Source organism: uncultured Streptomyces sp. (genome assembly GCF_947488945.1).
In the GTDB taxonomy this organism is placed as follows: domain Bacteria; phylum Actinomycetota; class Actinomycetes; order Streptomycetales; family Streptomycetaceae; genus Streptomyces.
Genome location: NZ_CANLBS010000004.1, coordinates 285,789 through 342,554, shown reverse-complemented (window position 1 = coordinate 342,554; position 56,766 = coordinate 285,789). Strand labels below are relative to the sequence as shown.

Sequence of the window (56,766 nt, the reverse complement as noted above, 5' to 3'; positions counted from 1 at the left end):
CCGCCGCCCCGTACGGACGGGGGCGGCGGGGCGACGGGGCCGGACGGTCAGCCGAGGTGCGCGCGCACCTCGGCGGCGGCGTCCTCGCCGTACGCCTTGGTGAAACGGTCCATGAAGCCGGAGCGGTGCAGGCTGTACTCCTGGGTGCCGACCGTCTCGATCACCAGGGTGGCGAGCATGCAGCCGACCTGCGCGGCGCGCTCCAGCGACACCCCCCAGGCGAGGCCGGACAGGAAGCCCGCCCGGAAGGCGTCGCCGACGCCGGTCGGGTCCGCCTTGGTCTCCTCGTCGGGGCAGCCGACCTCGATGACCGGCTCGCCGACCCGCTCGATGCGCACGCCCCGGGCGCCGAGGGTGGTGATCCGGTGGCCGACCTTGGCGAGCACCTGCTCGTCGCTCCAGCCGGTCTTGGACTCGATGAGCCCCTTCTCGTACTCGTTGGAGAAGAGGTAGGTGGCGCCTTCGAGCAGGACGCGGATCTCCTCGCCGTTCATGCGGGCGATCTGCTGGGAGAAGTCGGCGGCGAACGGGATCGCGCGGGCGCGGCACTCCTCGGTGTGGCGGAGCATCGCCTCGGGGTCGTCGGCGCCGATGGAGACGAGGTCCAGGCCGCCCACCCGCTCGGCGACGCTGTGCAGCTCGATCAGCCGGGCCTCGCTCATGGCGCCGGTGTAGAAGGAGCCGATCTGGTTGTGGTCGGCGTCGGTGGTGCAGACGAAGCGCGCGGTGTGCAGCACCTCGGAGATGCGGACCGACTCGGTGTCGACGCCGTGCCGGTCGAGCCAGGCGCGGTAGTCGTCGAAGTCCGAGCCGGCCGCGCCGACCAGGACCGGGGCGGTGCCGAGGAGTCCCATGCCGTACGCGATGTTCGCGGCGACGCCGCCCCGCCGCACGTCGAGTCCGTCGACCAGGAAGGAGAGGGAGACCGTGTGCAACTGGTCGGCGACGAGCTGGTCGGCGAAACGGCCGGGGAAGGTCATGAGGTGGTCGGTGGCGATGGAGCCGGTGACTGCGATGCGCACGGGAGGCTGCTCCTGCGGAAGGCGAAGGGAACGCGCGGGCGCGCCCTCCGGGACGGCGTGACAGTTCACGCTACCCGGTGAGGGAGGCAACGGTGGAGGGGCCGAAACTACCCGATAGTAGGGCTTACCCCTTGGACCGGTTCGTGCATACGGTGCGGATATGCCGAAGCACATCGCACCGCCCGAGTCCGAGATGAGCCTGGCCGAACTGCGCGGGGACTGCGCGCGCATGGCGCCGCACTGGTCCGCGCCGCCGCGGAAGGACGCCCCCGCGGTGGCTCCGTCCCTGATCAACGGGGTCGTCGTGCCGCCCGCCTCGGCCCGGCTGGTGGACGCCATGTCCGACTACGGCGACTGAACCGGCCCCGCCGGGACCGCTCCCCCGCGGCGGCCGTGGAACCGTGACACCGCCGGGTCCGTCCCACCCGTGTCCCCGTCCCGGGGGCGGACGCAGGTCCGCGACGGCGAAGGAGCGATCCGGTGAGCACCGAACGACCCGACGACAACGAAGCGACCGGCACCCGTCGGCGGCCCCGTCTCGCGGCGGTCTCCGTCGCGGCGGCGGTCCTGCTGGCGGGAGGCGGCGGGGCCTGGTGGGCGACGACCGCGGCGGACGGCACCGCGGTGGAGAGCACCGCCGCCGCGCCCGGCCGGTCCGTGCCGCCACTCGCCCTCGACGCCACCGGAGCGGGCCTGTCCCCGGCCGGCGGCACGGCCTCCGAAGGCGCGGACGCCGGGGCCGCGGACTCCGGCGGGACGGCGTCGGGCGGCGGGTTCGCGCCCGGCGAGCCGGACCCCGGCAGCCCCGTCTACCGCGCCTCCGGCGAACTGCCCGAGGGCCCGGAGTCGGCCGCGGTGCACCGTGCGACCGGTTCGGTGGGCGCTGCGGAGGTGGCCCGGCTGGCGCGGGCGCTCGGGGTCGGCGGGACGCCGCGGGCCGAGGGCTCCGTCTGGCGGGTGGGCTCCGCCCAGCACGCCGAGGGGCCGTATCTGCAGGTCACCCGGGAGGCCCCGGGCACCTGGACCTTCGCGGCGGACGGCTCGGGCGGCCTCTCGCCCTGCCCGTCGGGGGCCATGTGCGCCAACGGCGCGGGCGCCGCGTCGGGCGCGCCGGAGCCGGTCGACGAACGGACCGCGAAGGCGGCGGCCGCCCCGGTGCTGAAGGCGGTGGGCCAGAGCGGCGCCGCGCTGAACGCGGGTCAGCTGATGGGCCCGGTGCGGGTGGTGAACGCCGACCCGGTGGCGGACGGGCTGCCGACGTACGGCTGGTCGACGGGCGTGCAGATCGGTCCGGACGGGGACGTGGTGGGCGGCAGCGGACAGCTCAAGGCGCTCACCGAGGGCGCCCAGTACCCGGTGCTGACCGCGGCGGAGACCCTGGACCGGCTCAACGCGACCGCCGGCGCGCCGCCGGACCCCGGCGGTTGCGCCACACCCGCCCCGCTGGAGGGGACCGGAGGTGCGGGCAAGCCGTCCGCACCGCAGTGCGTGCCGTCCGCCGGCCGCCCCGCCCCGGTCCTGACGGTCGAGGACGCGGTCTTCGGACTGGCGCTGCGGTACGAGGACGGGCGCCGGGCCCTGGTGCCGTCCTGGCTGTTCCAGGTGCGCGCGGCCCCGGGCGGTCCGCTCTCCACGGTCGACGCGGTCGCGGTGGAGCCGGAGCACCTGGAGACGCCGCGGGAGCCGAGCCCCTCGGGCGGCGGCAAGGTCACCTCGTACACGGCCGACGGGCGGTCTCTGAAGGTGACCTTCTGGGGCGGGGTGTGCGCCGACTACTCCGCGGCGGCGAAGGAGAGCGCGGGGCAGGTGAGCGTGACCGTGACGGAGCGCCGGCAGTCCGGCGACAAGGCGTGCGTCATGATCGCCAAGGAGCTGGAGCGCACGGTGGAACTGGACGCGCCGCTGGGCGGCCGCACGGTCGTCGACGCGGCCACCGGCCACGCGGTGCCGCGCGTCTGAGGCGGCGTCCGCGCCCCGCACACGACGGCGGCGGCCCCGGAAGGGAATTCCGGGGCCGCCGCCGTCGCGCGTCGTGCCGTTCGCGCGTGTCCCGGACGGGTGCCGGGAACGCTGCGGACGGTGGGGGGACGGTTTAGCTGAACGAGTCGCCGCAGGCGCAGGAGCCGGTGGCGTTCGGGTTGTCGATCGTGAAGCCCTGCTTCTCGATGGTGTCGACGAAGTCGATCGAGGCGCCGCCGAGGTACGGGGCGCTCATGCGGTCGGTGACGACCTTGACACCGTCGAAGTCCTTCACGACGTCGCCGTCGAGGGACCGCTCGTCGAAGAAGAGCTGGTAGCGCAGGCCCGAGCAGCCGCCGGGCTGGACGGCGACGCGCAGCGCCAGGTCGTCACGGCCTTCCTGCTCCAGCAGGCCCTTGACCTTGGCTGCGGCGGCGTCGGACAGGAGAATGCCGTCGCTCACGGTGGTGGTCTCGTCCGATACGGACATCTGCTTCGCTCCCGGGTTGTACGGACTGCTTGCCGACGGTGCAACCGTCACAGCCGCGGATTCATTCCGGGCCGGGCGCTTGCCTGTTCCTTTCATGCTCGCACACCCCGTGCGCGGGGAATGCGTCACATCGACGCTATCGGCCATCGTCAAAGTGACACGATCCGGTTATCATAGATAACGTCAAATAGACGAAAAGGTGTTCCGGTGCGACGCCTGCTCCGCCGGTGCGGCCCCCGCCGCGCATGATTTCGAAGAAAGGGTGCGTGACGTGACCACGGCCCAGCCCCTGGACGTTCAGCCGACGCCCCTCGCTCTGCTGCTGCTCGGCCGCGAGGCCGACCCGAAGAGCGAGCGCGGCGTCGAATGCCCCGGCGACCTCCCCTCCCCGTCCGACCCGGACCTGGTGGAGCGCGCCCGTGCCGCGAAGGAGAAGCTCGGCGACAAGGTCTTCGTGCTCGGCCACCACTACCAGCGCGACGAGGTCATCCAGTTCGCTGACGTCACCGGCGACTCCTTCAAGCTGGCGCGCGACGCGGCGGCGAGGCCCGAGGCGGAGTACATCGTCTTCTGCGGCGTGCACTTCATGGCGGAGTCGGCCGACATCCTGACCTCCGCCGACCAGAAGGTCGTGCTGCCGGACCTGGCTGCGGGGTGCTCGATGGCCGACATGGCCACCGCCGAGCAGGTCGCCGAATGCTGGGACGTGCTGACCGAGGCGGGCGTGGCCGACGAGGTCGTGCCGGTCTCGTACATGAACTCGTCCGCCGACATCAAGGCCTTCACCGGCCGCCACGGCGGCACCATCTGCACCTCGTCCAACGCGGAGCGGGCGCTGGAGTGGGCGTTCGAGAAGGGCCGGAAGGTGCTGTTCCTCCCGGACCAGCACCTGGGGCGCAACACCGCGGTGCGCGACCTCGGGATGTCGCTGGAGGACTGCGTCCTCTACAACCCGCACAAGCCGAACGGCGGGCTGACCGCCGAGCAGCTGCGGGACGCGAAGATGATCCTGTGGCGGGGCCACTGCTCGGTGCACGGCCGCTTCTCGGTGGAGTCCGTGGAGGACGTGCGCGCCCGCATCCCCGGCGTCAACGTGCTGGTGCACCCGGAGTGCAAGCACGAGGTCGTCGCCGCCGCGGACCAGGTCGGCTCGACGGAGTACATCATCAAGGCGCTGGAGGCGGCTCCGGCAGGTTCCAAGTGGGCCATCGGCACGGAGCTGAACCTGGTCCGCCGCCTGGCGAACCGTTTCGCCGCGGAGGACAAGGAGATCGTCTTCCTCGACAAGACGGTCTGCTTCTGCTCGACCATGAACCGCATCGACCTCCCGCACCTGGTGTGGACGCTGGAGTCGCTGGCCGAGGGCAAGCTGGTCAACCGGATCGAGGTCGACCCGGAGACGGAGAAGTACGCCAAGCTGGCGCTGGAGCGGATGCTGGCGCTGCCGTAACGGCCCGGTGGTCCGGCACGCGCCGGCCCACGGCCGCCGGTGCGAAGCAGGGGGCCTGTCCCGCGCGGGTGCGCGGGACAGGCCCCCGTGTCATGCGGTCGCCGTCCGGGTCACACGCCCGACGGCTCCGTCTCCTTGACGTCGGCGGACGCGGCCGGGGCGTCGTCCTTCGCCGCGCGCTTGGCCGCCTTCTTGGCCGCCCGGCGCTCCTTGCGCAGCTCGACCACCGCGTAGAGCGTCGGCACGAGCAGCAGCGTCAGCAGCGTGGAGGTGACCAGGCCGCCGATGACCACGACCGCGAGCGGCTGCGAGATGAACCCGCCCTCGCCGGTGACGCCGAGCGCCATCGGGAGCAGGGCGAAGATCGTCGCCAGGGCGGTCATCAGGATCGGGCGGAGCCGGTGACGGCCGCCCTCGATGACCGCCTCCACGACGCCCATGCCCTGCGCGCGGTACTGGTTGATCAGGTCGATCAGCACGATCGCGTTGGTCACCACGATGCCGATGAGCATCAGCATGCCGATCATCGCCGGGACGCCCAGCGGGGTGCCGGTGATCACCAGCAGGCCGATGGCGCCGGTGGCGGCGAACGGGATGGAGACCAGCAGGATCAGCGGCTGGATCAGCGACCGGAAGGTGGCCACCAGCAGCATGAAGACGATCGCGACGGCGGCCAGCATGGCGAGGGCCAGGTTGGCGAAGGCGTCGTCCTGGTCCGCGGTGACGCCGCCGATGGTGGCGGTGGCGCCCTCGGGCAGGTCCAGGGCGTTCAGCTTGCTCGCCAGTTCGGTGGAGACGGCGCCGGTGTTCTCGTCGGTCGGCCGGGCGGTGATCGTCGCGGCGCGCTGTCCGTCGATCCGGGTCATGGAGACCGGGCCGGGGACGAGTTCGACGTCGGCGATCCGGCCGAGGGTGACCGGGCCGAGCGGGAGCGCCTTCAGCTCGGCCATGGTGGTGGCCGGGCGGGAGGAGGTGACGACGACGTCGCGCTCGGTGTCGTCGAGCATCGCGGTGCCGGAGGGGACGCCGCTGACCGCGCCGGCGACGACGCCGCCGAGCATGGTCTGGTCGAACCCGGCGGCGGCCGCCTTGTCGTTGGCCTTCACCGAGATGCGCGGGACGCTCTGCGAGAGGTCGCTCTGGACGTCGGTGACGCCGTCGAGCTTCGCGACCTCGGCGCGGACCGCTTCGGCGGCCTTCTTCAGCACGTCGCCGTCCGCGGCCTTGACGACCACGCTCAGGTCCTGGCCGCCGAAGCCGCCGCCCGCGGCGATCGAGGTCTCACCGATGCCGTCGAGGCCGGCGAGTCCCTCCTCCAGACGCTTCTGGGTCGCGTCGTACGCGGAGGCGTCCTTCAGGGTGATCTGGTAGGTGGCCTGGTTGGCGCCGGTGCCGCCGCCGAAGGCCGCCATGAAGCCGGACGAGCCGACGTTGACCTGGTAGTCCTCGACGCCCTCGTCGTCCGCGATGACCTTCTCGACCTTGCGGGCGGCCGCGTCGGCCGTCGCCAGGCTGGTGCCGGGCTCCAGCTTCTGCGTGATCGACAGGACCTCCTGCTCGCCCGCGTCGAAGAAGTTGGTCTTGAGCAGCGGGGCCATGCCGAAGGTGCCGAGCAGGATCACCAGGGCCAGCACGACGCTGGTGACCCGGCGGCGGGTGGCGAAGCGCAGGACGGGGACGTAGAGCCGCTGGAGCTTGCTCGCCGCCTCCTTCTCCTCGGCCTCGCGCCGGGCCTCCTCCGGATTCTCCACCGCGCCCTCGGGGGCGCGCAGGAACCAGTACGAGAGCACCGGGACCACGGTGAGCGAGACCAGCAGCGAGGCCAGCAGGGCCGCCGTGACGGTCAGCGAGAACGATCCGAAGAGCTGGCCGACCATGCCGCCCACCAGACCGATCGGCAGGAACACGGCGACGGTGGTCAGGGTGGAGGAGGTGACGGCCCCGGCGACCTCGCGGACCGCGGTGAGGATGGCGGTCTGCCGCTCCTCGCCGTAGCCGAGGTGGCGCTTGATGTTCTCCAGGACGACGATCGAGTCGTCCACCACCCGGCCGATCGCGATGGTCAGCGCGCCGAGCGTGAGCATGTTGAGGGACAGGTCGCGGGTCCACAGCACGATCAGCGCGAGGACCACGGAGAGCGGGATGGAGACCGCGGTGACCAGCGTCGAGCGGATCGACGCGAGGAAGACCAGGATCACGACGACCGCGAAGAGCAGGCCGAGCGCGCCCTCGGTGGTCAGGCCGGAGATCGCCTTGGAGACGGCCGGTCCCTGGTCGGTGACGACGGTCAGCTCGGCGCCGGACCCGAGGTCCTTGCGCAGATCGGGCAGCTTGTCCTGCACCGCGTCGGAGATGGCGACGGCGCTGCCGTCCTGGTCCATCGTCACCATGACGGCGAGGCTGGGCTTGCCGTTGGTGCGGGTGATGGAGGTGGCGGCGGCGGGCTGCTGGGAGACCGCGGCGACGTCGCCGACGCGCACCGCCTCGCCGCCCTTGCCCTCGGGCGCGATCCGGACGTCCTCGATCTGGCGCAGCGAGGTGAAGTTGCCGCCGACCTGGATGGTGCGGCTCTTGCCGGACTCGTCGAACGAACCGGCCGGCAGGGTGCCGCCCGCGGCCTTGAGGCCTGCGGAGAGCGCCCCGGTGTTCAGGCCCGCCGCGGCGAGCTTCTTGTCGTCGGGGGTGACGGCGACCCGGAGTTCCTGGACGCCGGTGACGGTGACCTGGCCGGCGCCGTCGATGTCCTGGAGGGCGGGCACGACCGTGCGGTCGAGCTGGTCGGCGAGCGCCTGCTGGTCCTTGTCGGACGTCACGGCGAGCACGACCGCCGGGATGTCGTCGGTGGAGCCGGCGATGACCTGCGGGTCCACACCCTCGGGCATGAGGTTGCCCGCGCGGTTCACGGCCTGCTGGATGTCCGCGACGAGCTGCTTGGTGCCCTCGTCGCCGAAGTCGAACGTCGCCATGACGACGGCGTTGCCCTCGCTGGCGGTCGAGGTGATGCCCTCGATGCCGTCGACGGCCTTGATCGAGTTCTCCAGCGGCTCGACGACCTGCTTCTCGACCACGTCGGGGGAGGCCCCCTGATAGGGCGCGATCACCGACACCATCGGCAGTTCGATGGTCGGCAGCAGTTGCTGCTTGAGCTGCGGGACGGCGATCGCGCCGAAGACGAGCGCGACGATCGATATCAGTCCGATCAGGGCCCGTTGCGCGAGGCTGAATTTCGACAGCCAGGACATGGGTGGGTCTCTCTTCTGTGGCGTACGCGGCAGAGGGGCCGGTGCGAGGAACGCGGGACACACCCGACCCACTCATACGATGCACCATCCGGCCGCCCGATTCCTCGGCCCCCGGACTGCTTTGCCGTCCCCCGCGTACCGCAGGTGGAGTACTCCCTCTCCACCCGGACGGGACGCGGCGGGTGGCGGCGGGCGGCGGGCGTCACTGCGCGCGCGGCCGCACCAGCCCCGACTCGTAGGCCACCACGACCAGTTGGGCCCGGTCGCGGGCGCCGAGCTTCGACATGGCGCGGTTGACGTGCGTCTTCACGGTGAGCGGGCTGACCGCGAGCCGGCGGGCGATCTCGTCGTTGGAGTGGCCGGCCGCGACCTGCACCAGGACCTCGCGCTCGCGGACCGTGAGCGCCGCCAGTCGCTCGGAGTACGCGGCCGCGTCCGGCAGTTCGTCGTGCGGACCGGGGCGCTGGGCGAGGAACGAGGCGATCAGCCCGCGGGTGGCCGCCGGGGAGAGCAGCGCGTCGCCCGCCGCCGCCACCCGTATCGCGTTGAGCAGTTCATCCGGTTCCGCACCTTTGCCCAGGAATCCGCAGGCTCCGGCGCGCAGCGACTGCACCACGTACTCGTCGACCTCGAAGGTGGTGAGCATGACGACGTGGACGTCGGCGAGTTCCGGGTCGGCGCTGATCAGACGGGTGGCGGCCAGACCGTCGGTGCCCGGCATCCGGATGTCCATCAGCACGACGTCGGGCCGTACGGCACGGGCCAGTTCGACGGCGCGGGCGCCGTCCTCCGCCTCCCCGACGACCCGCATGTCGGGCTCCGAGTCCACCAGGACCCGGAAAGCGCTGCGCAGCAGCGCCTGGTCGTCGGCGAGCAGCACCGTGATCGGTGTCATGCGCGTCCCCCCGTCCTGTCCGGTCCGTGCGCGGCGGCCGTCCCGGTGGGCGCGGCCCCGTCCCGCGGCGCCGGCACCGCGAGCGCCGCGGTGTCGAGGGGCAGTATCGCCTGGACGCGGAAGCCGCCGCCGTAGCGGGGGCCCGCGGCGAGGGCGCCGCCGAGCGCGGTGACGCGTTCGCGCATGCCGAGCAGGCCGTGGCCGCCGCCCTCGTCGACCGGCCGGGCCTCCCCCGGCACGCGGTGTCCGCGGCCGTTGTCGATGACGGTGATCTCCACGGTGGAATCCACCCGTACGACGCTGACTTCGGCCCTGGCTCCGGCTCCGGAGTGCTTGCGCACATTGGTCAGCGCCTCCTGGACCACGCGGTAGGCGGCCAGGTCGACGGCGGCGGGCAGCGGGGGCGCGTCCGGCGCGCAGGCCACCTCCACGGGGAGGCCGGCGTTGCGGAAGGTGTCCACCAGCGGCCCGAGCACGGCGAGGCCGGGGGCCGGTTCGGTCGGCGCCTCCGGGTCGCCGCTCTGGCGCAGCAGGCCGACGGTGGCGCGGAGTTCGTCGAGCGCCGAGCGGCTGGCGTCGCGTACGTGCGCGAGCGCCTCCTTGGCCTGGTCCGGCCGCTTGTCCATGACGTGCGCGGCGACCCCGGCCTGCACGTTGACCAGGGCGATGTGGTGGGCGACCACGTCGTGCAGGTCGCGGGCGATCCGCAGCCGCTCCTCGGCGACCCGGCGGCGGGCCTCCTCCTCGCGGGTGCGCTCGGCGCGTTCGGCACGCTCCCGGATGGCGTCGACGAAGGCCCGGCGGCTGCGCACGGCGTCCCCCGCGGCGCCCGCGAGCCCGACCCAGGCGACCACCCCGAGGTTCTCCTGGCTGTACCAGGGCCCCGCGCCGAAGAGCATGGCCGGCATCACCATGAACACCCCGGCCACCAGGGCCACCCGCCAGGTGGTGGGCCGGTCGGTGCGGGAGGCGACGGTGAACAGCGCTATCACCGCGCCCATCACGACCGGGGCGGGCGGGTCCGCGAAGACGAACTCGCCGGCCGACAGGGCGACGGTGAAGGCGAGCACCGCCATCGGCCGCCGCCGGCGCAGCACCAGCGCGGAGGCGGCGACGGCCATCAGCACCACGCTGGTCGCGCCGGGCGTACGGCCGCCGAAGTCGGGCCGTTCGTGCGGGGCGCCGGGGGCCGTGAACGACGCCACGACCATCGCCGCCAGCACGGCCAGCGCGAGCGCGGCGTCGAACGCGAGGGAGTGGTGCCGCAGCCAGCAGCGGGCGCGCACGAGCCCGGTTCCGAGGGTGGTCACATCGAGCAACGGTACGGCGTGTCGCGGCGTCCGCCGCCCACCCGGACGGGGTCCGTACGGACGGGGTCCGTGCCTGCGGGCAGGCGGTGACGGCGTGCCGCGCGGGCGGGAGACCGCGAAGCCCGCCGCGCCGGCCGGTGCGGGACCGGGCGGGGCGGCGGGCTTCGTGGATGTACGGGCGGGGCGGCGCCGTCAGCCGGGGATCAGGCCGTCGTCGCGGAGCATGGCCCGCACCTCTTCGAGCGTGGCGTCCGGTGACGGCAGGATCAGCTCGGACGGCTCCAGGGAGTCGTCCGGCAGCGGGTCGCCCAGCTCGCGGACCCTGCCGAGCAGGGCGTGGAGCGTGGAGCGGAAGCCGGGGCCGTCGCCGCTCTCCATCTCCGCGAGCAACTCGTCGTCGAGCGTGTTCAGCTCGGCGAGGTGACTGTCGGCCAGTGCGACCTGGCCCTCCCCCATGATCCGTACGATCATGACGCCGCCCTCACTGCTTGTCGAACTTGTGCGGGGACTGCTGGGACTGCGGCTGGTCCTGGGCACCGCCCTCGATCGCCTGCTGCGAGGAGGACCCGCCGGCCAGTTCCGCCTTCATGCGCTGGAGCTCCAGCTCCACGTCCGTGCCGCCGGAGATCCGGTCCAGCTCGGCCGCGATGTCGTCCTTGGCCATCCCGGACGGGTCGTCCAGCGCGCCGGACGCCAGCAGCTCGTCGATCGCGCCGGCCCGCGCCTGGAGCTGCGCGGTCTTGTCCTCGGCGCGCTGGATCGCCAGGCCGACGTCGCCCATCTCCTCGGAGATGCCGGAGAACGCCTCGCCGATCCGGGTCTGCGCCTGCGCCGCCGTGTAGGTCGCCTTGATGGTCTCCTTCTTGGTGCGGAAGGCGTCGACCTTGGCCTGCAGCCGCTGGGAGGCGAGGGTGAGCTTCTCCTCCTCGCCCTGCAGCGTCCGGTGCTGCGTCTCCAGGTCGGTCACCTGCTGCTGGAGCGCGGCGCGCCGGGACAGGGCCTCGCGGGCCAGGTCCTCGCGGCCGAGCGCCAGCGCCTTGCGGCCCTGGTCCTCCAGCTTGGCCGACTGGCCCTGCAACTGGTTGAGCTGCAGCTCCAGCCGCTTGCGGGACGTCGCTACGTCGGCGACTCCGCGGCGCACCTTCTGCAGCAGTTCGAGCTGCTTCTGGTACGAGTAGTCGAGGGTTTCGCGCGGATCCTCGGCCCGGTCCAGGGCCTTGTTCGCCTTCGCGCGGAAGATCATCCCCATACGCTTCATGACACCGCTCATGGGCTTCGCGCGCCCCCTTCTGAGATGACTCAGCTCCAGCACTCCAACAGAACCCACAGTACGGGGCCCGCCTCCATTACCGCACTGCCGCGAGCCAATGTGGTCCTCCCCAAGGACGACTGCGCCGGGTGATCGCTCCCGCCGCAGGAGGAGTGGGGCCCGGACGGGGCGGGGACGGAAAAGTTCCGTTCTGCCCCTGTCGCGCCGCTTACCGGCAGGCGGGCCGTTGCCGGATCGTTCCCGGCCGGTCCGCCGGTGCCGTTCACGACCACGTACCCTTGATTTTGTGTTCCGAAGCCGCTCAAAGGACGAGAAGGCCCCCACCGACAAGGTGACGGCGGACCTCTCCAAGAATCCGCGCGACCCGCAGGCTCCCAAGGGTCGCCCCACGCCCAAGCGCAACGAGGCGCAGACGCAGCGCCGCCGCGCGTCGACCGGACCGGTCGACCGCAAGGAGGCCGCCAAGCGCCAGCGAGAGGCGCGCCGCGTCGACCTGGCCCGGCAGCGCGAGGCCATGGCCTCCGGTGACGAGCGCTACCTGCCGGTCCGTGACAAGGGCCCGGTCCGGCGCTACGTGCGCGACTTCGTCGACTCGCGCTTCTGCATCGCCGAGTGGTTCCTGCCGCTCGCCGTGGTCATCCTGATCCTCAGCGTGATCCAGATCCGGAACATCCAGAACATCTCGCTGCTGCTCTGGCTCGGCGTGATCGTGCTGATCGTCCTGGACTCGATCGGCATCGCCTTCCGGCTGCGCAAGCAGCTCGCCGCCCGCTTCCCGGACACCCCGAAGCGCGGCGCGGTGGCGTACGGCCTGATGCGCACGCTCCAGATGCGCCGTCTGCGGCTGCCCAAGCCGCAGGTGAAGCGGGGAGAGCGGCCCTGAGCACGGAGGCCTCCGGTTTCACCGGGGGCTCCGCCGCGTGGCTCGGCGGCCTGGGAGGACTGCGCAACACGGTCCGCCAGGAACTGGTCGCCCGCCAGCTCGACGAGCAGATAGCCGGCCGTTTCCCGGTCGGGCAGCGGTTGCGGATCCTCGACGTCGGCATGGGCCAGGGCACCCAGGCCCTGCGCCTGGCGCGGGCCGGTCACTCGGTGACCGGCCTGGAGTCGGACCTCCGGATGCTGGCCGCGGCCCGGCAGGCGCTCGGCGTGGAGCCCGAGGGCATCCGCGAGCGGGTGCGGCTGATCGAGGGCGACGGCCGGGAGACCGGGGTCCACTTCCTGCCCGGCAGCTTCGACGTGGTCCTGTGCCACGGCGTCCTGATGTACGTCCAGGAGCCGGACGGGCTGCTCGCGGGACTGGCGCGCGTGCTGGCGCCCGGCGGGCTGCTGTCGCTGCTGGTGCGGAACGCGGACGCCCTGGCGATGCGGCCGGCCAGGGCCGGCGACTTCGGCGCGGCGCACGCGGCGTTCGACACCGTCACGTACACCAACCGCCTCGGGCTGACCGTGCGCGCGGACCGGCTGGAGTCGCTGACCGCGACGCTCGCGGGGATCGCCGCGCCGCTGCACGCCTGGTACGGCGTGCGGGTCTTCACCGACGACGTCGGCAACGACGAGGCGCTGCCCGCCCCGCAGGACCTGGAACGGATCATCGCGGCCGAGGACCGGGCGGGGCGCACCGAGCCCTACCGGCGCGTCGCCGCCCTGCTGCACCTGTGCGGCGTACGGAACTGACGGCGGGCGGCCCGTCCGGGGCGGGTCGCCGGGCGTGTCGCGGCGGGTCCGTTCGGCCCATCAGCGCAGGGCCCGGCCGCGGGCCCGCGCCGATACTCCGGACATGGACGCATTCCCCTTCCGCACCCGTACCCGCCGGCTGCTGCTCCCCCCGGTCGCGGCCGTCTGCGCGCTCGCGCTGGTGAGCGGCTGCTCCGGCGCGGCGACCGACGCGGCCGAGTCGGCCGACGCCTCCTCCCGGACGACCCGGCAGGCCTCCGTCCCCCGCGCGGTGGCCGAACTGCAGAGCGACTACGAGCGGGTCATCGCCGACGTGCTGCCGTCCGTGGTCCAGATCGACGCCTCCGACAGCCTGGGGTCGGGGATCGTCTACGACGACAAGGGCCACATCGTCACCAACGCGCACGTGGTGGGCGACGAGAAGTCCTTCCAGGTGAGCGTGGCGACCGGCGAGAAGCGGGTGAAGGCCACGCTGGTCTCCACCTACCCGGAGCAGGACCTGGCGGTCCTGAAGTTCGACCGGACCCCGGACGGGCTGAAGGCGGCGAAGTTCGGGGACTCCGAGAAGGTCGCCATGGGCCAGATCGTGCTGGCCATGGGGTCGCCGCTCGGCCTGTCCAGCAGCGTCACCCAGGGCATCGTCTCGGCGCTGGGGCGCACCGTCAGCGAGAGCCGCACGGGCGGCGGCACAGGGGCGACGATCGCCAACATGGTGCAGACCTCGGCGGCGATCAATCCGGGCAACAGCGGGGGCGCGCTGGTCAACCTCGACAGCGAGGTCATCGGCATCCCGACGCTGGCCGCGACCGACCCGCAGCTCGGCGACAGCGCGGCGCCGGGCATCGGCTTCGCCATCCCCGTCTCCATGGTCCGGACGGTCGCCGACCAGATCATCGAGAGCGGCAGGGTGACCGACTCGGGGCGGGCGGCGCTGGACGTCACGGGCCGCACCGTCGTGGACGACGATTACCGTCCGGTCGGGGTGGCGCTGGTGACGGTCGCCAAGAGCGGGGCGGCGGCCGACGCCGGGATGAAGGCCGGGGACGTCGTCACGAAGATCGGCGACACCCCGGTCACCACCATCACCTCGCTCTCGGAGGCGCTGGCGGCGCTGGAGCCGGGCGAGAAGGTGACGGTCACGTACACGCGCGGTGGGGAGCGCCGGACGGCCGAGGTCACCCTCGGCGAGATCTGAGCCGGGCGGAGCGGTCACAACGGTGTGCGGGCCGCGCCGGGGAGACCCCGGTGCGGCCCGCACCGTCGTGACCGGGGCCGCCGCCCGGCCCGTTCACGACACGGTCAGGACGACTCCGCCGTGAGGCTCATCGGACCGTAGATCTTTGTGGAGTCCTCGAAGAGCGTGACCTGGTCCGCCCCGCCGTCGAGCAGTTCCTTCCAGAACTCGCCGATCCAGGATTCCGCGTCGCCCTGGGTGGTGAACTCCTCCGGCTCCACGGCCGGCTCCGTCTCCGTCCCGTCGGACTTCTCGAACCGCCACGTCCACGCCATGTCAGCCTCCTGGGTCGTGTTGCTGACCGCAGCCTAGAGCCTTGGGGCGGCCGCGCGTCAGACCGGACGCCGGCCGGGGAAGCGGGGCGGGCGGCCGGGAAGGCGCAGCCGGGCGCGCACCCGGCGCGGGGACACGGGAAGATCACAGGGTGGAACTGACTCTGCTCGGCACCGGAGCCCCCGACGGGCTGCCCGTGCCCGCCTGCCCCTGCGCCGTGTGCGCCACCGCCCGCGGCACGGGCGCGCGGGCCGCGACGTCCCTGCTGGTCGACGGGGCGCTGCTGCTCGACCTCACGCCGGGGGTCGTCTTCGCGGCCGCGCGGGCGGGCCGGTCGCTGACCGGGGTGCGCCAGGTGCTGCTGACCCACCCGCACGACGGGCCGGCCGTCGAGCTGCCGCCGGGGCTCCCCCGTGCCGGGCGGGTGCCGGACGGACAGGTGCTGACGCTGATCAGCGGGCACCGGCTGCGGGCGGTCGCGGTGGACGCGCCGGGCACCGGCTACGAGGTGACGGGGCCGGGCGGCGAGCGGCTGCTGTACCTGCCGCCGGGCGGCGCCCCGGCCGGTCTCCCCGAGCGGGCCGACGAACCGTACGACCTGGTGCTGGCCGACGTGGCGGGGCGGCCCGAGGCGGTGGCGCGGCTGCGGGCGGCGGGCGCGGTGGGAGCGGCGACGGACGTCGTGGCGGTCCACGTGGGGCACGACGCGCCGCCCGGGGCGGAGCTGGAGCGCCGGCTGGCGGCGGGCGGGGCGCGCACCGTCCCGGACGGCACGACGCTCGTGGTCGGTGCGTACGAGGGCGGACCGGACGTCCCGCGCCGGACGCTGGTGACGGGCGGGGCGAGGTCGGGCAAGTCGGTGGAGGCCGAGCGGCGGCTGGAGACCTGCCCCGACGTGGTCTACGTGGCCACCGGCGGCCGGCGCGACGGGGACGCCGAGTGGGCGGCCCGGATCGGCACCCACCGGGAGCGGCGGCCGGCGTCCTGGCGCACCGAGGAGACCTGCGAGCTGGCGGATCTGCTGACGGCGGACGGGCCGCCGCTGCTCATCGACTGCCTGTCGCTGTGGCTGACGGACGCGATGGACCGGGTGGACGCCTGGGACGACGCGCGGTGGGAGGACGGCGGCCGGCAGGCGCTGCGGGAGCGGGTCGGGGAGCTCGTCGCGGCGGTACGCGGGACCCGGCGGACGGTGGTGGCGGTGACCAACGAGGTGGGCTCGGGGGTGGTCCCGGCGACCGCGGCCGGGCGGCGGTTCCGGGACGAGCTGGGCCGGCTGAACGCGGCGATCGCCGCCGAGTGCGAGACGGTCCTGCTGGTGGTGGCGGGGATCGCGGTCCCGCTGCGGGGCTGAGGCCGGCCCCGGCGGGCCTGCCGGGGCGGCGGGTCGCGGCGGTACTGTTCCGGGCGGGGGCCCGCACGCGGGTTCCCGTCCCGACCTGACGACCCGCGAGGCAGACCCCCGTGAATCTGGACGACTTCTCCGATCTGATCGAGCGCCCCGACAGCGGCGTGCGGCGCGACGCCGAGGAACGGCGGGCACGGCTGACGGTCCCGGCCGGCGCGCTGGGCCGGCTCGACGAGCTGGGCGAGTGGCTCTCCGCCGCGCAGCAGAGCGTGCCGGTGCGTCCCGTCGAGAACCCGCGCGTGGTGCTGTTCGCCGGTGACCACGGCGTGGCGGAACTCGGCGTCTCCGGGCGCCCCGCGGGCAGCACGTACGAACTGGTCCGGGCCACCCTCGACGGGGCGAGCCCGCTCGCGGTGCTGGCGCGCCGGTTCTCGGTGCCGGTGCGGGTCGTGGACGCGGGTCTGGACTGCGACCCGGAGCTGCTGCCCGAGGCGGTCGTCCGGGACCGGGTACGGCGCGGCAGCGGACGCATCGACGTCGAGGACGCGCTGACCGCGGAGGAGGCCGAGGCGGCCGTCCGGCTCGGCATGCGGATCGCCGACGAGGAGGCCGACTCCGGCACCGACCTGGTGGTCCTCGGCGATCTCAGCGTCGGCGGCACCACCGCGGCCTCCACCCTGATCGCGGCGCTCTGCGGCACCGACGCGTCGGTGGTGACCGGCCGGGGCGGCGCGGGCATCGACGACCTCGCCTGGATGCGCAAGTGCGCGGCGATCCGCGACGCGCTGCGGCGGGCCCGTCCGGTCCTCGGGGACCAGGTGGAGCTGCTGGCGGCGGTGGGCGGCGCCGACCTGGCGGCGATCACGGGGTTCCTGCTGCAGAGCGCGGTGCGCAGGCTGCCGGTGATCCTGGACGGCGTGGTGTCCGCGGCGTGCGCGCTGGTCGCGCAGCGGGCGGCGTTCCGCGCCCCGGACCGCTGGCTGGCCGGTCATGCCGGCGGGGAGCCGGCGCAGGCCAAGGCGCTGGACCGGATGGCGCTGACGCCGCTGCTGGACCACGGGGTGACGGTCGGCGAGGGCACCGGGGCGCTGCTGGCGCTCCCGCTGGTGCAGGCCGCGGCGGCGCTGGCGGCGGAGCTCCCGGAGCGGGAACGGCGGGCGCCGGAGGAGGACGCGGCGGAGCCGGCCGTCCGGTAGCCCTGCCGTACGAGGACGTACGGACCGGGGCGGTCGCCGCCCTCGCCCCGGTCACCGTCCGCCGGGCGGCAGCGGCACGCGGTCCGGGGCGCCGCCGATGAGGTCCTGGAACCTGCGGCGCGGGCCCGCCCAGCGCACGTCGTGGTGGTAGGCGCGCAGCACGGCGCGGGCGCGGGCCCGGTGCCGGCGGCGGTAGAGGCGGCGGGCCCAGGGCGAGGCGGGGCGGGCCAGCCGGAGGGCGCCGATCAGGGCGACGAACGGGACCAGGACGCCGATCACCGCCATCCGCGCCTTCCCCTTGAACAGGCACACCAGCACGAACGCGAAGTTGACGAGCAGGGTGAGGATGAACCCCAGCCTGCCCTGCTCCTGTTCGTCGGTGAGTTCGTTGACGCCGAACGGCGCGAACCCGGCGAGCACCAGCAGCAGCAGCGACGCGGTGAGCACCACCACCTCCACGCTGCGGCGGCCCTCCTCGGTCCAGTAGACGTCGTCGAGGTGGACGATCAGCGCGAACTCGTCGAGCACCAGTCCGGCGCCGATGCCGAAGACGACCGCGAGGACGCAGGCGGTGGCACCGTGCTTGCCGCTGGCGACCGCGCCGAAACCGCCGACGACCGACAGCACGACGCCCGGCACCACGTGGTGGATGTGCACCCCGCCGGGGGTGATGTTGCGGAAGGGGCCCTTCCCGGCGCGGATCATCCGGGTGATGGTGCGGGTGACCGCGAACGTCAGCACGAAGGCGGCGAGCGCCAGGAGCAGGGGCAGCTTCCCCGGTTCGGTGATGTTGGTGTACCACCAGTGACCCATGCCACCCTCTCCCGTTACGTCGCTTTCGGTGCGCTTTGCGGCCTTTCGGCCAATCTATCGGCGGGCCCCACCGGCTAGCCTGCGCGCGGTGACCTCCCTGAACAGCCACGGCATACGTTTCGCCTTCGGCACCCTCACCGTCCTCCCCGCCCACGTCACCCGCTGGGACCGGGAGGCCGCCCGCGCCGGCATGCTCTGCGCCCCGCTCGCCGGACTGGTGGTGGGCGTCTGCGCGGCGGCGGCGGGCGCGCTGTCGCTGCTGCTCGGGACGGGGCCGCTGTTCGCCGCCGTCGCCGCCGCCGCGGTGCCGTCCGTCCTCACCCGGGGACTGCATCTGGACGGGCTCGCCGACACCGCCGACGGCCTGGGCAGCGCCAAGCCGGCGGCGGACGCGCTGCGGATCATGAAGCAGTCGGACGTTGGGCCGTTCGGTGTGGTCACCCTGCTGTTCGTCCTGCTGGCCCAGGTGGCGGTCGGCGCCGAGCTGTACGGCAGGGGTTGGCAGCAGGGCGCCGCGGGCACGGTCGTCGCCGCGGTCGCGGCACGGCTCGCGCTGACGCTCGCCTCGCGCGGCAGCGTCCCGCCGGCCCGGCCGGAAGGGCTCGGCGCTCTGGTGGCGGGCACGGTGCCGGTGGCCGGCGCGACGGCGGTGGCGGTGGCGGCGGTACTCGGCTGCGCCGCGCTCGGCGCGGTCGACGGCCCGTGGGGGGCGCTGCGCCACGGGCTGGCCGTGCTCGCCGGGCTGCTCGCCGCGGAGTCGCTGCTGCGGCGCTGCGTGCGACGGTTCGGCGGGGTCACCGGCGACGTGTTCGGGGCGCTGGAGGAGACGGCGGCCACGGCCGCCCTGGTGGTGCTCGCCCTCGGCTGACGGGCCGCCCGCGCGGTGGCGTCCCGTCAGGCGTCCGCGCAGGAGTGGCGTTCGGCGCCGAGGTCGTACTCCTTGCGCAGCGAACTGAGGCCCAGCTTCCCGGACTCGGCGCAGAACCGGTCGAGCGGCAGCTCGTACTCCACGTGGAAGACCGGCTTGTTGGCCTCGATGAACGGGGTGTTCTCGGCGCACTCGCCGTACTGGGCGCACTGTTCGTTGACCGCGAAGTCGAAGTCCGGTTGCAGGGCGGGGATCTGGTCCAGGTCGTTCTTGAGGCCGACGGCGAGGCCGTGCTCGTGGGAGATCCGGGCGATCAGCCGGTTGTAGCGCAACTGGTCCGCGGCGGTGAGCGGAAAGCCGGTCTCGTTGCGGTAGCCGTCCATGTTGTCCGGCTCGACGGCGTCGAAGCCCTTGCGGGCGCACATCGCGATCCGCTTCTCCATGAGCGGCTCCAGGACGTCGGTGCGCCGGATGTCGAGCCAGCGCTCGCCCTGCCAGCCGTTGCCCTCGCCGAGAACCGCTTCCGGGAAGTCACCGGCGTCCGGGCGGAAGTCCTCCCAGGCGCCGGTGGAGAGGTAGCAGATGACCTTGCGGCCGCGGTCGTGCAGATCCGCCACCGCGTCGGCGCCGTGGTCGAAGCCGTCGATGTCGTAGACCGGCACGTCCACCGTCGGGTCCAGCTTCCCGGAGAGCTGCCACTGCCAGTCCAGGCCCGCCACGGGGCGCCAGTGCGACCCGGCCGAAGCGGACCCGCCGGGCTCCGCCGGCGGCTGCCGGGCGTCCTGCGCCGTGCAGCCGGCCAGTGCCGCCGCCGCCATCAGCGCCGCGGCGGCCGTCCGGCCGGACCGCCCCCGTCGTCCCGTGCCGCCCGGTCCGTACCGCCCGCGCATGCCGCTCCCCCGCGTCCGGGACCGCCGCGCGGTCCGCTCCCGCCGACCTTATCCAGCCACCCGGATCCGCCCGGCCACCGGTCCGGGACGGCCGAACGGCCCGCCGCCGTGGGGTGCCGGGAATGCCGCGCGTAGGCTCATTCCCGGCACGTCGTGGCGGTATCACCTGCGTGCCGGGCCCGGCCGGCCCACCCCTCGGCCTCCACCGAACTCAACGGAAGCGAGAATTCACCACCGTGACTGCTCTCACTCTCAGCACCACCGGCGCGGCGACGCTGCGCGCCGACGCCTTGGTCGTCGGCGTCGCCAAGGGCACGGCGCCCAAGTCCGGGGGTCTGGTCCTCGCGCCGGGCGCGGAGGCCGTGGACAAGGCGTTCGACGGCAAGCTCGCCGCCGTCCTGGAGACCCTGGGTGCCGCGGGTGCCGAGGGCGAGCTGACCAAGGTGCCCGCTCCCTCCGGCCTGAAGACCCCGCTGATCGTCGCGGTCGGCCTCGGCACGGCACCGGACGAGGCGGACGGCTACGACGCCGAGAAGCTGCGCCGCGCCGCCGGTGTCGCCGCCCGCGCCCTGACCGGCTCCAAGAAGGCCGGCTTCGCGCTGCCCGCCGCCTCGGTCGAGGACGCCGCGGCCGTCGCCGAGGGCGCGCTGCTGGGCGCCTACGCCTTCACCGCCTACCAGGCCGGCGAGAACAAGCTGGCGCCCAAGGGCGCCGAGCCGGCGGGCGCGAAGCAGCCGCTGGGCGAGGTGGCCCTGCTCGGCGCCAAGCCGCGCGACAAGGCCTACAAGGCGGCCGCCGAGCGCGCCGTCGCGCTGGCCGAGGAGATCAACCGCGCCCGCGACCTGATCAACACCCCGCCGAACGACCTCTACCCCGAGTCCTTCGCCGCCGTGGCCGCCGCCGCGGGCAAGGAGCACGGCGTCAAGGTGCAGGTGCTCGACGAGAAGGCCCTCGTCAAGGGCGGTTACGGCGGCCTGCTCGGCGTCGGCCAGGGCTCCACCCACGGCCCGCGCCTGGTGAAGCTCGCCTACACGCACCCGAAGGCGGAGAAGACCCTGGCCCTGGTGGGCAAGGGCATCACCTACGACTCGGGCGGCATCTCGCTGAAGCCGGCCGGCCACAACGAGACGATGAAGTGCGACATGAGCGGCGCCGCCGCCGTGTTCGCCACCGTCGTCGCCGCGGCCCGCCTCGGCCTGCGCGTCAACGTCACCGGCTGGCTGGCGCTGGCGGAGAACATGCCTTCCGGCAACGCCACCCGCCCCGGCGACGTGCTGCGCATGTACAGCGGCAAGACCGTGGAGGTCCTCAACACGGACGCCGAGGGCCGGCTGGTCCTCGCGGACGCGCTGACCCGCGCCTCCGAGGAGAAGCCGGACGCGATCGTCGACGTGGCGACCCTGACCGGCGCGATGGTACTGGCGCTGGGCAACCGCACCTTCGGCATCATGGCCAACGACGACGCGTTCCGTACCTCGATCCACGAGATCGCCGAGGAGGTCGGCGAGGCGTCCTGGCCGATGCCGCTCCCCGCCGACCTGCGCAAGGGCATGGACTCCTCCACCGCCGACATCGCCAACATGGGCGAGCGGATGGGCGGCGGCCTGGTGGCCGGTCTGTTCCTCAAGGAGTTCGTCGGCGAGGGCATCGCCTGGGCGCACCTGGACATCGCGGGACCGGCCTTCCACGAGGGCGCGCCGTACGGCTACACCCCCAAGGGCGGCACCGGCTCCTCGGTCCGCACCCTGCTGAAGCTCGCCGAGCGGACCGCCGCCGGCGACCTCGGCTGATCCACCGCCCGCGCGTCCCGCGCGGGCGACGCGTACGGCCCCGGGCATTTTCCCGGGGCCGTACGCGTTCCCCCACCGGCGCTGCCTCCACCCCCGGGGCCCGGCCGGATTTCGCTCTGGACGAACTGCACGGAACGCATGCGAATCTACGCACGGGTAACCCTTCGGGCGGGCCCCCGTCCCACTCGGGACACGGGCCCCGCGTCCCGTCCACCGCCAACAAGTGCGAAGATGGGTTCTCGGCAGGACAGGGCCCCCACCACAGGGCCGAACGACTCATCAGCGGCCGAACACCAGCCGACCGGCCGGTTCCACCCCGCACAGGGGCCCGGCGTACGGCGCACATGCATGGAGGACGTGACGTGGCGAACGACGCCAGCACCGTTTTCGACCTAGTGATCCTCGGCGGTGGCAGTGGCGGGTACGCCGCGGCCCTGCGCGGAGCGCAGCTGGGCCTGGACGTCGCTCTGATCGAGAAGGGCAAGGTCGGCGGCACCTGCCTGCACAACGGCTGCATCCCGACGAAGGCGCTGCTGCACGCGGGCGAGATCGCCGACCAGGCCCGCGAGGCCGAGCAGTTCGGCGTGAAGGCCACCTTCGAGGGCATCGACATGGCGGCCGTCCACAAGTACAAGGACGACGTGATCTCGGGCCTGTACAAGGGGCTCCAGGGGCTCATCGCCTCGCGCAAGGTGCACTACATCGAGGGTGAGGGCCGGCTCTCGTCGCCCACCTCGGTGGACGTGAACGGCCAGCGCGTCCAGGGCCGCCACGTGCTGCTGGCGACCGGCTCCGTGCCGAAGTCGCTGCCGGGCCTGGAGATCGACGGCAACCGCATCATCTCCTCGGACCACGCGCTGAAGCTGGACCGCGTGCCGAAGTCCGCCATCGTCCTGGGCGGCGGCGTGATCGGCGTCGAGTTCGCCTCGGCGTGGAAGTCCTTCGGCACCGACGTCACCATCGTCGAGGGCCTGAAGCACCTGGTGCCGGTCGAGGACGAGAACAGCTCGAAGCTTCTTGAGCGCGCGTTCCGCAAGCGCGGCATCAAGTTCAACCTCGGCACCTTCTTCGACAAGGCCGAGTACACGCAGGACGGCGTCCGCGTGACCCTCGCCGACGGCAAGACCTTCGAGGCGGAGGTGCTGCTCGTCGCCATCGGCCGCGGCCCCGTCTCCCAGGGCCTCGGTTACGAGGAGGCCGGTGTCGCGATGGACCGCGGCTACGTCCTCGTCGACGAGTACATGCGGACCAACGTGGAGACCGTCTCGGCGGTGGGCGACCTCGTCCCGACCCTCCAGCTCGCCCACGTCGGCTTCGCCGAGGGCATCCTGGTGGCCGAGCGGCTGGCCGGCCTGAACACCGTTCCGGTCGACTACGACGGCGTGCCGAAGGTGACGTACTGCCACCCCGAGGTCGCCTCCGTCGGCATCACCGAGGCCAAGGCCAAGGAGATCTACGGTGCGGACAAGGTCGTCGCCCTCAAGTACAACCTCGCGGGCAACGGCAAGAGCAAGATCCTGAAGACCGCGGGCGAGATCAAGCTCGTCCAGGTCAAGGACGGTGCCGTGGTCGGCGTCCACATGGTCGGTGACCGTATGGGCGAGCAGGTCGGCGAAGCCCAGCTGATCTACAACTGGGAGGCGCTGCCGGCCGAGGTCGCGCAGCTCATCCACGCCCACCCGACGCAGAACGAGGCGATGGGCGAGGCGCACCTGGCCCTGGCCGGCAAGCCTCTCCACTCCCACGACTGATCCAGTCCCGGGGACGACCGACCACTTCCGCACATTCGTAAGGAGCAACTGAAACCATGTCGGTTTCCGTAACCCTTCCGGCGCTCGGCGAGAGCGTCACCGAGGGCACTGTCACCCGTTGGCTGAAGGCCGAGGGCGAGCGCGTCGAGGCCGACGAGCCGTTGCTCGAGGTCTCGACCGACAAGGTCGACACCGAGATCCCGGCTCCCGCGTCGGGCGTCCTGGCCTCCATCAAGGTCGCCGAGGACGAGACCGTCGAGGTCGGCGCAGAGCTGGCCGTCATCGACGACGGCTCCGGCGCCCCGGCCGCCGAGTCCGCCCCGGCCGCCGAGTCCGCCCCGGCCGCGGAGGCCGCCCCGGCGCCCGCCACCGAGGCCCCCACCGCCCCGTCGACGGAGACCGAGGCCCCGGCCGCGGCTCCGACCGCCGAGGCCGCCACCGGCGGTTCGTCCGCCGAGGGCACCGACGTCACCCTGCCGGCGCTCGGCGAGAGCGTCACCGAGGGCACCGTCACCCGCTGGCTGAAGGAGGTCGGCGAGGAGGTCTCCGAGGACGAGCCCCTCCTGGAGGTCTCCACGGACAAGGTCGACACCGAGATCCCGGCCCCGGTCTCCGGCGTGCTGCTGGAGATCGTCGTCGCCGAGGACGAGACCGCCGAGGTCGGCGCCAAGCTCGCCGTCATCGGTGCGCCCGGTGCCGCCCCGGCCGCCGCGCCCGCCCCGGCCGCCGCGCCCGCCCCGGCCGCCGCTCCGGCTCCGGCCGCCCAGGCTCCGGCAGCCCCGGCACCGGCACCGGCCGCTCCGGCTCCGGCAGCCCCGGCACCGGCTCCCGCGGCTCCCGCCCCGGCTCCGCAGGCCCCCGCGGCTCCGGCTCCGGCCGCCCAGGCTCCGGCCGCCCCGGCGCCCGCGCCGGCAGCGCCCGCCCCCGTCGCCCCGGCGGCTCCGGCCGCTCCGGCCGCGCCCTCCGGCGACGACGGCGCCTACGTCACCCCGCTCGTCCGCAAGCTGGCGTCGGAGAACGGCGTCGACCTGAGCCAGGTCAAGGGCAGCGGCGTCGGTGGCCGCATCCGCAAGCAGGACGTCGTCGCCGCCGCGGAGGCCGCCAAGGCCGCCGCCGCGACCCCGGCCCCCGCCGCGTCCGCCCCGGCCGCCAAGGCCCCGAAGGTCGAGGCGTCCCCGCTGCGCGGTCAGACGGTCAAGATGACCCGCATGCGCAAGGTCATCGGCGACAACATGATGAAGGCGCTGCACTCGCAGGCCCAGCTGACCTCCGTGCTGGAGGTCGACATCACCAAGCTGATGAAGCTGCGCAACAAGGCGAAGGCCGACTTCGCCGCCCGTGAGGGCGTCAAGCTGTCCCCGATGCCGTTCTTCGTGAAGGCGGCGGCCCAGGCGCTGAAGGCCCACCCGGTCGTCAACGCCCGGATCAACGAGGGCGAAGGCACCATCACGTACTTCGACTCGGAGAACATCGGCATCGCCGTGGACGCCGAGAAGGGTCTGATGACCCCGGTCATCAAGGGTGCGGGCGACCTGAACATCGCCGGTATCGCGAAGAAGACCGCCGAGCTGGCCGGCAAGGCCCGCGGCGGCGGCCTGACCCCGGACGACATGTCCGGCGCCACCTTCACGATCAGCAACACCGGTTCGCGCGGCGCCCTGTTCGACACCGTCATCGTGCCGCCGAACCAGGCCGCCATCCTGGGCATCGGCGCCACGGTCCGCCGTCCGGTGGTCATCGACCACCCGGACCTCGGCGAGACCATCGCGGTGCGCGACATGACCTACCTCTCGCTCTCCTACGACCACCGTCTGGTGGACGGCGCGGACGCCGCCCGTTACCTGACCACGGTCAAGGCGATCCTGGAGGCGGGCGAGTTCGAGGTCGAGCTCGGCCTCTGAACCCTCCGGCTGTAACCAGCCTCACCAGCGGCGCCCCCGTCCGGAACCCTTCCGGACGGGGGCGCCGCCGTATTGTCTAGACACCACCGGTCGCCGCCACGACCGCGTTCGGTGCAGCCAGCACCGGTTGTGCCCCGAAGGAGCCCTCCATGACCCCGCCCGTCGTCCACTCGCTGCGCGAACAGATCCGCGAGCACATCGTGGACGGGATCGTCAGCGGGCGCTGGAAGCCGGGCGAGCGGATCGTGGAACGCCGGATCGCCACCGAGCTGGAGGTCAGCCAGACGCCGGTGCGCGAGGCGCTGCGCGAGCTGGAGACGCTGCGGCTGATCGAGTCGGCGCCCAACAAGGGCGTCCGGGTCCGCAATCTGACGGCCGCCGACCTGGAGGAGAGCTACCCGGTGCGGGCGGGCCTGGAGCAGATCGCCGCGGAGCTGGCGGCCCCCGCCCTCGGCGAGGACTGCTCGGCGCTCCAGCCGCACGTCACGGCCCTGTACGAGGCCGACCGGGCGGCGGACGGCGAGGCGCAGGTGCGCCACACGGTCGGATTCCACCGGGAGTTGGTGCGCGCGGCCGGCAACGCGGTGCTGCTGCACACCTGGGAGGGGCTCGGCATCGAGGTGTTCACCGCCCTGTCGATCCGCTGGCTGGGCACCGTGCAGAAGTCGTACGCCGAGGAGCACGAGGCGCTGGTCGAAGCGTTCCAGCGTCAGGACCCGCAGATCGGCGTGCTGGTGAAGGCGCACGTCCTCGGCTGCGCCCCGCGCGCCTGACGCGACCCCCGCCGGCCCGTGGCACGGGATCGGAGGCCCCCTCCCGACGGCTGCTTCCGGGTTTCCGCCGCGTTTCCCATCTGTCACGGCAGACGCTCGTATGCGCAGTGCGCGCCCGATAAGTAACGCTTTGACCCGTCACTGCGTGCCCCGTTTCGCGGCACCCCATGCCACTTTTCGCGGTTCGTAAAGATTTCCCTTTCAACCCTTTGATCGATCATCGATCAGCCGTTTACAGTTCACTCCGCGGGCCCACCGGCCCCATCGCCCTGTCCTGCCAGCCAGGGCCTTCTCCACCCCCTCCCACTCCGGAAGGCGGCGATCATGACCGACCCCGTAGGAAAGCCGAGCGAGCTCGACCAGCTCCCGGACCGCGACCCCGAGGAGACCGCCGAATGGGCGGCCTCCCTGGATGCCGTCACCAAGGCGGCGGGTCCGCACCGCGCCGCGTACCTGATGCGCCGCTCGCTCCAGCACGCCGAGGGCGCCGGCATCGCGCTGCCCAAGCTGCTGGAGAGCGACTACGTCAACACCATCCCGACCGCCGCCGAGCCCGCGTTCGACGGCGACCTGGAGATGGAATCCCGGATCACCGCCTGGAACCGCTGGAACGCGGCGGCCATGGTGACCCGCGGCGCGAAGCACGGGGTCGGCGGCCACATCGCCACCTTCGCCTCGGCGGCCTGGCTGTACGAGACCGGCTTCAACCACTTCTTCCGCGGCAAGGAGGGGGACGGCTCCGGCGACCAGCTCTACATCCAGGGCCACGCCTCCCCCGGCATCTACGCCCGCGCCTTCCTCGACGGACGGCTGAGCGAGCAGCAGCTCGACAACTTCCGCCAGGAGGCCGGTGGCAACGGCCTGCCGTCCTACCCGCACCCGCGCCGGCTGCCCTGGCTGTGGGAGTTCCCCACCGTCTCGATGGGCCTCGGCCCGCTGTCGGCGATCTACCAGGCGCGCTTCAACCGGTACCTGGCCAATCGCAGCATCAAGGACACGTCGAACTCGCACGTCTGGGCCTTCCTCGGCGACGGCGAGATGGACGAGCCCGAGTCGACCGCCGCCCTGGCCCTCGCGGCCCGTGAGCAGCTCGACAACCTGACCTTCGTCATCAACTGCAACCTGCAGCGGCTCGACGGCCCGGTCCGCGCCAACTTCCGCGTGGTGCAGGAGCTGGAGGGCGCCTTCCGCGGCGCCGGCTGGAACGTCGTCAAGACCCTCTGGGGCTCCGCCTGGGACGAGCTGTTCCAGCTCGACACCACGGGCGCGCTGGTCCGCCGGCTCCGCCAGGTGCCCGACGCCCAGTTCCAGACGTACGCCACCCGCGACGTGTCGTACATCCGCGAGCACTTCTTCGGCTCCGAGCCGGCCCTCGCGGAGATGGCCAAGCTGCTCACCGACGCGAAGATCGCCGAGTGTTTCTACACCTCGCGCGGCGGCCACGAGGCCCGCAAGGTCTACGCGGCGTACCGGGCGGCGCTGTCCCACAAGGGCGCGCCGACCGTGATCCTCGCCCAGACGGTGAAGGGCTACACCCTCGGCAAGGGCTTCGAGTCGAAGAACGCCAACCACCAGATGAAGAAGCTGTCGATCGACGAGTTCAAGGGCATGCGCGAGCTGCTCGGACTCCCGATCCCGGACAGCGCCTTCGAGGACGGCGTGGTGCCCTACGGCCACCCCGGCGCCGACTCCCCCGAGGTCCGCTACCTCCAGGAGCGCCGTGCCGCCCTCGGCGGCCCCGCCCCGGCCCGCCGGGTGCACGCGGCGGCCCTGCCGGCCCCCGAGGAGCGCGCGTTCAAGGCCCTGTACAAGGGGTCGGGCAAACAGGAGATGGCCACCACGATGGCCTTCGTCCGGCTGGTCAAGGACCTGATGCGGGACAAGGAGTCCGGCCGGCGCTGGGTTCCGATCGTCCCCGACGAGGCCCGCACCTTCGGCATGGAGTCGCTCTTCCCGTCGGCCGGCATCTACTCGCCGCTGGGCCAGACGTACGAGCCGGTCGACCGCGACCAGCTCATGTACTACAAGGAAGCCAAGGACGGCCAGATCCTCAACGAGGGGATCACCGAGGCCGGCGCCATGGCCGACTTCATCGCCGCCGCCACGTCGTACGCGACGCACGGCGAGACGATGATCCCGTTCTACATCTTCTACTCGATGTTCGGCTGGCAGCGGACCGGCGACCAGATGTGGCAGCTCGCCGACCAGCTCGGCAAGGGCTTCATCGTCGGCGCCACCGCGGGCCGCACGACGCTGACCGGTGAGGGCCTCCAGCACGCGGACGGCCACTCGCACCTGATCGCCGCCACCAACCCCGCGTCGCTCAACTACGACCCGGCGTTCGCGTACGAGATCGCGGTGATCGTCAAGGACGGTCTGCGCCGCATGTACGGCCCCGAGGCCGAGAACGTCTTCTACTACCTGACGGTCTACAACGAGCCGAAGCCCCAGCCCGCGATGCCGGACGGCGTCGAGGAGGGCATCGTCAAGGGCCTCTACCGCTTCAAGGAGGGGGCCCCGGCCTCCGCCGACGCGCCGCGCCTGCAACTGCTGGCCTCCGGCACGGCGATCCACTGGGCCCTGGAGGCCCAGGAACTGCTCAGCTCGGACTGGGGTGTCACCGCCGACGTCTGGTCCGCCACCTCGTGGGGCGAGCTGCGCCGCGACGCGCTGGAGGCCGACGCGGCCCTGCTGCGCGGCGAGGAGCGGGTGCCGTACGTGACCCAGGCGCTGTCCGGCGCCCCGGGCCCGGTCCTCGCGGTCAGCGACTGGATGCGCCAGGTCCCCGACCAGATCAGCCAGTGGGTGGAGCAGGACTGGTCCTCGCTCGGCACCGACGGGTTCGGCATCTCCGACACCCGCGACGCCGCCCGCCGCCACTTCGGCGTGGACGCCCGCTCGGTCGTCGTCGCGTCGCTGGCCCAGCTCGCCCGCCGCGGCGAGATCCCCGCCTCCGCCGTCAAGGAGGCACGGGAGCGCTACGGGCTCTGAGCCCGTACGCACCACCAGCACCCGGCCGGGCCGGGCCCGGCCATCCGTCGTGCCCGGCCCGGCCGCGTCGTACACCCGTCGACCCCACCGGACGTCCGTACGAGCCACTCGGGGGACCCGGGCCTCCAAAGGCTTCGATTCGGCCTCTCCGCATGCGCGGAGCACGTGCGGCCCCGATGCTGGATCCGTGATGGACGAGACGGCGTTCTGGGAGATCATCGACAGCACCCGCGAGGCCGCCGACGGCGACCCCGAGGAACACGCGGACCTGCTGGTGGACCGGCTGGTGCGGCTGGACCCGGACTCGGTGGTCGACTTCGCCCGCCATTTCGAGGCCCGTTACCACCGCGCCTACCGCTGGGACCTGTGGGGCGCCGCGGCGGTGCTGCTCGGCGGCGCGAGCGACGACGCCTTCGACTACTTCCGGTGCTGGCTGATCGGCCAGGGGCGCGAGGTCTTCGAGGGCGCGGTGCACGACCCGGACAGCCTGGCGGAGCTCCTCGACGACTTCGACGAGGAGCTCGACGGCGACGGCGAGGAGCTGGGGTACGCGGCGGACGAGGCGTACGAGCAGCTCACCGGCGCGCAGACGCCGGACCTCGGACTGCCGCCGCAGCCGCGCGAGCCGGAGGGCATCCCGTTCACCTTCGAGGACGACGAGGTGCTGGCCGCCCGCTTCCCGGCGCTCTGGGACCGGTTCGGGCCCGAGTAGCACGCCCCGCCGGCGGCCCCGGGAGTCAGCCGGCGGTGAGCGAGCGGCCCATCAGGACGTCGTCCACGTACCGCCCGGCCAGGTGGAACTCGCCGGGCAGCACGCCCTCGACGGCGAACCCCTCCGAGGCGTAGAGCGCCCGGGCCGGGGTGTTGTGGCCGAGCACCCGCAGGGTGACGCGGCTCGCGCCCTGCCGGCGCGCCTCGGCCAGCGCGCCCCGCAGCAGCGCACGCGCCACGCCCCTGCCCCGCGCCCACTCGGCCACCGCCAGGCCCTGTATCTGGCGCACGTGCTGGTTGCAGGGCAGCGGGGTGGGCGCGACCAGCCGGATGTACCCGGCCACGCGCGGGCCACCGGGACCGTCCGCCGGCTCCGGGTGCGTCTCGGCCACCAGGATGTCGCGGGGCGGGTGGCGTTCGTCGAAGAACGGCGGGTACGGCGGCTTCGGCGCGTCCTGCACGGAGTGGAGCGTGGACCAGGTGGCCCGGTCCAGCTCCGCCAGGGCGTCCTCGTCCGCGAGCGTGGCGGGGCGGACGGTGTGCGGGGCGAGATCGTTCATGGAGGCACTGTGCCATGCCGGGATCCGGCCCGGTCCATGGGGCAGGATGGACGGATGGAGCGCTCCCGCATCGCCGTCACCGGTTCGACCGGGCTCATCGGAACGGCCCTCGTCCGCTCGCTGCGGGCCGACGGGCACGAAGTGCGTCCGATGGTGCGCCGGCCGGCCAGAACCGTCCACGAGATCGAGTGGGACCCGCACCGCGGGTACGTCGACGTCTCCCGGCTGGCCGGCTGCGACGCCGTGGTCCATCTGGCCGGGGCCGGGGTGGGGGACCACCGCTGGACCGCCGCGTACAAGAAGGAGATCCGGGACAGCCGGGTGCTGGGCACCGCGGCGGTGGCCGAGGCGGTCGCGTCCCTGGACACCCCGCCCCGGGTGCTGGTCTCCGGCTCCGCGATCGGCTTCTACGGAGACACCGGCGACCGCGCCGTGGACGAGGACGCCCCGCCCGGCGACGGCTTCCTGCCGTCCGTCTGCGAGGAGTGGGAGGCCGCCACGGCGGCCGCCGAGGAGGCGGGCGTACGGACCGTGCACGCCCGCACCGGTCTGGTGGTCGCCTCCGGGGGCGGCGCCTGGGGGCGGCTGTTCCCGCTGTTCAAGGCCGGGCTCGGCGGACGGCTGGGCGACGGACTCCAGTACTGGAGCTTCATCGCGCTGCACGACCACGTCGCGGCGCTGCGCCATCTCCTGGACACCGAGGAGTGCACGGGCCCGGTCAACCTGACCGCGCCGGAGCCCGTCACCAACGCGGTGGTCACCGCCGCGATGGGCCGGGTGCTGCACCGCCCGACGGTGTTCACCGCCCCCGCGCCGGCGCTGCGGCTGGCGCTCGGCGAGTTCGCCTCCGACGTGCTCGGCAGCCAGCGGGTGGTGCCGCGGCGGCTGCTGGACTCGGGCTTCTCCTTCGCCTTCCCGGGGATCGAGGACGCCATCCGGGCGGCGCTGCGACGGTAGGCGCCCGGCTCGTCCGGCTCCGGGCACGCCGCTTCGTCGGGCTCCGGGTCCGGCACGGGGCGGCGGGAGACAGGGCGGGGGCGCGGGGCCGGGTGCGACCGGCGTGCACCGGTGCCCGGGGTGCGCGCGACTGCGCGGGTATCGGCCATCCTCCTAGCCTGCGTCCGAACTCCGGCATTCCGGGGGCCGGTTGAGGGCATGACCCCTCCGGCAGTCGCTGCCGACTCGGGGAGGGCGATGTGCTCAGCTCGGCGCGCCACGCGGACGTGGTCATCATCGGGGCCGGGGTCGCGGGCCTCTCAGCGGCCCACCGGCTGATCGGGGCGGGGGTGAGCTGCACCGTCCTGGAGGCCGCCGGGCACGTGGGCGGGCGGCTCGGCACCCGCACCCTGGACGGGTTCCGGCTGGACCTGCTGGGCCCGCTGCTCAGCCCGCAACCGGGCGGGGCCCCGCTCGCACCCGGGCTCGAAGCCCTGGAGCTGCGGGAGTTCGCCTCCGGGGTGCTGGTGCACTCCGGCGGGCGCCGTCACCCCGTCGGGCCCTTCAGGGGCGCACGGGGCGCGTTCAGAGCGGTACGCGCCCGGCCGGGCGCCCTTCATCCGTTCCCGGCGCACCGGGGGGCGGCCGTGGTCGGCGCGCTGGACCAGGCGCGGCTGGGGGCGGCACTGGCCCGGCTGGCCGCCACGCCGCCCGACCGGCTGTGGTCCCGTCCGGAGCGGGCGGCGGCGGAGTTGTCCGCCGCGCGGGGGCTGCCGGCCCGGACGGTAGGGGGCGTCCTGCACCCGTTGCTCACCGCGCTGTTGAGCGACCCGGAGCTGGTGTCGTCCGGCCGCTGCGCCGATCTGGTGCTGCGCGACTACGCGCGCGGTGGTCTCGCCGTGCCGGCCGGCGGAGCCGCCGCCCTGCCGGAGCTGCTCGCGGCGGCGCTGCCGGCCGGGACGGTGCGGACCGGCGTCCACGTCACCGGGGCCGGCATCAACCGGGTCGTCACCAAGGACCACGGCGAACTGGACTGCCGTTCGCTGCTCCTGGCGACCGGCGCGGGGGCCGCGGCGGAACTGCTGCCGGGGCTGCGGGTGCCGGACTTCCACCCGGTGACGGTGGTCCACCACGCGGCGCCCGCTCCCCCGCCCGGCGGGTCCTCGCTGCTGCTGGACGCGGACCGGTCGGGCCCGGTGGCGTACACGGCGGTGATGAGCGAGGTCGACCCCTCGCGTGCACCGGAAGGACGGGCGCTGGTCACCTCGACGCTCCTCGGCGCCCCGCCGCAGCACCTGGACCGCGCGGTCCGGACCCAGCTGGCATCGCTGTACGGGACGGACACCGGCGGCTGGGAGCTGCTGGCCGTCCACCACGACCGGGAGGCGGTGCCGGTGATGCGTCCGCCGCACGATCCGCGACGCCCGGTGCGCATCCTCTCCGGGCTGTACGTCTGCGGGGACCACCGGGACACCAGCACCGTCCGGGGCGCGCTGCGCTCCGGACGGCGGGCCGCCTCGTGGATCCTGCGCGACCTGGGCGTACGGGAAGCGGAGCCCTCGTACACCGGGGTGGCGTGAGGGGGCGATGTCAGCCGAGCACGGCGACGCGGTCGTGGTACCCGCGGACCGCCGCCGCGTCCCGGTACGGCTCCAGCCGGCGTTCGAAATCGCGGACGTACTCGGTGGCACGCACCGACCGCATCTCGGACGCCTGCTGGGCCGCCTCCGCGCCGAGGCGGCAGGCCTGGTCGAGCTCGCCGAGGCCGAGCCGGGCCGAGGCGAGCACCACCCGGCAGAACAGCCTGCTGCGGGCGTACGCGGGCGCGCGGAGCTGGAGCGAGCGCTCCGCGTGCTGGGCGGCGGTCCGGTACTGCTGGAGGTCCCGGTGCGCGTGGGCGAACTCGTCGGCGAGCTGCGCCTCGTCGAAGTACCGCGCCCAGTGGGGCACTTCGTCGCCGGTGCGGGCGGTCTCCAGCGCGTGCTCGGCGCGCGCCAGCGAGGTGGCGCACGCCCTCGCGTCGCCGAGCACGCCGTGGCCGCGCGCCTCCACCGCGTGCAGCAGCGCCTGCACGACCGCGGGCGCCGCGGAGCCGACGCCCTGCTGGGCGACGCGCGCCAGTTGGACGGCCTCCCGGCCGTGGCCCAGATAGACCGCCTGGCGGCTCATCGTGATCAGCACGAAGCTGCCGTAGGCCCGGTCGCCGGCGGCCTGGGCGAGCCGCAGCGCCTGGACGAAGTAGCGCTGGGCGAGCCCGTGCGCGGCGATGTCGTACGACGTCCAGCCGGCCAGCCGGGTCAGGTCGGCGGTGGCCGCGAACAGGCTCCGGCCGGTGGCCTCGCCGTAGCTCCCCCGGAGCATGGGCTCGGCCTCGTGTTCCAGGTAGCGGACCAGCGCCTGCCGGGCGTGGCCGCCGCCGTAGGCGTTGTCGAGCGAGCGGAAGAGGTCGCCGACCGAGCGGAGCGCGGCCACGTCGCCCGCGCCCACGCGCTGCCCCGTGGAGCGTTCGGTCTGCCGCTGCCGGGGCACCACGTGCGGCGGGATGCCGGGCGGGCGGGCCGCGGCGGGAGGTCCGGCGACGCCCTGCGGGATCACCGTGCGCCGGCCGGCGTTCCGGGCGGCGGGGACGGCCTCCGGGGTCTTCGGCGCCCGGTCGTCCCGGGCTCCGCCCGGCGGTGCGCCGCGCAGGGCGCCGCCGGCCGCCGCGTCGCCGCGCGCCACCCACTCGTCGGGCAGGCCGATGAGCCAGTCCCGGCTGGGCACCACCAGTCCGGCGGGGGTGAAGGCGATCTTGCGCAGCTCGGCCTGGTTGCCCGAGTCCTTGCGCCACAGGCCGCTGACGATGTCCACCGCCTCGGCGGGGGTGGCGGCGAACTCCAGCCCGGCGTAGACCGGGGCGCAGGCGTCCAGGCCGAGGTCCTGGGCGGAGAGCCGGCGGCCGAGCCTGCGGGTGAAGACCTCGGCGATCAGCGCGGGGGTGGTGCCGCGGGGCTGCTGGCCGCGCAGCCACCGGGTCACGGACGTCTTGTCGTACCGGAGGTCCAGACCGTGTTCGAGGCCGAGCTGGTCCACCCGGCGGGCGAGGCCCGCATGGGAGAACCCGGCCTCGGCGATGAGCGCGGCGAGCCGGCGGTTGGGGTTGCGCTGCGAGGGTCGTTCCGACATCAGCGGTGCGGTCTCCTGCCTCGGGGGCCGGGCGGGCAGCCCTTGACGGCCTTGTGGGACGGCGCGAATTTAGCGGCCCCGGACGCGCTCCCGGACTCCTTCGCTCCACGTTCATCCGATCGTGTGAGGATTCCGGGCAGAGCTGACGGAAGGCCGCGGGAATGCCCGTACCGTCCACCGGGGGCGCCGGCGGCGGGCCGCGCGTTCCCGCACGTCCACGACCTGGCGGGCCGCCGCCAAAGGGGCGGTCGTACAGTGGGCCGGGGTGCGGTCGGTGCGGCGCTGCGGCTCCGGGGACTCCTCCGGACGGGCCGGCCGCCGCGACCAGGGAGGCGTCACCGTGAGCGAGCTGCGTTTTGTCCGGCTGGGGTTCGGCGAGGAAGCCGTCGCGTACCAGGAGGCGTGGCAGAGGCAGCGCGAGGTGCACGCGGCCCGCTTCGAGGACACCGTCCCCGACACCTGCCTGCTGCTGGAGCACCCGCCGGTCTACACCGCGGGGCGGCGCACCGCGGACAGCGAGCGCCCGCTCGACGGCACCCCGGTCATCGACGTGGACCGCGGCGGCAAGATCACCTGGCACGGTCCGGGACAGCTCGTCGGCTACCCGATCCTCAAGCTGCCGCGCCCCGTGGACGTCGTCGCGCACGTGCGCAGGCTGGAGGAGGCGCTGATCCGCACGGCCGCCGCCTTCGGGCTGGAGACCAGCCGGGTCGAGGGCCGCAGCGGGGTGTGGGTGCTGGGCGACCCGGTCGAGGAGCGCCCGACGCTCGGCGGTCTCTCGCTCGACTTCGACCCGCGCCTCCGGGACGACGAGTTCGACGCCCGGCTGAACGGCCCCGAGTACGCCCCGTCCAACGCCGGCCAGCGCCGCGAGGACCGCAAGCTGGCGGCGATCGGCATCCGGGTCGCCAAGGGGGTCACCATGCACGGCTTCGCCCTGAACGTGAACCCGGACAACACCTGGTTCGACCGCATCGTGCCGTGCGGCATCCGGGACGCCGGGGTCACCTCGCTCAGCAACGAACTGGGCCGGGAGATCACCATCGGGGACGTGCTGCCGGTGGTCGAGAAGCACCTGCGGGACGTCCTGGAGAACGCCGTGCCCGCCCCGCGCGAGGTCCCGGCGCCGCAGCCGGCCCCCGCCCCCTGAGTGTGGACCCCGGGTTCCGGGCGCGCCCCCGGGCGGCTTCAGGGGCCCGCGGGTTGTCGGCCTCGGGAACAAGACCGGCCGGATGCGGGTTGCCGGGGCGTACAGCCGATCGAACGGCGGGCGTACCCTGGGGTTCGCCGAAGATTCGAATGCAGCCGTGGTTCGGATGCAGCCAAGCAGAGCAGCGAAAGCAAAGGGGAGTGCCGGAGTGTCCGCTGTCGCACCCGACGGGCGCAAGATGCTGCGCCTCGAGGTCCGGAACAGCCAGACCCCCATCGAGCGCAAGCCCGAGTGGATCAAAACCCGGGCGAAGATGGGCCCCGAGTACAACCAGTTGCAGAAGCTGGTGAAGAGCGAGGGGCTGCACACGGTCTGCCAGGAGGCGGGCTGCCCCAACATCTTCGAATGCTGGGAGGACCGCGAGGCCACCTTCCTCATCGGCGGTGACCAGTGCACCCGCCGCTGCGACTTCTGCCAGATCGACACGGGCAAGCCGCAGGCGCTCGACCGCGACGAGCCCCGCCGGGTCGGCGAGTCCGTCGTCACGATGGACCTCAACTACGCCACGATCACCGGGGTCGCCCGCGACGACCTGGACGACGGCGGTTCCTGGCTGTACGCCGAGACCGTCCGCCAGATCCACGCGCTGACCTCGGAGCGGGAGGCCGGCCGCACCAAGGTCGAGCTGCTGATCCCCGACTTCAACGCGGAGCCGGACCAGCTCGCCGAGGTCTTCTCCTCGCGTCCCGAGGTCCTCGCCCACAACGTGGAGACCGTGCCGCGCATCTTCAAGCGCATCCGCCCCGGCTTCCGCTACGAGCGCTCCCTCGAGGTCATCACGCGGGCCCGCGAGGCGGGACTGGTGACGAAGTCCAACCTGATCCTCGGCATGGGCGAGACCCGTGAAGAGGTCAGCGAGGCGCTCCAGGACCTGCACGACGCGGGTTGCGAGCTGATCACGATCACGCAGTACCTGCGCCCCTCGGTGCGCCACCACCCCGTCGAGCGCTGGGTGAAGCCGCAGGAGTTCGTGGAGCTGAAGGACGAGGCCGACGCGATCGGCTACTCCGGTGTGATGTCGGGCCCGCTGGTGCGGTCCTCGTACCGCGCCGGGCGGCTCTTCCAGCAGGCGACCGAGGCCCGCGAGGCCGCCGCCGCCCCGGTGTCCGCCGCGGTCTGAACGGACGCCCCCGGCCGCACGCGCGGGTTCCGGCCGGGCCCGCGCGGGCGGCCGGCCGTGTGAAACCGGGCACATCGCTGTACCGACCGGTAACCGCACGTCCGACGCGGCCCGTACGCTCCCCGCAGGTCGGGGGCCGCGTATGGGCCGCGTCGGCGTGCGGGCCCCGGCTTTCCGGGATTCATTGGTGTTTGACCGCCCGGTCACGCGCTGGTAACACCGAGCAGTGACCCTAGGTACACCGGCAGCGGCGTCGCCCGCCGCCGCCGGCACCGCTTCCCGTACGCAGTCCGCGTCCCGAGCGCGGATCCGCCCCGAGGGGAATACCGCGATGCAGGCCGCGCCCGTACGTGCCCACGCTCTTCCGTCCGTCACCCACGCGCTGCGCGCCGTGGAGTCGATCCTCCTGCGCGGGGGGCAGCAGACCGCCCGCCGCAACGCCTGGAACGCGGTCCTGGAGGACCGCCGCCGCGCCAAGGACAGGGTGGAGGCCCTGTACGTACCGGAGGCCGTGGCGGACCGTCGTTTGCAGGACACGTAAACTTCGTCGTATGGCGAGGAAGGCAAACACCGAAGGCGCGGACAGCGCCGAGAACGCGGGGCGGCTCAAGCAGATCGCCCTGACCTACAAAATGACCAAGCGGACCGATCCTAAGATCGGTCTGGTCATCGCGGCCGTGGGCATCGTCACCTTCGGTGTCCTCCTCGCGATCGGCTTCCTGGTCGGCCACCCGATCTACCTCGGCATCCTGGGCCTGTTCCTGGCGTTCCTCGCGATGGCGATCATCTTCGGACGCCGCGCGGAGGCCGCCGCCTTCGGGCAGATGGACGGCCAGCCGGGTGCGGCGGCCGCGGTGCTCGACCGGGTCGGGCGCGGCTGGACCACCACGCCCGCCGTCGCGATGAACCGCAACCAGGACGTCGTCCACCGGGCGGTCGGCAAGGCCGGCATCGTGCTGGTCGGCGAGGGCAACCCGAACCGGGTGAAGACCCTGCTGGCGGCGGAGAAGCGCCGGATGGCCCGCATCGTGCTCGACGTGCCGGTCCACGACATCATCGTGGGCGACGGCGAGGGCCAGGTGCCGCTCAAGAAGGTACGCGTCAAGATGCTCAAGCTGCCGCGCGTGCTCAGCGGCCCGCAGGTCACGGCGGCCAACGACCGGCTGCGCGCGATGGGCGACCTGATGAGCAACATGCCGCTGCCGAAGGGGCCGATGCCCAAGGGCATGCGCATGCCGCGCGGCGGGAAGATGCGCTGACCCGCACCCCGGTCCGCCGGCAGTAACGTTCATGGGCCCCGGGGCCGGGACACACCGTCCCCGCCCCGACGGCCGCCACCGACTTCCGTTCGCTGTGCACGTGTCCGCGGACATGTGCGGAGGGGCGGCCCCGACCGTGAGGTCGGGGCCGCCCCTCGTTCGTGTGCGGGTGGCGTTCGCGTGGCGGGTGGGCCGTGCGTGCGGGGGCGTTCGCGGGCGGGTGGCCGTGCGCGCGGGAGGCAGTGCGGGCCGGCCCGGCGGCGAACCGGCCCGGCGGCGGGCCGGGCGCGCCGCCCTGCGTCACATGCGGATCTGGACGGCCTTGGAGAGCCGGTCGTGGAGGCCGCGGCCGTCCCGGTCCCAGACGAGGGCGGGGATCACCACGAGCAGCAGCACGGTCCGCAGCAGCACCCGCCCCAGCCCGATGCGCCCGCCACCCTCGGCGACGACCCGCAGGCCGAGGACGCGCTTGCCGGGCGTGCAGCCGATCGTGCCCACGGTGAGCAGGCTCATCACCAGGAAGACCAGGAGCGCCCAGTTGCCCGCGGCCTGCTGGTCACCTTGAGCGATGAGCCCGTATGCGATGACCATGCACAGCGCCCAGTCGATGAAGAGCGCCCCGATGCGGCGGCCGGGACGCGCGATCGACCCCGGCCCCTCCTCGGGCAGCCCGAGGCGCTTGCCCCGGTGTCCGAAGTCGGCGCCCATCTCCTCGGCGGCCGCGCGCGGCCCGGAGAGCCACGATCCGATTGCTTGCCTGTTGTCCACCCCGACACGGTACTGCGGGCACGCCCGCGTCCGGCGGGGCGGGGCCGGGGAATGCGGGGCGGAGCACGGGGTAGGGGCTCGGGGGCGGCCTCCGACCGGCCCGTCGTGAGGTCCGCCACGCCCCCGTCCGGTTAACTTGGGCGAAACAAATGGGTCATGCTTGAGAAATCCCGCCTGCCTAAGGTCGGGGCCAACGTGTGCCACCGCACTGGTCACACAAAGCGCTGCAACCCCGTCCTTCCGGGTCGGGAGTAGGAGGAGTTGGATGTTCCAGAACGCCGACGAAGTGCAGAAGTATGTCGCGGACAACGACGTCAAGTTCATCGACGTCCGGTTCTGCGACCTCCCCGGGGTGATGCAGCACTTCACCATCCCGGCTGCCACCTTCGACCCGGCCGAGGAGCTGGCCTTCGACGGCTCGTCGATCCGCGGGTTCCAGGCCATCCACGAGTCCGACATGGCGCTGCGCGCCGACCTGTCGACCGCGCGGGTGGACCCGTTCCGCCGCGACAAGACCGTGAACATCAACTTCTTCATCCACGACCCGATCACGGGCGAGCAGTACAGCCGTGACCCGCGCAACGTGGCCAAGAAGGCCGAGGCGTACCTCGCCTCCACCGGCTTCGCCGACACCGCGTACTTCGGCCCCGAGGCCGAGTTCTACGTCTTCGACAACGTCCGCTTCCAGACGTCGGCGAACGAGAGCTTCTACCACATCGACTCCGAGGCGGGCGCCTGGAACACCGGTGCGGTCGAGAACAACCGCGGCTACAAGGTCCGTTACAAGGGCGGCTACTTCCCGGCCCCGCCGGTCGACCACTTCGCCGACCTGCGTGCCGAGATCTCCCTGGAGCTGGACAAGAACGGCCTCCAGGTCGAGCGCCAGCACCACGAGGTCGGCACCGCCGGCCAGGCCGAGATCAACTACAAGTTCAACACGCTGCTCGCCGCGGCCGACGACCTGATGCTCTTCAAGTACATCGTGAAGAACGTCGCCTGGCGCAACGGCAAGACCGCGACCTTCATGCCGAAGCCGATCTTCGGCGACAACGGCTCGGGCATGCACGTGCACCAGTCCCTGTGGCAGGGCGGCACCCCGCTCTTCTACGACGAGCAGGGTTACGCGGGCCTGTCGGACATGGCGCGCTACTACATCGGCGGCATCCTCAAGCACGCGCCGTCGCTGCTGGCGTTCACCAACCCGACGGTGAACTCCTACCACCGCCTGGTCCCCGGCTTCGAGGCCCCGGTCAACATGGTGTACTCGCAGCGCAACCGCTCCGCCGCGATGCGCATCCCGATCACCGGCTCGAACCCGAAGGCCAAGCGCGTCGAGTTCCGCGCCCCGGACCCGTCGTCCAACCCGTACCTGGCGTTCTCGGCCCTGCTGATGGCCGGCCTCGACGGCGTCAAGAACAAGATCGAGCCGGCCGAGCCGATCGACAAGGACCTCTACGAGCTGGCTCCCGAGGAGCACGCCAACGTCCAGCAGGTCCCGACCTCCCTCCCGGCCGTCCTTGAGGCCCTGGAAGCGGACAACGAGTACCTCCAGGCCGGCGGCGTCTTCACGTCCGACCTGATCGAGACGTGGATCGACTACAAGCGCACCAACGAGATCGCCCCGATCCAGCTCCGCCCGCACCCGCACGAGTTCGAGCTGTACTTCGACATCTAGGAAGACCGCGGGCCGGAGCGGTGACCCGCTCCCCCGGGCCGTCCACGGGCCGTCGGCCGTGCCCCTCCAGGGGCACGGCCGACGGCTTTCGTCGTGGGGTGCGGGCAGGGCCTGCCGCGCGGCCCTCCCCCGGCACGCCCCGGGGGCCGGACGGCCGGGTGCGGCCGATCCGTACGGCGTGTCACAGATCGGTGACTGGCACAACCATCTGGCGGTCCCACTCGTCGCACCAGGTAGCCGGTTGCACAACACCGGCCAACGGGAGGGGAAAGCACAGATGGCAGCAGTACACCGGCGCGCCAGGTGGGCGGCGCTCACCGCGACGGCCGCCGCCTTGCTCGGGACGCTCATGACGGGGGCACCGGCCCACGCCGAGGACGGGCCCGCGCTGACGTTCCGGGTCACCCGGACCGAGGTGGGGCTCCCGCAGCCCGCCGACCGGTCGGACCCGCCGCAGATCAGCTGGGGTCTGGAGGGCGACGCCGACGGCGGCACCGCCGAGGACGTGGCCGTCACGATCGACGCCTCCGGCATCTCCGCGTTCACGGATCTCGACTCCACCTGCGTCGGCGACGTCTGCTCGTGGCCCGCACGCGACATCGCCCCCGACGGTTTCCACGGCAGTGTCCTGGACCTGAACGCCAAGCCCGACGCCCCGCTCGGCACCACGGGCATCGCGCGGCTCTTCGCCACCTCGTCCAACGCGACGATCGAGGCGGTGACCGTCAAGGTCACCGTCGGCGCGGTGGACCTCGGTATCGAGCGGATCCCGGACACCGAGGACGTCGAGCCGGGATCGACCCTCGACGCCCCGATCAGGGTGTCCAACTCCGGTTCGCTGGTGGCCGACGGGGTCACCCTCACGCTTGCCGCCACCCGTGGTCTGGGCTTCGCGCAGACGTTCTCCAACTGTGTCTACGGGAAGACCACGGACATCCCCTCGCTGCCCCGTCAGTCGTTGGACCGGGCGGTCTGCCACATCGACGCCCCGGTCGAGCCGGGCAAGGCCTACCGGCTCTCCTCCTCCGTCGGGATCGCCGTGAAGTCCACGGCGCTCCACGAGATGGTCGACTACGAGGTCGAGGCCGTGTCCGCCTCCGTACCGAAGGCCGCCGCGGGCCCGGTTCTCGGACTCGTCGAGGACGGCACTCCCCCCGCCCGGCGGACCGCCCACGGCCAGTGGCAGATCGAGGCACGCAACACCGCCGACATCGCGGTCACCGGTTCCTCCGCCACCGCCGGTCCCGGCGAGGAGGCGGTGCTGACCGCCACGGTGCGCAACAACGGCCCGGCGGACTTCAACCTGGTCCGCTCCGACGACCACATCGGCGTTCTGGTCGGCATCCCCGAGGGCACCACCGCGCTGGCCATCCCCCCGAAGTGCGGTGTGTGGACGGGCGGCGGCATGGGCGAGCCCACCCCCGGAGCCCCGGAGTACCTCTGTGCGGTCGACACCCCCTTCACCGTGGGCGAGTCGCTGAAGCTGCCGTTCACCGTGAAGGTCGGTGAGAACGCTCCCGCCAGCGCCTCCGGCGAGGTCCGGGTGACCACGGTCTACGGCGGCGAGGTGGACGTCGACACCGACAAGACCAACAACACCGCGACGATCACGGTGAAGACGGGCTCGTCGTCGGCGACCCCCGAGCCCACCGCCACCGCCTCCGGCGCGGACACGCAGAGCGTCGGCGTCCGCGCCGCGTCCGCCGGCGCCCCGTCCGGTCCCGCGGCCTCGGGCTCGCCGGCCGCCACGGGGACGATGGCCTCCACGGGCAGCGGCTCCACGCCGGCGATCGCGGCGGCCGGTGCGCTGGCGCTGCTGGCGGGCGGCGCGGTGGCGGTCGCGGCCCGCCGGCGCCGGGTGCGCGCGGGGGACGCGGCCTGACCTGCCGGGTCCACGGTGGCGGCGGCACGGTCCTCGGGCCGGGCCGCCGCCACCGGCATGTCCGGGCCGCTGCCATCGGCATCTCCGGAGCACCGCCACCGGCGGCACGGAAACGCGGCTGCCCGCTACCATCGCCCGATGGCGGGGACTGCGGGGGCGGTACGACGTGTCGGGCGCTGGGTGCGGCTGCTGGCGGCGGTCGCGGTGAGCTGCTGCGCGGCGGTGGGGACGGTGCGGCTGGTGGCTCCGGCCACCGGGGGCCCGGACGGCGCACCGCCCGGCGTGGAGAGCCAACTGTCCTTCGTGCGAGCAGCTTTGGACGACGGTGCGGGCGACGAGGCGCAACAGCTCTTTCCCGAGGGCTACTTCTTCCTGCACGCGCTCTACGGGCTGGCGCGGGTCGAGTCCGGGATGCGCGGGCCGCAGGGCGAGCAGCGGAGCCGGGCGCTGCGGGAGGCCCGGTGGGCTCTCGGGAGGCTGGACGCGGACGCCGGACGGGCTCCCTTCAGCGCCGAACTCGTCCCGGCGTACGGCGTGTTCTACCGGGGGTGGACCAACTGGCTGCGCGGCGGCGTGCTGATGCTCCAGCCGCCCGGCAAGCGGGACGCGGCGGAGGTCCGGCGGTTCCGGGCGGACTCGGCGGCGCTCGCGGCGGCCTTCGACGCGTCGCCGACGCCGTATCTCGCGGCCTATCCGGGGCAGGCGTGGCCGGTCGACTCGACGGTCGCGGTGGCGTCGCTCCGGCTGCACGACGCACTGTTCCCCGCCGCGTACGGGGAGACGGTCGGGCGGTGGCTGGGGGCGGTGCGGCAGCGGCTGGACCCGGCGACGGGGCTGCTCCCCCACCGGGCGGACGTGGTGACCGGCGCCCCCGCCGAAGTGGCGCGCGGCACCTCGCAGTCCATGATCCAGCGCTTCCTGGTGGACGTCGATCCGGAATTCGCGGCCGAACAGTACCTGCGGTTCCGCGACCGGTACGTCGTCCGGACGCTGGGTCTCGGACCGACCGTGCGGGAGTACCCGGCGGGGACGGACGGCCCGGCGGACGTGGACTCGGGTCCGCTGCCGTTCGGGGTGAGCTTCTCGGCGACCGTGGTGACGCTGGGCGCGGCGCAGGCGCACGGGGACGCGTCGCTGGCCGGAGCGCTCGCGCAGTACGTGGAGGTGGCGGGGGTTCCCGTCGGCACCCCGTGGTCGAAGCGGTACGCGTTCGGGCTGGTCCCGGTGGGCGACGCGTTCCTGGCCTGGTCCAAAACGGCCCGGCCGTGGGTCGCCGACGGGGTGCCGGCACCCGTGGCGAGCGTCTCGGGATGGTGGCGGGCGCCGCTGCTGACGCTGTTCCTGGTGGTCGGGGCGGCCCCGTGGACACGCGCGGCGGTACGGTGGCTGCGGCACCGCCGGGCCGGGCGGCGAGGGGCGTGCGGCCCGGAGGCGGACCGGGCCCGGGCCGCCGTCGGACGGTGACGGCGGGCGAGGTGCCCCGCCGTCCGGACGGGGCCGTCGGCGGGTGGCCGTCAGGCGAGGTCGATGACCGGGCGGACGCTGACGTCCTCGAACATGTCCTCGCCCTCCGCGCCGTTCACGAACTCCGCCGTGTCCGGGTTGTGGTTGGCGGTGGCGAGCGGCAGCCAGGCGAGGAAGGTGCCGTACCCGCCGCAGACCGCCTCGCCGCCGTCTCCGCCGTAGACGGAGGCCGGGTCGGTGGTCAGTTCGCTCTCGTAGACGTCGAAGCAGACGCGCAGGCCGAGGGCGTTGGGGAACCGGTGGGGGCCGGAGGAGTCGCCGTACGGCTCGGCGTCACGGGGGTGGTCGTCGCCCCAGTGGAAGAGGGTGCGGGAGCCGGCGCCGCAGGCGTGCTCCCACTCGTCCGGGTGCGGGGGGCGCAGGCCCTCGGCGGCGAGCAGTTCGCCCGCGACGGCGGGGGTGTCCAAGAGCTTCTCGGGCTCCACCGCCATCAGGACGGCGGGCAGGGCGACCGTGCGGCGCGGGGTGAGGAACCGCGCCACGTGTTCCTTGAGGTCGGCGCCGAAGCCGAAGCCGGCGGGCAGGCTCTCCTCCCGGTACGAGGTGAGCTGTCCGGGGCTCGGCGACCAGCCGTCCAGGTCGAAGCCGACGGCCGCCTCCCCGCCGGGTATCAGCGCGAACCGCCGGCCGTCCCGCTCGACCACCGCCCGGTGGAGCGGGACGGTGGCGGGCCGCGCCGCGTCGAACACGACGAGCCGCCCGCCCACCCGGTCCGCGGCCTCGCGGGCGAGGCGTTCGGCGGCTCCCGGATCGAGGGACCGCCAGTGGTCGAGAGAGAGATCGGCGAGAGACATGGCGGAGATTGTCGCAGGCGGGCGGCGTCGGGCGGGAGTTCGGGGCCGGGGATGCGCGGTGGGACCGGAACACGGGTCCGGCCCCACCGCGCACGCCGGGGTACGACGATGTCGTCCGTGCCCCCGGTCTCCCGGGGGCACGGACGACGTCGTGGGTGGGGGAAGGGGCGTCGGGCTCAGCGGCCGGGGCGGATGAGGGTGCGGACCATCCGGCAGGTCGTGTCGGACGGGCGGTGCATCGAGAGCCGGTCGGCCATGAGGCGTATCCGGGCGTTGCTCGCGCTGGCCGGCTGGTAGACGCCGGCGTCGAGCAGGGCGATGGCGAGGCGCATGGCCTTCAGGCGGCGGTTGTGCGAGACGTACCACTCGCGGGGACGGCCTGCGGGCAGACGCTTCTTCCGCGGGAACGGACGGCTGGGGTCGTGGAGCGCGAGCGGCTTCGTCGTGACTGCGGCGACGGTCATCGGCGGCCTCCTGGGCGTGGTGGTGGGACCCTCACGAACTACCTCCATTTTACCGCCCCGCACTGACAATCGCGCCTGGCCAGAGGGGTTTTCAGGGTCACTCCCGTACCCTTGGCCCCATGGAGATCTGGATCAATCCCGCGTGTTCCAAGTGCCGCTCCGCGGTCGGTCTGCTCGACGCCGGGGGAGCGTCGTACACCGTCCGGCGCTACCTGGAGGACGTGCCTTCGGCGGACGAGATCCGCGCGGTGCTGGACCGCCTCGGACTGGAGCCGTGGGACATCACGCGTACCCAGGAAGAGGCGGCGAAGGAACTGGGGCTCAAGGGGTGGCCGCGGGACGCGGGGGCGCGTGACCGGTGGATCGAGGCGCTCCACGCGCACCCGAAGCTGATCCAGCGTCCGATCATCACCGCCGACGACGGGACCGCGGTGGTGGGCCGCTCGGACGAGGCGGTCCGGAGCGTACTGGGACGCTGACCCGCGCCACGCCCCCGCGCCCCCGCGCCCCCGCGCATTTCCGGCGGCCCGTGCCGCGTCCCGGTACGGCTCGCGTGCGGCCCCGTGCGGCCCGCGCCGAGCGCCGCCGTACCGCTCGCGCCCGACGTCCCCGCCGCGCCCCCGCGCGGTGCGGGCCCGCCTCAGTCCGCCGGTCCCGCCGCCCGCGCCGCCGCCTGCGCCTCGGCCTCCGCCAGCAGTTCGGTCAGCCGGAGGCCGAACCGGGCGTCGCAGGGGTGCGATTCGCCGGTGCGGGCGGCGTGGATCAGCGCGTCGATCGCCTCGGCGTACGCCCCCGCCGCCTCGCCCCAGCGGGGCAGCGTGACGACGCCTTCCTCGCCGCGCAGTTCGATCTCGGTGCCCACCGCGCCCTGCGGGGCCCCGAGGGCGAGGGTCACGGTGCTGGAGGACCCGGAGGTGTGGCGCAGGACGAGGTGGACGGCGTCGGAGGGACCCGGCACGGCGGTGAGGCCGGTGACGTCGCCGAGCACGGGGATGAGGACGGAGAGCACGTGCGGGCCCACGTCCCAGAGCCCGCCCTTCTCGCGGCGCCACGGGGAGGCGGCGTACTCGTTGGCGGCGCCGGGCGCGTACAGCGCGCCGATCCACTGGGCGCGGGCGGTGAACCAGCCCTCCCGCGCCGCCTGTTCGGCGATCCAGTCGGCCGTCGTCGCGGCGAATCTCAGGGTGCAGAAGACCACGGAGGCGACCTGCGCGCCCTCCACCGCCGTCACGACCTCGCGGGCCCCGGCCACGGTGGTGGCGAGCGGCTTGTCCATGAGGATGTGCCGGCCGGTGGCCGCGGCGCGGGCGGCGAGCGGTGCCTGCACGTCCGGCGGCAGCGCGAAGGCGACCGCGTCACAGGCGGCGATCAGCTCGTCCGCGCCGTAGTCCCCGCTGAACGCGCGGGTGCCGTGGGCCTCGGCCAGTTCGGCCGCCGCCTCCGGGCGCCGGCCCCACACCCCGGCCAGCTCGACGCCGGGATGGTGGGCGAGGGCGGGGGCGTGGGTGTTGCGGGCCCAGGGGCCCGTACCGAAGAGACCGACGCGCAGCGGAGTCGTGGGGATCGTCATACGGGCAAGTCTGCCGGTTCGGACGGGCGGGGCGGGTACCGGACGCGGGTGCGTCGCGGGCGGGGCGGACCCGCCCCGCCCGCGCGCGACGGCCAGCACCGCCCCCGCGCGAGGGACCCTCGTCCCGCGTCTACCAGTCGCGTCCTTCCGGGAGGCCCGCGAGCTCCGGGGCGGACAGGTGCAGCACCTCGTACCGCTCGGTGGCCGGCTCCCGCGCCGGGACGGTCCGCGCCCACAGTACGAACCGCAGCAGCCGCCAGTGGTACGGGTCGACGGCGAGGACGGCGGTGTGGACGCCGGGACGGCGCGCGAGGGCGGCGAGTTCGGCGGCCTCCCGCTCGATCAGCGCGCTCAGGGCCAGGCCGTCGGGGTCCGGACCGGTGCCGGCACCACTTCCGAGCGGGGTGAGCCGGCGCGAGGCCGCCCTCGGGGGAGCGTCGCGGGCCGGGCCGGCGTGGCAGGCGACTCCGGTCCAGTGGTGGACCACGGGGCGGCCGAAGTCGCGGACGATGTTCTGGAACCCGCCGCCGCCGACCAGGAACCGGGCCGACGCACCGGCGTCGTTCCACAGGTAGAAGGGCGCGTACTGGTTGACCGGGGAGCCGCCGGAACCCTCCGGACCGGCCGGATCCTCCTGTCCGGCTGTGCCCTCCGGACCGGCTGTGCCCTCCGGACGGGCCGGACCCTCCGGATCGGCCGCACCTTCCGGGCCGCCGGCGCCGCGCTCGCGGATCAGGTACGCCTTGAGGCCGAGTCCGGCGCGGTCGTCGAGGACATGGCCGCCCGCGGCGACCCTGGCACGGATGATCCCCATGTCGTAGTCGGCGGGCAGGGTGATCTCGTACTGCTGTGCGTACACGGTGAGTCGGCCTCTCTCGGCGTCGGGCGGCGGGTCGGGCGGCTGCGGCTCAGGCGGTCGAGGTGCGGGCGGCGGCGGGGCCGGCGGGCGGGGCGGTCGCGGTGCGGGCGGCCAGGAGGCCGAGCACTCCGTCGAGCGCCCGGTCGAACGGGGCGGTGGAGTCGGCGGCCCTGGCCAGGACGTAACCGCCCTGCAGGACGGCGACGAGCGCGTCCGCGGTGGCGCGGGGATCGAGGGCGGCGTCGAACTCCCCCCGCCGCAGGCCCTCCTGGAGTACGCGGGCGAGGCGTTCGGACAGCCACCGGAAGGTCTCCTCGACCGGCGCCCGCAGCACCGGGTCGGACATGACGTCCGGGTCCTGCGTCAGCCGGCCGACCGGACAGCCCCGCAGCACCTCCCGCTCGCGGCGCAGATACCGGGTGACCGTTTCGGCCGCGGTACCCGGCAGGGAGAGCCGCTCCTCGGCCATCACCCGCATCTCCTCGGCGGTACGGGTGATGGCGGCGAGCGCCAACTCCCGCTTGCCCGCGAAGTGGTGGTACATGCTGCCCTGGCCGACCCCCGACCGCTGCTGGACGGCCCGGGGACTGGTGCCGGTGTAGCCGCGTTCCCACAGGAGTTCCCGGGTGCTCGCTATCAATCGTTCGACGGTGTCCACGCGGTTACTGTACATACCAGTAGGTACAGGCGGGGCGGAGTTCTTCTCCCGGCGGCCACCTCGTGTGCGCGGCGGCCCGCTCGCCGTATACGACGCTCCGATCCGCGCGCCGGTCGGCCGCGGATTTGCCGGCGGGGTGGCAGGGTGCACGGCGCGCCGGGGAGTACTCGGCGGCGCGTCGGGAGAGGGCGGAGGCCTGGATTCCGGCGGCTCGCGCGGGTGCCCGCGCGCCCGCGCACGTCGACGTCCGGGGGGCTGAAACCTCGGTAACACGGGGTTCACATCCGGGCAACGGACGGGAAATCGCGTCTTGCCAAGCTGCGCCGTACAGACCACCGCGCAGACCGCAGCACCCGCCGCAAAGGATGGCTTCCGTGACGTTCAAGGCTGAGTACATCTGGATAGACGGCACCGAGCCGACCGCCAAGCTCCGCTCCAAGACGAGGATCATGGCCGACGGCGCGGAGCTGCCCATCTGGGGCTTCGACGGTTCGAGCACCAACCAGGCCGAGGGCCACGCCTCGGACCGGGTGCTGAAGCCGGTGTTCTCCTGTCCGGACCCGATCCGCGGCGGCGACGACGTCCTGGTCCTGTGCGAGGTCTTCAACATCGACATGACGCCGCACGAGTCCAACACCCGTGCCGCGCTGCGCCCGGTGGCCGAGCGGTTCGCCGGCCAGGAGCCGATCTTCGGCATCGAGCAGGAGTACACCTTCTTCGAGGGCCACCGCCCGCTCGGCTTCCCCGAGGGCGGCTTCCCGGCCGCGCAGGGCGGCTACTACTGCGGCGTCGGCGCCGACGAGATCTTCGGCCGCCAGATCGTGGAGAAGCACCTCGACAACTGCCTCAAGGCCGGTCTCGGCATCTCCGGCATCAACGCCGAGGTCATGCCCGGCCAGTGGGAGTTCCAGGTCGGCCCGCTGTCCCCGCTGGAGGTCTCCGACCAGCTGTGGATCGCCCGTTGGCTGCTCTACCGCACCGCCGAGGACTTCAACGTCTCCGCCACCCTCGACCCGAAGCCGGTCAAGGGCGACTGGAACGGCGCCGGCGCGCACACCAACTTCTCCACCAAGGCGATGCGCGAGGGCTACGACCCGATCATCACCGCCTGCGAGTCGCTGGGCGAGGGCTCCAAGCCGCTCGACCACGTGAAGAACTACGGCGCGGGCATCGACGACCGCCTGACCGGTCTGCACGAGACCGCCCCGTGGAACGAGTACAGCTACGGCGTCTCCAACCGCGGCGCCTCGGTCCGCATCCCGTGGCAGGTCGAGCAGGACCAGAAGGGCTACATCGAGGACCGCCGCCCGAACGCCAACGTCGACCCCTACGTCGTCACCCGGCTGATCGTGGACACCTGCTGCACCGCCCTGGAGAAGGCCGACCAGGTCTGATCCCACCCGCCGCCCGCCTCCCCGCAGCGGCACGCACGAGACGCCCCCGGACTTGCGTTTCCGGCGGGCGTCTTCGTCGTGCGCGGAGGCGGGCCGGCGGGCCGGGCGGTGATTCCGGCCGGAGTCCGCGGCCCCTGGCCGAAAGCCGTCGACCCGTGGCGGCCCGCAGCGGCCGCGGGCGTATCAGGGGGCGGAAGGAGGCTGCTGCCGGGCCGCAATCTCTGCTTCAATGGGAGCATGACCGGCTTCCAGTACACCTCATCGGGTCGCAGCGACCTTGAGCCGTTCTGGCCGTCCCGTCAGCATCACGACTTCGACCGGGTCTGTTGCCGCGCGTGGAACGCGCTGGCCCTCTAAAGCCGCTCACCCCGGTCTTCGGTCCGCGCGCACGACGCAAGTCCGTCCCTCGACGACTCCTCGCGCGAAAGTTGCTGACCCCATGGCGAACGCCCGTACTCTCTCCTCCGCTCCCGCCGCCGCGACGCACGCGGTCTCCGGCGCGGCCGCTGCCGCACGTCCCCTCTCCCCCGCCCGCAGGCTGCGCGCGGTGGACCGCGACGACGTGGTCGCGGTCGCCGAACTGGCCGACGTGGCCGACTTCCTGCCGCCCGGCGCGACCTGGGTCCCGGCGCCGCAGCACACCCTGCCGACCCTGCCGGGCCGGCCGCCCATGATCGGCTACCTGGTCCTCGTCCCGGCCGACCAGCAGGCCGCCCTCGTCGGCGCGTTCGCCGCCTCGGGCCGGCCCGCGCCGGTCGCCCCCGAACCGGTCGTCCCCGAGACGGAGGCCACCCGCACCCCGGCGGGGGACCAGCCGTCCGCCGTCGCGCCGGACAGTCCGGTGCGCATCGACCCGGTGCGGCGTACCGCGCTGGTCGACGGGCGCGAACTGGACCTCACTTACCTGGAGTTCGAGCTGCTGGCCCACCTGGTGGCGCACCCGCACCGGGTCCACACCCGCGATCAGCTCGTCACCACCGTGTGGGGGTACGGGCATGTGGGAGACGGCCGGACCGTCGACGTCCATGTGGCCCGGCTGCGCCGGAAGCTCGGCGTGCAGCACCGCCGCTCGATCCAGACGGTGCGGCGGGTCGGGTACAAGTACGCCCCCTGATCCCGCCCGCTCACCGCACCGCGCCGAGGGCCCCGGTGCGAGGCCCCGACGTCCGGGGCCCTCGCGCCGGGGCCCTTCGCGCGGCGGGCCGTCCCCCGGCCGGTGGGTGGTGCCAGGTACACCACGTGTCGGGTGGGGGGACGGCTGCCGGGGGCGGGCCGGGCCGGGTGACACTGGCTGCCGGACGGGCCGCCGCGGGCCCGGCGAGGGAAAGAGGCACCGATGAGCACGACGACGAGTCCCCCCGGGAAGACGACGAGGAGCCGCTTGCGGGAGGCGTTGCTCGCGGCCGGACGCGGGCTGGTGCTGGCGGTGTCGGGGCTCGGCGTCTCGATGGCCCTGTTCATCCTGTCGGTGCTGTCGATCGCCTTCGTGCCGCTCGGCATCGGGCTGATCACCACCCCGTACGTCCTGGAGCTCGTACGCCGTCACGCCGACTGGCGGCGGCTGAAGGCGGCGACCTGGTCGGACGTACGGATCCCGGTGCCCTACCGGCCCCTCCCGGCGGACCTGCGTCCCGGACTGGCGGGCCGGGTCGAGCGGACCACGCTGATGCTGAAGGACCCGGCGACCTGGCGGGACCTGGGGTGGCTGATGGCGGACATGTCGGTCGGGTTCACCCTGTCGGTACTGGCCGCGGCACTGATGGTGTACCCCGTGGAGGGCCTGGTGCTGGCGGCGGGGCTGTGGCGGGTGTTCCGGGACGACGCGTACTGGTACGGGTTCGTGCCCGTCTCCAGCCAGGGCACGGCGTTCGCCGCGCTGGCGCTCGGGGTGGTCCTGTTCCACGTCGGGCTGTGGGCGAGCCGGCCGCTGCTGCGGCTGAACTTCTCGCTCGCGAAGGCCGTGCTGGCACCCGTGCCGCGGGAGGAGCTGGCCCGGCGGATCGACCGGCTGACCGAGACCCGGCACGAGGCGGTGGACACCGCCGCGTCCGAGCTGCGGCGCATCGAGCGGGATCTGCACGACGGGGCGCAGGCCCGGCTGGTGGCGATGGGGATGGACCTCGGGACGATCGAGGCGCTGATCGAGAAGGACCCGGCGCGGGCCAAGGAGATGCTGGCGGCGACGCGCCAGTCGTCCGCGGAGGCCCTGACCGAGCTGCGCGACCTGGTCCGGGGCATCCACCCGCCGGTCCTCGCGGAACGCGGCCTGGGCGACGCGGTCCGGGCGCTGGCGCTGCGGCTGCCGGTGGAGACGGAGGTGACGGTGGACCTGGCGGGCCGGCCGGAGGCGCCGGTCGAGTCGGCGGCGTACTTCGCGGTCAGCGAGACCCTGGTCAACGCGGTGAAGCACGCGCACGCCGACCGGATCTGGATCGACCTGCACCACTCCGGCTCCATGCTGCGGGTCTCGGTCACCGACGACGGCAGGGGCGGCGCACGGATCGGCGGCGGCTCGGGTCTGACCGGGATCGAGCGCCGGCTGGGTACATTCGACGGTGTCCTGGCCGTCAGCAGTCCCGAGGGCGGCCCCACCATGGTGACCATGGAGATCCCTTGCGCGTTGTCCTAGCCGAAGACCTCTTCCTGCTGCGCGACGGGCTGGTGCGGATGCTGGAGGCGTACGACTTCGAGATCGCGGCCGCCGTCGAGTCGGGCCCCGAACTGACGCGGGCGCTCGCGGAGTCGGAGCCGGACGTGGCGGTGGTGGACGTCCGGCTGCCGCCGTCGCACACGGACGAGGGTCTGCAGTGCGCGCTCGCCGCGCGCCGGGCCAGGCCCGGGCTGCCGGTGCTGGTGCTGTCGCAGCACGTGGAGCAGTTGTACGCACGGGAGTTGCTGGCGGACGGCGACGGCGGCATCGGCTATCTGCTGAAGGACCGGGTCTTCGACGCGGACCAGTTCGTCGACGCGGTGCGCAGGGTGGCGGCGGGCGGCACCGCGATGGACCCGCAGGTCATCTCGCAGCTGCTGTCGCGCCGGGAGCGGGACGAGCCGATGGCGGCGCTGACCCCGCGCGAGCGGGAGGTGATGGAGCTGATGGCTCAGGGCCGGTCCAACGCGGCGATCGCGGCACAGATGGTGATCACGGAGCGGGCGGTGGCGAAGCACACCTCGAACATCTTCGGCAAGCTCGGGCTCGCTCCGTCGGACGACGACAACCGCCGGGTGCTGGCGGTGCTGACGTATCTGGACCGGGGACGGCAGTGACCGCGGGCAGCAGTGACCGCGGGCGGCGCGGCGGTGTCCGGCCCGCGGGGACCGTCGCGTCCGGGCCGCCGCGGTTAGGGTGAAGGCATGACGACCGGGGTGCGGCGCCGGATGGGCGTCGATGAGCGCAAGCGGCAACTGATCGGTGTCGCACTGGAGTTGTTCAGCAACCGTTCCCCCGACGAGGTGTCGATCGACGACATCGCCGCGGCGGCGGGAATCTCCCGTCCGCTGGTCTACCACTACTTCCCCGGTAAACAGAGCCTGTACGAGGCCGCGTTGCGCCGGGCCGCGGACGAGCTGGCGGACCGGTTCGTGGAACCGCACGAAGGGCCGCCGGGGCAGCGGCTGTTGCGGGTGATGGGCAGGTTCTTCGACTTCGTGGAGGAGCACGGCCCCGGTTTCTCCGCGCTGATGCGGGGCGGTCCGGCGGTCGGTTCGTCCACCACGACCGCGATGGTCGACGGGGTGCGGCAGGCCGCGTACGAGCAGATCCTGACCCATCTGGAGGTCCGGGACCCGCCCGCGCGGCTGGAGTTGGTGGTCCGGTCCTGGGTGTCGCTGGCGGAGTCGACGGCGCTGCTGTGGCTGGACGGCCGCAGGGTGCCGCGGGCGGATCTGGAGATCCAGTTGGTGCACGACTTCGCGGCGCTGGCGGCGATCAGCGCGTTCCATGATCCGGAGACGGCGGAGATCGTGCTGCGGGTGCTCGCCCGGGAGCCGGCCGACGGGCCGTTCGGGGAACTGCTCGGGCGCCTGGCGGCGCTGGCTCCCGCACTCGCGGACGGCGGCGGGACCGGGACGCCGGCCGCCGGGGAGGACCCGGGCGCGGACGGCCGAGACGCGGACGGCCCGGCCGTGCCCGCGCAGCGGGCGCGCTGAACCCCGCGCGCCCGCCCGGCGCCTGTGCCCGTGTCCGTACGGGTGCCCGCGGTCAGTTCTTGTCGTACGACGGGTCGAGGTCGCGGACCTCGGCGGAGGCGTGGACCCTGACCCCGCCGACGGGCCGGACGTGGTCCTCCAGGAGTTCCACGACGGCGCGGGTGAGCTCGGCCTTCACCTCGGGGGTGCGGCCGGCGAGCATGCCGATGGTGATGTGGACGATGGCGGCTCCGGCCGGTTCGTCGCCGACGACGGACTCCTCGACCGCACGGAAGCGGGTCTTGCAGGCGGGCACCGAGGTGTCGATGGTCTTGGCGACCAGCGGGTGCAGCGCCAGCGCGAAGTCGCGCCGGCCGAAGGCGTCGCCGAGTTCGGCGGAGTAGTCGACGGTGATCTGCGGCATGGGGTGCTCCCGGTGCGGGTGGGGCGGTCGTTGTCGGCTCCCACCCTGGCGGTGACCGGCGGGTACGCACAAGCGGGCGACGGGGGCGGGGGCCGGTCCGGGGACGCGTGGTGCGTCCCCGGACCGGCCCCCGGTACCGCTCGGGCCTGCCCCGCGTCAGCCGAGCCGGAACACCGCGACCGTGCGGCCGGGGACGGTGAAGCCGCCGGTCGCGCGGTCGTAGCGGGAGGTCTTCACCGTGGCGTCGGAGCCCTTCGCCTGCACGGGGTGCAGGGCGTAGGGGCGGCCGGCCGCGGTGGGTACCTGCTGGGTGGTGGCGCCGGGGGTGGCGTTGATGACGACGACCAGATCGCCGAGGGTCATCGTGATCACGCCCGGGGTCTCGTCCTCGCCCGACAGCGGGAAGGCGAGGCGGGACTGGACGGCGTCCGCGGTGGTGAGGGCGAACGCCTTCTCGGTGGTGCGCACGGTCAGCAGGTCCCGGTACGCGGCGGAGGCGCCGGTGATGCGCTCGCAGCCGGGCGTCAGGGTGCTGTTGGTGAGCAGCGGCTTCGCGTACGCCCACTTGTCCCGGTTGTCGGCGGCGAGGGGCAGGCCGCGGCCGAAGCCGTTGCCGTCCCGGCAGTCCCAGTGCAGGGCGTTGTACCAGTCGCCGCTGTCGTAGGAGTTGCGGTCCAGGGACTTGGAGCGCAGCAGGTCGGTGCCGGCCTGGGAGAGCGAGGGCCCCTGGGAGAGGGTGGAGATGCCCAGGGCGAGGACCTGCATCCTGGCCCGGTCGGCGGCGGAGGTGCCGGCCGGCAGTTTGAAGGCGAGCGCGTCGTAGAGGGTCTCGTTGTCGTGGGCGTCGGAGTAGGCGAGGGCGTCGCCGGGCGCGGCGGCGTATCCGGCGGGAGCGCCGTTGTAGTCGACGGCGGAGCCGGTGACGGTGCGGCCGGAGGTGTCGGTGAAGGTGTAGTCGGCGAGGCTGCCGGTGAGGCCGACCTTGATCAGGTCCTGGTAGTGCAGCAGCCGGGCCTTCTGCTCGGCCTCGGTGCCGTTGGCGGTGGAGGCGTTGGGGTCGGTGTAGAGGCCGGAGGCGAAGCCCTGGACGCCGGGGTCGGCGTCGAAGGGGCTGCCGCCGCGCAGCGCGTCGCGGGCGCGGTCGGAGAAGGTGGAGATGCCGGTGCCGGCCATGTTCTTCTGGGTGGCCTGGACGAAGCGGGCGTCGTCGGCGATCTCGCCGAAGTTCCAGCCCTCGCCGTACAGCACGATCTTCCTGCCGTCGACGCCGTCCTTCGCGGGGGTCAGGGCGTCCAGCGCGCTGCGGACGGCGAGGATGTTGGCCTTGGGGTGGTGGCCCATGAGGTCGAAGCGGAAGCCGTCGACCTTGTACTCCTTGGCCCAGGTGACGACGGAGTCCACGACGAGCTTGCCCATCATGGCGTTCTCGGGCGCGGTGTTGGCGCAGCAGGTGGAGGTGGCGACGGTGCCGTCCTCCAGGAGCCGCTGGTAGTAGCCGGGGACGATCCTGTCGAGGACGGACTTGTCGTCCTGCCCGGAGGCGACGGTGTGGTTGTAGACGACGTCCATGACGGTCCGCAGCCCGGCCCCGTTGATGCCCTGCACCATCCGGCGGAACTCGACGGTGCGCTCCGTGCCGTCCGGGTCGGAGGCGTAGGAGCCTTCGGGGACGGTGTAGTGCAGCGGGTCGTAGCCCCAGTTGAAGGCGTCCTTCGCGGCGGCCTCGGCGACGCAGGCCTGCTGTTCCTCGGAGTCGGGGGCGTAGACGGAGAGCGGGCAGGCGGGGGTGCGCTGGTCGGACTTCTTCTCGGGGACGGTGCCGATGTCGAAGGCGGGCAGCAGGTGGACGTAGGAGGCGCCGGCGCCGGCCAGCTCCCTCAGGTGCTTCATCCCGTCGGAGCCGGTGTCGGTGAAGGCGAGGTACTGGCCGGGGTGGCGGGAGGTGCGGTCGGCGACGGAGAAGTCGCGGATGTGCAGTTCCTGGATCTGCGCCTGGCTCATCGGGACGGCGGCGGGCTTCTTCAGCGCGGACCAGCCGGCCGGGGCCAGCTTCGGATCGTCCAGGTCCACGACGAGGCTGCGGGCGGAGTCGGCGGTGAGGGCGGTGGAGTAGGGGTCGGTGACCTTGTTGACGACGGTCTTGCGCACGCTGGGCGCCCAGACCTCCACGGCGTACCGGTACTGCTTGCCGGTCCAGTTCCGCTGTCCGGTGACGGACCAGACGCCGGTGGTGTCGTCGCGCCGCATCGGCACGGTGCGGCCGTCCAGTTCCAGGGAGACGGTCCGGGCGGTCGGCGCCCAGACGGAGAGGGTGGGCACGCCCTTGGTGAAGACCGGGCCGAGGGTGGCGCCGGTGGCCTTCGTGCCGTAGAGCGCGTCGAGGACGCCGGCGGTCTGCACGCCGGTGGCGGCCAGCAGGGCGCCGTTGGCGGCGCGCTGGGTGGCGAGGAGCTGGCCGCGCAGGGAGTCGCGGACCCGGTCCCGGTCGCGGACGTCGACGGTGAAGGCCGGGTATCCGGCCA

50 protein-coding genes (1 of these 50 cut by a window edge) are annotated in these 56,766 nt (G+C 73.5%); 30 read left to right on the top strand and 20 right to left on the bottom strand.

All coding sequences use genetic code 11. From position 1 onward, the window contains the following. Positions 1-47: 47 nt before the first annotated feature. A complete protein-coding gene (locus Q0994_RS08195; protein ID WP_299530927.1) occupies positions 48-1,022 on the bottom strand; it encodes a carbohydrate kinase family protein in 975 nt (324 codons plus the stop codon). A 160-nt stretch (positions 1,023-1,182) separates the two neighbouring features. Between Q0994_RS08195 and Q0994_RS08190 the strand changes: the two genes are divergently transcribed. Both Q0994_RS08190 and Q0994_RS08185 read left to right on the top strand, forming a co-directional pair. Beyond that, positions 1,183-1,380, top strand: a complete 198-nt coding sequence (locus Q0994_RS08190; protein WP_299530924.1) for a hypothetical protein — start codon at positions 1,183-1,185, stop codon at positions 1,378-1,380. Between the two features lie 122 nt (positions 1,381-1,502). Continuing rightward, positions 1,503-2,981: a hypothetical protein gene (locus tag Q0994_RS08185; protein ID WP_299530922.1), complete on the top strand. Its 1,479-nt coding sequence runs from the start codon at positions 1,503-1,505 to the stop codon at positions 2,979-2,981. A 133-nt stretch (positions 2,982-3,114) separates the two neighbouring features. Here Q0994_RS08185 and Q0994_RS08180 read toward each other — a convergent pair whose 3' ends face one another. Further along, entirely contained in the window at positions 3,115-3,471 is a 357-nt protein-coding gene (locus Q0994_RS08180; protein ID WP_030933606.1) for an iron-sulfur cluster assembly accessory protein, read from the bottom strand. A gap of 271 nt (positions 3,472-3,742) precedes the next feature. Between Q0994_RS08180 and nadA the strand changes: the two genes are divergently transcribed. Next, positions 3,743-4,921, top strand: coding sequence for a quinolinate synthase NadA (gene nadA / locus Q0994_RS08175; RefSeq protein ID WP_299530895.1), 1,179 nt, complete (start codon positions 3,743-3,745; stop codon positions 4,919-4,921). Positions 4,922-5,031: 110 nt separating this feature from the next. On the opposite strand, the gene Q0994_RS08170 is transcribed toward nadA, so the two are convergent. The 5 genes from Q0994_RS08170 to Q0994_RS08150 form a co-directional block, all read right to left on the bottom strand. After that, a complete protein-coding gene (locus Q0994_RS08170) occupies positions 5,032-8,163 on the bottom strand; it encodes an efflux RND transporter permease subunit (RefSeq protein ID WP_299530893.1) in 3,132 nt (1,043 codons plus the stop codon). Positions 8,164-8,365: 202 nt separating this feature from the next. After that, positions 8,366-9,058 (bottom strand): response regulator transcription factor, encoded by a 693-nt coding sequence (locus tag Q0994_RS08165; RefSeq protein WP_299530891.1) that lies wholly within the window; start codon positions 9,056-9,058, stop codon positions 8,366-8,368. Then, entirely contained in the window at positions 9,055-10,368 is a 1,314-nt protein-coding gene (locus tag Q0994_RS08160) for a sensor histidine kinase (RefSeq protein WP_299530889.1), read from the bottom strand. The genes Q0994_RS08165 and Q0994_RS08160 overlap by 4 nt, the downstream gene beginning before the upstream one ends. 192 nt (positions 10,369-10,560) lie before the next feature. Next, on the bottom strand, positions 10,561-10,839 hold the full coding sequence (locus tag Q0994_RS08155) for a PspA-associated protein PspAA (protein ID WP_299530887.1): 279 nt from the start codon (positions 10,837-10,839) through the stop codon (positions 10,561-10,563). 10 nt (positions 10,840-10,849) lie between these two features. Beyond that, a complete protein-coding gene (locus Q0994_RS08150) occupies positions 10,850-11,626 on the bottom strand; it encodes a PspA/IM30 family protein (protein ID WP_299530885.1) in 777 nt (258 codons plus the stop codon). Positions 11,627-11,924: 298 nt separating this feature from the next. Here Q0994_RS08150 and Q0994_RS08145 point away from each other — a divergent pair, with 298 nt between their 5' ends. From Q0994_RS08145 to Q0994_RS08135, 3 genes are all read left to right on the top strand, one after another. Then, complete coding sequence (locus tag Q0994_RS08145) at positions 11,925-12,521, top strand: DUF3043 domain-containing protein (protein ID WP_299530883.1); 597 nt, start codon at positions 11,925-11,927, stop codon at positions 12,519-12,521. A 59-nt stretch (positions 12,522-12,580) separates the two neighbouring features. Beyond that, on the top strand, positions 12,581-13,315 hold the full coding sequence (locus Q0994_RS08140; protein WP_299531331.1) for a bifunctional 2-polyprenyl-6-hydroxyphenol methylase/3-demethylubiquinol 3-O-methyltransferase UbiG: 735 nt from the start codon (positions 12,581-12,583) through the stop codon (positions 13,313-13,315). 103 nt (positions 13,316-13,418) lie between these two features. Beyond that, entirely contained in the window at positions 13,419-14,510 is a 1,092-nt protein-coding gene (locus tag Q0994_RS08135) for a S1C family serine protease (RefSeq protein ID WP_299530881.1), read from the top strand. A 104-nt stretch (positions 14,511-14,614) separates the two neighbouring features. Here the strand turns inward: Q0994_RS08135 and Q0994_RS08130 are convergent, their stop codons facing one another. Continuing rightward, positions 14,615-14,824 carry a hypothetical protein gene (locus Q0994_RS08130; protein WP_299530879.1) on the bottom strand — a complete coding sequence of 70 codons (210 nt, stop codon included), beginning with the start codon at positions 14,822-14,824 and terminating at the stop codon, positions 14,615-14,617. Positions 14,825-14,973: 149 nt separating this feature from the next. Here Q0994_RS08130 and Q0994_RS08125 point away from each other — a divergent pair, with 149 nt between their 5' ends. Both Q0994_RS08125 and cobT read left to right on the top strand, forming a co-directional pair. After that, positions 14,974-16,176, top strand: coding sequence for a bifunctional adenosylcobinamide kinase/adenosylcobinamide-phosphate guanylyltransferase (locus Q0994_RS08125; protein WP_299530877.1), 1,203 nt, complete (start codon positions 14,974-14,976; stop codon positions 16,174-16,176). Positions 16,177-16,286: 110 nt separating this feature from the next. Further along, the gene (gene cobT, locus Q0994_RS08120; RefSeq protein ID WP_299530875.1) at positions 16,287-17,366 is read left to right on the top strand and encodes a nicotinate-nucleotide--dimethylbenzimidazole phosphoribosyltransferase; all 1,080 of its coding nucleotides are present in this window, start codon (positions 16,287-16,289) and stop codon (positions 17,364-17,366) included. 51 nt (positions 17,367-17,417) lie between these two features. On the opposite strand, the gene Q0994_RS08115 is transcribed toward cobT, so the two are convergent. Continuing rightward, entirely contained in the window at positions 17,418-18,179 is a 762-nt protein-coding gene (locus Q0994_RS08115) for a hypothetical protein (protein WP_299530873.1), read from the bottom strand. 88 nt (positions 18,180-18,267) lie between these two features. Between Q0994_RS08115 and Q0994_RS08110 the strand changes: the two genes are divergently transcribed. Continuing rightward, complete coding sequence (locus tag Q0994_RS08110; protein WP_299530871.1) at positions 18,268-19,047, top strand: adenosylcobinamide-GDP ribazoletransferase; 780 nt, start codon at positions 18,268-18,270, stop codon at positions 19,045-19,047. 26 nt (positions 19,048-19,073) lie between these two features. Here Q0994_RS08110 and Q0994_RS08105 read toward each other — a convergent pair whose 3' ends face one another. Next, complete coding sequence (locus tag Q0994_RS08105; RefSeq protein ID WP_299531329.1) at positions 19,074-19,865, bottom strand: endo alpha-1,4 polygalactosaminidase; 792 nt, start codon at positions 19,863-19,865, stop codon at positions 19,074-19,076. 308 nt (positions 19,866-20,173) lie between these two features. Between Q0994_RS08105 and Q0994_RS08100 the strand changes: the two genes are divergently transcribed. From Q0994_RS08100 to Q0994_RS08075, 6 genes are all read left to right on the top strand, one after another. Beyond that, positions 20,174-21,727 carry a leucyl aminopeptidase gene (locus tag Q0994_RS08100; protein WP_299530869.1) on the top strand — a complete coding sequence of 518 codons (1,554 nt, stop codon included), beginning with the start codon at positions 20,174-20,176 and terminating at the stop codon, positions 21,725-21,727. Between the two features lie 362 nt (positions 21,728-22,089). Further along, the gene (gene lpdA, locus Q0994_RS08095) at positions 22,090-23,478 is read left to right on the top strand and encodes a dihydrolipoyl dehydrogenase (protein ID WP_299530866.1); all 1,389 of its coding nucleotides are present in this window, start codon (positions 22,090-22,092) and stop codon (positions 23,476-23,478) included. A gap of 56 nt (positions 23,479-23,534) precedes the next feature. Further along, positions 23,535-25,379 (top strand): 2-oxoglutarate dehydrogenase, E2 component, dihydrolipoamide succinyltransferase, encoded by a 1,845-nt coding sequence (sucB, locus tag Q0994_RS08090; protein WP_299530863.1) that lies wholly within the window; start codon positions 23,535-23,537, stop codon positions 25,377-25,379. A 149-nt stretch (positions 25,380-25,528) separates the two neighbouring features. Continuing rightward, positions 25,529-26,152, top strand: a complete 624-nt coding sequence (locus Q0994_RS08085; RefSeq protein WP_299530861.1) for a GntR family transcriptional regulator — start codon at positions 25,529-25,531, stop codon at positions 26,150-26,152. A gap of 324 nt (positions 26,153-26,476) precedes the next feature. Further along, positions 26,477-29,143 (top strand): pyruvate dehydrogenase (acetyl-transferring), homodimeric type, encoded by a 2,667-nt coding sequence (gene aceE, locus Q0994_RS08080; protein WP_299530859.1) that lies wholly within the window; start codon positions 26,477-26,479, stop codon positions 29,141-29,143. Between the two features lie 190 nt (positions 29,144-29,333). Next, a complete protein-coding gene (locus Q0994_RS08075; RefSeq protein WP_299531327.1) occupies positions 29,334-29,855 on the top strand; it encodes a DUF4240 domain-containing protein in 522 nt (173 codons plus the stop codon). A 25-nt stretch (positions 29,856-29,880) separates the two neighbouring features. Here the strand turns inward: Q0994_RS08075 and Q0994_RS08070 are convergent, their stop codons facing one another. Beyond that, positions 29,881-30,414, bottom strand: a complete 534-nt coding sequence (locus tag Q0994_RS08070; RefSeq protein WP_299530856.1) for a GNAT family N-acetyltransferase — start codon at positions 30,412-30,414, stop codon at positions 29,881-29,883. Between the two features lie 54 nt (positions 30,415-30,468). On the opposite strand from Q0994_RS08070, the gene Q0994_RS08065 reads away from it, so the two are divergent. Both Q0994_RS08065 and Q0994_RS08060 read left to right on the top strand, forming a co-directional pair. Beyond that, positions 30,469-31,371, top strand: a complete 903-nt coding sequence (locus tag Q0994_RS08065) for a TIGR01777 family oxidoreductase (protein ID WP_299530853.1) — start codon at positions 30,469-30,471, stop codon at positions 31,369-31,371. Between the two features lie 239 nt (positions 31,372-31,610). After that, complete coding sequence (locus Q0994_RS08060) at positions 31,611-32,930, top strand: FAD-dependent oxidoreductase (protein WP_299530850.1); 1,320 nt, start codon at positions 31,611-31,613, stop codon at positions 32,928-32,930. Positions 32,931-32,940: 10 nt separating this feature from the next. Here Q0994_RS08060 and Q0994_RS08055 read toward each other — a convergent pair whose 3' ends face one another. Beyond that, positions 32,941-34,515, bottom strand: coding sequence for a regulator (locus tag Q0994_RS08055; RefSeq protein ID WP_299530848.1), 1,575 nt, complete (start codon positions 34,513-34,515; stop codon positions 32,941-32,943). 340 nt (positions 34,516-34,855) lie between these two features. On the opposite strand from Q0994_RS08055, the gene lipB reads away from it, so the two are divergent. From lipB to Q0994_RS08035, 4 genes are all read left to right on the top strand, one after another. Next, positions 34,856-35,665 (top strand): lipoyl(octanoyl) transferase LipB, encoded by an 810-nt coding sequence (gene lipB, locus Q0994_RS08050; RefSeq protein WP_299530846.1) that lies wholly within the window; start codon positions 34,856-34,858, stop codon positions 35,663-35,665. Between the two features lie 208 nt (positions 35,666-35,873). Further along, positions 35,874-36,845, top strand: a complete 972-nt coding sequence (lipA, locus tag Q0994_RS08045) for a lipoyl synthase (protein WP_299530844.1) — start codon at positions 35,874-35,876, stop codon at positions 36,843-36,845. Positions 36,846-37,176: 331 nt separating this feature from the next. Then, positions 37,177-37,386 (top strand): hypothetical protein, encoded by a 210-nt coding sequence (locus tag Q0994_RS08040; RefSeq protein WP_299530842.1) that lies wholly within the window; start codon positions 37,177-37,179, stop codon positions 37,384-37,386. Between the two features lie 10 nt (positions 37,387-37,396). Next, entirely contained in the window at positions 37,397-38,104 is a 708-nt protein-coding gene (locus tag Q0994_RS08035; RefSeq protein ID WP_299530840.1) for a DUF4191 domain-containing protein, read from the top strand. 300 nt (positions 38,105-38,404) lie between these two features. On the opposite strand, the gene Q0994_RS08030 is transcribed toward Q0994_RS08035, so the two are convergent. Then, positions 38,405-38,872: an RDD family protein gene (locus Q0994_RS08030; protein WP_299530838.1), complete on the bottom strand. Its 468-nt coding sequence runs from the start codon at positions 38,870-38,872 to the stop codon at positions 38,405-38,407. Between the two features lie 265 nt (positions 38,873-39,137). Between Q0994_RS08030 and glnA the strand changes: the two genes are divergently transcribed. The 3 genes from glnA to Q0994_RS08015 all read left to right on the top strand — a co-directional run bounded on the left by glnA (position 39,138) and on the right by Q0994_RS08015 (position 43,893). Then, on the top strand, positions 39,138-40,547 hold the full coding sequence (gene glnA, locus Q0994_RS08025; RefSeq protein ID WP_299530836.1) for a type I glutamate--ammonia ligase: 1,410 nt from the start codon (positions 39,138-39,140) through the stop codon (positions 40,545-40,547). A 277-nt stretch (positions 40,548-40,824) separates the two neighbouring features. Beyond that, the gene (locus tag Q0994_RS08020) at positions 40,825-42,429 is read left to right on the top strand and encodes an LPXTG cell wall anchor domain-containing protein (protein WP_299530834.1); all 1,605 of its coding nucleotides are present in this window, start codon (positions 40,825-40,827) and stop codon (positions 42,427-42,429) included. A 138-nt stretch (positions 42,430-42,567) separates the two neighbouring features. Further along, positions 42,568-43,893 (top strand): hypothetical protein, encoded by a 1,326-nt coding sequence (locus Q0994_RS08015; RefSeq protein ID WP_299530832.1) that lies wholly within the window; start codon positions 42,568-42,570, stop codon positions 43,891-43,893. 50 nt (positions 43,894-43,943) lie between these two features. On the opposite strand, the gene Q0994_RS08010 is transcribed toward Q0994_RS08015, so the two are convergent. Together Q0994_RS08010 and Q0994_RS08005 are read right to left on the bottom strand one after the other, a co-directional pair. Beyond that, positions 43,944-44,747, bottom strand: a complete 804-nt coding sequence (locus Q0994_RS08010; protein ID WP_299530831.1) for a hypothetical protein — start codon at positions 44,745-44,747, stop codon at positions 43,944-43,946. Positions 44,748-44,923: 176 nt separating this feature from the next. Further along, positions 44,924-45,211, bottom strand: a complete 288-nt coding sequence (locus Q0994_RS08005) for a hypothetical protein (protein ID WP_299530829.1) — start codon at positions 45,209-45,211, stop codon at positions 44,924-44,926. A 119-nt stretch (positions 45,212-45,330) separates the two neighbouring features. Here Q0994_RS08005 and Q0994_RS08000 point away from each other — a divergent pair, with 119 nt between their 5' ends. Beyond that, positions 45,331-45,690, top strand: coding sequence for an arsenate reductase family protein (locus Q0994_RS08000; protein ID WP_299530826.1), 360 nt, complete (start codon positions 45,331-45,333; stop codon positions 45,688-45,690). A 161-nt stretch (positions 45,691-45,851) separates the two neighbouring features. Here Q0994_RS08000 and Q0994_RS07995 read toward each other — a convergent pair whose 3' ends face one another. From Q0994_RS07995 to Q0994_RS07985, 3 genes are all read right to left on the bottom strand, one after another. Continuing rightward, positions 45,852-46,781: a Gfo/Idh/MocA family protein gene (locus Q0994_RS07995; protein WP_299530823.1), complete on the bottom strand. Its 930-nt coding sequence runs from the start codon at positions 46,779-46,781 to the stop codon at positions 45,852-45,854. 130 nt (positions 46,782-46,911) lie between these two features. After that, positions 46,912-47,640 carry a DUF4865 family protein gene (locus Q0994_RS07990; protein WP_299530820.1) on the bottom strand — a complete coding sequence of 243 codons (729 nt, stop codon included), beginning with the start codon at positions 47,638-47,640 and terminating at the stop codon, positions 46,912-46,914. Positions 47,641-47,689: 49 nt separating this feature from the next. Continuing rightward, positions 47,690-48,298 (bottom strand): TetR/AcrR family transcriptional regulator, encoded by a 609-nt coding sequence (locus Q0994_RS07985; RefSeq protein WP_299530817.1) that lies wholly within the window; start codon positions 48,296-48,298, stop codon positions 47,690-47,692. A gap of 374 nt (positions 48,299-48,672) precedes the next feature. Here Q0994_RS07985 and glnII point away from each other — a divergent pair, with 374 nt between their 5' ends. The 5 genes from glnII (at position 48,673) to Q0994_RS07960 (ending at position 53,841) form a co-directional block, all read left to right on the top strand. Further along, positions 48,673-49,692: a glutamine synthetase gene (gene glnII, locus Q0994_RS07980; protein ID WP_299530814.1), complete on the top strand. Its 1,020-nt coding sequence runs from the start codon at positions 48,673-48,675 to the stop codon at positions 49,690-49,692. A 439-nt stretch (positions 49,693-50,131) separates the two neighbouring features. Beyond that, complete coding sequence (locus Q0994_RS07975; protein ID WP_299530811.1) at positions 50,132-50,806, top strand: winged helix-turn-helix domain-containing protein; 675 nt, start codon at positions 50,132-50,134, stop codon at positions 50,804-50,806. A 222-nt stretch (positions 50,807-51,028) separates the two neighbouring features. Next, positions 51,029-52,321: a sensor domain-containing protein gene (locus Q0994_RS07970; protein WP_299530808.1), complete on the top strand. Its 1,293-nt coding sequence runs from the start codon at positions 51,029-51,031 to the stop codon at positions 52,319-52,321. Then, positions 52,306-52,959 (top strand): response regulator transcription factor, encoded by a 654-nt coding sequence (locus tag Q0994_RS07965; protein WP_299530805.1) that lies wholly within the window; start codon positions 52,306-52,308, stop codon positions 52,957-52,959. The genes Q0994_RS07970 and Q0994_RS07965 overlap by 16 nt, the downstream gene beginning before the upstream one ends. Positions 52,960-53,046: 87 nt before the next feature. Next, positions 53,047-53,841 (top strand): TetR/AcrR family transcriptional regulator, encoded by a 795-nt coding sequence (locus Q0994_RS07960; RefSeq protein ID WP_299530802.1) that lies wholly within the window; start codon positions 53,047-53,049, stop codon positions 53,839-53,841. Positions 53,842-53,893: 52 nt separating this feature from the next. On the opposite strand, the gene Q0994_RS07955 is transcribed toward Q0994_RS07960, so the two are convergent. Together Q0994_RS07955 and pulA are read right to left on the bottom strand one after the other, a co-directional pair. Further along, positions 53,894-54,244, bottom strand: a complete 351-nt coding sequence (locus tag Q0994_RS07955; protein WP_299530799.1) for a 5-carboxymethyl-2-hydroxymuconate Delta-isomerase — start codon at positions 54,242-54,244, stop codon at positions 53,894-53,896. A 156-nt stretch (positions 54,245-54,400) separates the two neighbouring features. Beyond that, on the bottom strand, positions 54,401-56,766 hold the 3' end of the coding sequence (pulA, locus tag Q0994_RS07950; protein WP_299530796.1) for a pullulanase-type alpha-1,6-glucosidase. It continues 2,959 nt past the right edge of the window; 2,366 of the gene's 5,325 nt are visible here — the last part of the coding sequence; its start codon lies beyond the right edge, outside the window — the gene reads right to left on this strand; the stop codon is at positions 54,401-54,403.

What these genes read in the sequence shown, in the direction of transcription:
- Q0994_RS08015 (WP_299530832.1), top strand. Translation starts at nt 42,568, where the DNA reads ATGGCGGGGACTGCGGGGGCGGTACGACGTGTCGGGCGCTGGGTGCGG.
- Q0994_RS08065 (WP_299530853.1), top strand. Translation starts at nt 30,469, where the DNA reads ATGGAGCGCTCCCGCATCGCCGTCACCGGTTCGACCGGGCTCATCGGA.
- Q0994_RS08135 (WP_299530881.1), top strand. Translation starts at nt 13,419, where the DNA reads ATGGACGCATTCCCCTTCCGCACCCGTACCCGCCGGCTGCTGCTCCCC.
- Q0994_RS07975 (WP_299530811.1), top strand. Translation starts at nt 50,132, where the DNA reads ATGGCGAACGCCCGTACTCTCTCCTCCGCTCCCGCCGCCGCGACGCAC.
- Q0994_RS08150 (WP_299530885.1), bottom strand. Translation starts at nt 11,626, where the DNA reads ATGAAGCGTATGGGGATGATCTTCCGCGCGAAGGCGAACAAGGCCCTG.
- Q0994_RS07970 (WP_299530808.1), top strand. Translation starts at nt 51,029, where the DNA reads ATGAGCACGACGACGAGTCCCCCCGGGAAGACGACGAGGAGCCGCTTG.
- glnA (WP_299530836.1), top strand. Translation starts at nt 39,138, where the DNA reads ATGTTCCAGAACGCCGACGAAGTGCAGAAGTATGTCGCGGACAACGAC.
- Q0994_RS08010 (WP_299530831.1), bottom strand. Translation starts at nt 44,747, where the DNA reads ATGTCTCTCGCCGATCTCTCTCTCGACCACTGGCGGTCCCTCGATCCG.
- Q0994_RS08000 (WP_299530826.1), top strand. Translation starts at nt 45,331, where the DNA reads ATGGAGATCTGGATCAATCCCGCGTGTTCCAAGTGCCGCTCCGCGGTC.
- Q0994_RS08055 (WP_299530848.1), bottom strand. Translation starts at nt 34,515, where the DNA reads ATGTCGGAACGACCCTCGCAGCGCAACCCCAACCGCCGGCTCGCCGCG.
- aceE (WP_299530859.1), top strand. Translation starts at nt 26,477, where the DNA reads ATGACCGACCCCGTAGGAAAGCCGAGCGAGCTCGACCAGCTCCCGGAC.
- Q0994_RS08130 (WP_299530879.1), bottom strand. Translation starts at nt 14,824, where the DNA reads ATGGCGTGGACGTGGCGGTTCGAGAAGTCCGACGGGACGGAGACGGAG.
- Q0994_RS08075 (WP_299531327.1), top strand. Translation starts at nt 29,334, where the DNA reads ATGGACGAGACGGCGTTCTGGGAGATCATCGACAGCACCCGCGAGGCC.
- Q0994_RS07995 (WP_299530823.1), bottom strand. Translation starts at nt 46,781, where the DNA reads ATGACGATCCCCACGACTCCGCTGCGCGTCGGTCTCTTCGGTACGGGC.
- Q0994_RS08165 (WP_299530891.1), bottom strand. Translation starts at nt 9,058, where the DNA reads ATGACACCGATCACGGTGCTGCTCGCCGACGACCAGGCGCTGCTGCGC.
- Q0994_RS08005 (WP_299530829.1), bottom strand. Translation starts at nt 45,211, where the DNA reads ATGACCGTCGCCGCAGTCACGACGAAGCCGCTCGCGCTCCACGACCCC.
- Q0994_RS08085 (WP_299530861.1), top strand. Translation starts at nt 25,529, where the DNA reads ATGACCCCGCCCGTCGTCCACTCGCTGCGCGAACAGATCCGCGAGCAC.
- Q0994_RS08020 (WP_299530834.1), top strand. Translation starts at nt 40,825, where the DNA reads ATGGCAGCAGTACACCGGCGCGCCAGGTGGGCGGCGCTCACCGCGACG.
- Q0994_RS08105 (WP_299531329.1), bottom strand. Translation starts at nt 19,865, where the DNA reads ATGGCGGCGGCGGCACTGGCCGGCTGCACGGCGCAGGACGCCCGGCAG.
- Q0994_RS08115 (WP_299530873.1), bottom strand. Translation starts at nt 18,179, where the DNA reads ATGGGTCACTGGTGGTACACCAACATCACCGAACCGGGGAAGCTGCCC.
- Q0994_RS07960 (WP_299530802.1), top strand. Translation starts at nt 53,047, where the DNA reads ATGACGACCGGGGTGCGGCGCCGGATGGGCGTCGATGAGCGCAAGCGG.
- Q0994_RS07955 (WP_299530799.1), bottom strand. Translation starts at nt 54,244, where the DNA reads ATGCCGCAGATCACCGTCGACTACTCCGCCGAACTCGGCGACGCCTTC.
- Q0994_RS08190 (WP_299530924.1), top strand. Translation starts at nt 1,183, where the DNA reads ATGCCGAAGCACATCGCACCGCCCGAGTCCGAGATGAGCCTGGCCGAA.
- sucB (WP_299530863.1), top strand. Translation starts at nt 23,535, where the DNA reads ATGTCGGTTTCCGTAACCCTTCCGGCGCTCGGCGAGAGCGTCACCGAG.
- Q0994_RS08180 (WP_030933606.1), bottom strand. Translation starts at nt 3,471, where the DNA reads ATGTCCGTATCGGACGAGACCACCACCGTGAGCGACGGCATTCTCCTG.
- Q0994_RS08035 (WP_299530840.1), top strand. Translation starts at nt 37,397, where the DNA reads ATGGCGAGGAAGGCAAACACCGAAGGCGCGGACAGCGCCGAGAACGCG.
- Q0994_RS08070 (WP_299530856.1), bottom strand. Translation starts at nt 30,414, where the DNA reads ATGAACGATCTCGCCCCGCACACCGTCCGCCCCGCCACGCTCGCGGAC.
- Q0994_RS08170 (WP_299530893.1), bottom strand. Translation starts at nt 8,163, where the DNA reads ATGTCCTGGCTGTCGAAATTCAGCCTCGCGCAACGGGCCCTGATCGGA.
- Q0994_RS08155 (WP_299530887.1), bottom strand. Translation starts at nt 10,839, where the DNA reads ATGATCGTACGGATCATGGGGGAGGGCCAGGTCGCACTGGCCGACAGT.
- Q0994_RS08040 (WP_299530842.1), top strand. Translation starts at nt 37,177, where the DNA reads ATGCAGGCCGCGCCCGTACGTGCCCACGCTCTTCCGTCCGTCACCCAC.